General features: G+C 38.7%; 52 protein-coding genes and 1 pseudogene. 29 read left to right on the top strand and 24 right to left on the bottom strand.

All coding sequences use genetic code 11. From position 1 onward, the window contains the following. Positions 1 to 17 precede the first annotated feature (17 nt). Both cdaA and folP read right to left on the bottom strand, forming a co-directional pair. Positions 18 to 839, bottom strand: a complete 822-nt coding sequence (gene cdaA, locus WD048_02190; protein MEX0810996.1) for a diadenylate cyclase CdaA — start codon at positions 837 to 839, stop codon at positions 18 to 20. Beyond that, the gene (gene folP / locus WD048_02185) at positions 836 to 1,699 is read right to left on the bottom strand and encodes a dihydropteroate synthase (GenBank protein ID MEX0810995.1); all 864 of its coding nucleotides are present in this window, start codon (positions 1,697 to 1,699) and stop codon (positions 836 to 838) included. The genes cdaA and folP overlap by 4 nt, the downstream gene beginning before the upstream one ends. 30 nt (positions 1,700 to 1,729) lie before the next feature. Between folP and WD048_02180 the strand changes: the two genes are divergently transcribed. The 7 genes from WD048_02180 to WD048_02150 all read left to right on the top strand — a co-directional run bounded on the left by WD048_02180 (position 1,730) and on the right by WD048_02150 (position 8,661). Continuing rightward, a complete protein-coding gene (locus WD048_02180; GenBank protein MEX0810994.1) occupies positions 1,730 to 2,281 on the top strand; it encodes a DUF1599 domain-containing protein in 552 nt (183 codons plus the stop codon). A 123-nt stretch (positions 2,282 to 2,404) separates the two neighbouring features. Then, on the top strand, positions 2,405 to 3,712 hold the full coding sequence (locus WD048_02175; protein ID MEX0810993.1) for a BT_3928 family protein: 1,308 nt from the start codon (positions 2,405 to 2,407) through the stop codon (positions 3,710 to 3,712). A 4-nt stretch (positions 3,713 to 3,716) separates the two neighbouring features. Beyond that, on the top strand, positions 3,717 to 4,784 hold the full coding sequence (locus WD048_02170; protein ID MEX0810992.1) for an ABC transporter permease: 1,068 nt from the start codon (positions 3,717 to 3,719) through the stop codon (positions 4,782 to 4,784). 275 nt (positions 4,785 to 5,059) lie between these two features. Continuing rightward, positions 5,060 to 7,300 (top strand): catalase/peroxidase HPI, encoded by a 2,241-nt coding sequence (gene katG / locus WD048_02165; GenBank protein ID MEX0810991.1) that lies wholly within the window; start codon positions 5,060 to 5,062, stop codon positions 7,298 to 7,300. Positions 7,301 to 7,499: 199 nt separating this feature from the next. Further along, positions 7,500 to 7,745, top strand: coding sequence for a VF530 family protein (locus WD048_02160; GenBank protein ID MEX0810990.1), 246 nt, complete (start codon positions 7,500 to 7,502; stop codon positions 7,743 to 7,745). A 135-nt stretch (positions 7,746 to 7,880) separates the two neighbouring features. Next, a complete protein-coding gene (locus WD048_02155; GenBank protein MEX0810989.1) occupies positions 7,881 to 8,312 on the top strand; it encodes a nucleotidyltransferase substrate binding protein in 432 nt (143 codons plus the stop codon). Continuing rightward, entirely contained in the window at positions 8,296 to 8,661 is a 366-nt protein-coding gene (locus tag WD048_02150; GenBank protein ID MEX0810988.1) for a nucleotidyltransferase domain-containing protein, read from the top strand. Before WD048_02155 ends, WD048_02150 begins: the two co-directional genes overlap by 17 nt. 218 nt (positions 8,662 to 8,879) lie before the next feature. On the opposite strand, the gene WD048_02145 is transcribed toward WD048_02150, so the two are convergent. Both WD048_02145 and WD048_02140 read right to left on the bottom strand, forming a co-directional pair. Continuing rightward, a complete protein-coding gene (locus WD048_02145; GenBank protein ID MEX0810987.1) occupies positions 8,880 to 9,164 on the bottom strand; it encodes a type II toxin-antitoxin system RelE/ParE family toxin in 285 nt (94 codons plus the stop codon). After that, positions 9,154 to 9,387 carry a hypothetical protein gene (locus tag WD048_02140; protein ID MEX0810986.1) on the bottom strand — a complete coding sequence of 78 codons (234 nt, stop codon included), beginning with the start codon at positions 9,385 to 9,387 and terminating at the stop codon, positions 9,154 to 9,156. The genes WD048_02145 and WD048_02140 overlap by 11 nt, the downstream gene beginning before the upstream one ends. A gap of 514 nt (positions 9,388 to 9,901) precedes the next feature. Between WD048_02140 and WD048_02135 the strand changes: the two genes are divergently transcribed. Beyond that, positions 9,902 to 10,384, top strand: a complete 483-nt coding sequence (locus tag WD048_02135; protein ID MEX0810985.1) for an ORF6N domain-containing protein — start codon at positions 9,902 to 9,904, stop codon at positions 10,382 to 10,384. A gap of 405 nt (positions 10,385 to 10,789) precedes the next feature. On the opposite strand, the gene WD048_02130 is transcribed toward WD048_02135, so the two are convergent. Then, on the bottom strand, positions 10,790 to 13,099 hold the full coding sequence (locus WD048_02130; GenBank protein MEX0810984.1) for a T9SS type A sorting domain-containing protein: 2,310 nt from the start codon (positions 13,097 to 13,099) through the stop codon (positions 10,790 to 10,792). A 473-nt stretch (positions 13,100 to 13,572) separates the two neighbouring features. On the opposite strand from WD048_02130, the gene miaB reads away from it, so the two are divergent. Genes miaB through secG form a run of 5 tightly spaced genes read left to right on the top strand, consistent with a single transcriptional unit; the run spans position 13,573 to position 18,036 of the window. Next, on the top strand, positions 13,573 to 15,045 hold the full coding sequence (gene miaB, locus WD048_02125; GenBank protein MEX0810983.1) for a tRNA (N6-isopentenyl adenosine(37)-C2)-methylthiotransferase MiaB: 1,473 nt from the start codon (positions 13,573 to 13,575) through the stop codon (positions 15,043 to 15,045). Between the two features lie 3 nt (positions 15,046 to 15,048). Then, a complete protein-coding gene (locus tag WD048_02120) occupies positions 15,049 to 16,317 on the top strand; it encodes a sigma-54 dependent transcriptional regulator (GenBank protein ID MEX0810982.1) in 1,269 nt (422 codons plus the stop codon). Continuing rightward, positions 16,317 to 16,823, top strand: coding sequence for an LptE family protein (locus tag WD048_02115; GenBank protein MEX0810981.1), 507 nt, complete (start codon positions 16,317 to 16,319; stop codon positions 16,821 to 16,823). The genes WD048_02120 and WD048_02115 overlap by 1 nt, the downstream gene beginning before the upstream one ends. Next, positions 16,823 to 17,704, top strand: a complete 882-nt coding sequence (locus tag WD048_02110; GenBank protein ID MEX0810980.1) for a hypothetical protein — start codon at positions 16,823 to 16,825, stop codon at positions 17,702 to 17,704. The genes WD048_02115 and WD048_02110 overlap by 1 nt, the downstream gene beginning before the upstream one ends. Further along, positions 17,704 to 18,036, top strand: a complete 333-nt coding sequence (gene secG, locus WD048_02105) for a preprotein translocase subunit SecG (protein ID MEX0810979.1) — start codon at positions 17,704 to 17,706, stop codon at positions 18,034 to 18,036. The genes WD048_02110 and secG overlap by 1 nt, the downstream gene beginning before the upstream one ends. Positions 18,037 to 18,247: 211 nt before the next feature. Here the strand turns inward: secG and WD048_02100 are convergent, their stop codons facing one another. Continuing rightward, on the bottom strand, positions 18,248 to 18,784 hold the full coding sequence (locus tag WD048_02100) for a hypothetical protein (GenBank protein ID MEX0810978.1): 537 nt from the start codon (positions 18,782 to 18,784) through the stop codon (positions 18,248 to 18,250). Between the two features lie 225 nt (positions 18,785 to 19,009). Here WD048_02100 and WD048_02095 point away from each other — a divergent pair, with 225 nt between their 5' ends. The 3 genes from WD048_02095 to WD048_02085 all read left to right on the top strand — a co-directional run bounded on the left by WD048_02095 (position 19,010) and on the right by WD048_02085 (position 21,987). Beyond that, positions 19,010 to 19,291 carry a co-chaperone GroES gene (locus WD048_02095; protein MEX0810977.1) on the top strand — a complete coding sequence of 94 codons (282 nt, stop codon included), beginning with the start codon at positions 19,010 to 19,012 and terminating at the stop codon, positions 19,289 to 19,291. Positions 19,292 to 19,337: 46 nt separating this feature from the next. Beyond that, entirely contained in the window at positions 19,338 to 20,993 is a 1,656-nt protein-coding gene (gene groL, locus WD048_02090; protein ID MEX0810976.1) for a chaperonin GroEL, read from the top strand. 241 nt (positions 20,994 to 21,234) lie between these two features. After that, a complete protein-coding gene (locus tag WD048_02085; protein MEX0810975.1) occupies positions 21,235 to 21,987 on the top strand; it encodes an ice-binding family protein in 753 nt (250 codons plus the stop codon). 42 nt (positions 21,988 to 22,029) lie between these two features. On the opposite strand, the gene WD048_02080 is transcribed toward WD048_02085, so the two are convergent. Next, positions 22,030 to 22,185 (bottom strand): DUF4177 domain-containing protein, encoded by a 156-nt coding sequence (locus WD048_02080; GenBank protein MEX0810974.1) that lies wholly within the window; start codon positions 22,183 to 22,185, stop codon positions 22,030 to 22,032. A gap of 161 nt (positions 22,186 to 22,346) precedes the next feature. Here WD048_02080 and WD048_02075 point away from each other — a divergent pair, with 161 nt between their 5' ends. Then, on the top strand, positions 22,347 to 22,529 hold the full coding sequence (locus WD048_02075; GenBank protein MEX0810973.1) for a DUF167 domain-containing protein: 183 nt from the start codon (positions 22,347 to 22,349) through the stop codon (positions 22,527 to 22,529). Between the two features lie 294 nt (positions 22,530 to 22,823). Here WD048_02075 and WD048_02070 read toward each other — a convergent pair whose 3' ends face one another. From WD048_02070 to WD048_02045, 6 genes are all read right to left on the bottom strand, one after another. After that, entirely contained in the window at positions 22,824 to 25,259 is a 2,436-nt protein-coding gene (locus WD048_02070; GenBank protein MEX0810972.1) for an ATP-binding protein, read from the bottom strand. 242 nt (positions 25,260 to 25,501) lie between these two features. Next, positions 25,502 to 26,194, bottom strand: coding sequence for a DUF2490 domain-containing protein (locus WD048_02065; GenBank protein ID MEX0810971.1), 693 nt, complete (start codon positions 26,192 to 26,194; stop codon positions 25,502 to 25,504). 7 nt (positions 26,195 to 26,201) lie between these two features. After that, on the bottom strand, positions 26,202 to 26,882 hold the full coding sequence (locus WD048_02060) for a TetR/AcrR family transcriptional regulator (GenBank protein ID MEX0810970.1): 681 nt from the start codon (positions 26,880 to 26,882) through the stop codon (positions 26,202 to 26,204). A gap of 89 nt (positions 26,883 to 26,971) precedes the next feature. After that, positions 26,972 to 27,607 (bottom strand): carbonic anhydrase family protein, encoded by a 636-nt coding sequence (locus WD048_02055; GenBank protein MEX0810969.1) that lies wholly within the window; start codon positions 27,605 to 27,607, stop codon positions 26,972 to 26,974. Positions 27,608 to 27,632: 25 nt separating this feature from the next. Continuing rightward, on the bottom strand, positions 27,633 to 29,171 hold the full coding sequence (locus WD048_02050) for a SulP family inorganic anion transporter (protein ID MEX0810968.1): 1,539 nt from the start codon (positions 29,169 to 29,171) through the stop codon (positions 27,633 to 27,635). 285 nt (positions 29,172 to 29,456) lie between these two features. Then, positions 29,457 to 30,197 (bottom strand): 3'-5' exonuclease, encoded by a 741-nt coding sequence (locus WD048_02045; protein MEX0810967.1) that lies wholly within the window; start codon positions 30,195 to 30,197, stop codon positions 29,457 to 29,459. 231 nt (positions 30,198 to 30,428) lie between these two features. Here WD048_02045 and WD048_02040 point away from each other — a divergent pair, with 231 nt between their 5' ends. Both WD048_02040 and WD048_02035 read left to right on the top strand, forming a co-directional pair. Beyond that, positions 30,429 to 31,382, top strand: coding sequence for a hypothetical protein (locus tag WD048_02040; GenBank protein ID MEX0810966.1), 954 nt, complete (start codon positions 30,429 to 30,431; stop codon positions 31,380 to 31,382). Positions 31,383 to 31,509: 127 nt separating this feature from the next. After that, entirely contained in the window at positions 31,510 to 31,968 is a 459-nt protein-coding gene (locus WD048_02035; protein ID MEX0810965.1) for an energy transducer TonB, read from the top strand. 29 nt (positions 31,969 to 31,997) lie between these two features. Here the strand turns inward: WD048_02035 and WD048_02030 are convergent, their stop codons facing one another. Next, positions 31,998 to 32,483 carry a hypothetical protein gene (locus WD048_02030; protein ID MEX0810964.1) on the bottom strand — a complete coding sequence of 162 codons (486 nt, stop codon included), beginning with the start codon at positions 32,481 to 32,483 and terminating at the stop codon, positions 31,998 to 32,000. A 36-nt stretch (positions 32,484 to 32,519) separates the two neighbouring features. Here WD048_02030 and WD048_02025 point away from each other — a divergent pair, with 36 nt between their 5' ends. Both WD048_02025 and WD048_02020 read left to right on the top strand, forming a co-directional pair. Continuing rightward, a complete protein-coding gene (locus tag WD048_02025; GenBank protein ID MEX0810963.1) occupies positions 32,520 to 33,593 on the top strand; it encodes a saccharopine dehydrogenase NADP-binding domain-containing protein in 1,074 nt (357 codons plus the stop codon). A gap of 412 nt (positions 33,594 to 34,005) precedes the next feature. Beyond that, the gene (locus WD048_02020; GenBank protein ID MEX0810962.1) at positions 34,006 to 35,058 is read left to right on the top strand and encodes an NAD(P)-dependent alcohol dehydrogenase; all 1,053 of its coding nucleotides are present in this window, start codon (positions 34,006 to 34,008) and stop codon (positions 35,056 to 35,058) included. Between the two features lie 84 nt (positions 35,059 to 35,142). Here the strand turns inward: WD048_02020 and WD048_02015 are convergent, their stop codons facing one another. The 8 genes from WD048_02015 to WD048_01980 all read right to left on the bottom strand — a co-directional run bounded on the left by WD048_02015 (position 35,143) and on the right by WD048_01980 (position 47,023). After that, positions 35,143 to 35,613, bottom strand: coding sequence for a very short patch repair endonuclease (locus WD048_02015; protein ID MEX0810961.1), 471 nt, complete (start codon positions 35,611 to 35,613; stop codon positions 35,143 to 35,145). A gap of 61 nt (positions 35,614 to 35,674) precedes the next feature. Beyond that, a complete protein-coding gene (locus WD048_02010) occupies positions 35,675 to 36,544 on the bottom strand; it encodes a hypothetical protein (protein ID MEX0810960.1) in 870 nt (289 codons plus the stop codon). Then, complete coding sequence (locus tag WD048_02005) at positions 36,544 to 37,839, bottom strand: DNA methyltransferase (GenBank protein MEX0810959.1); 1,296 nt, start codon at positions 37,837 to 37,839, stop codon at positions 36,544 to 36,546. The genes WD048_02010 and WD048_02005 overlap by 1 nt, the downstream gene beginning before the upstream one ends. A gap of 86 nt (positions 37,840 to 37,925) precedes the next feature. Beyond that, entirely contained in the window at positions 37,926 to 38,813 is an 888-nt protein-coding gene (locus WD048_02000) for an alpha/beta fold hydrolase (GenBank protein MEX0810958.1), read from the bottom strand. Positions 38,814 to 38,852: 39 nt separating this feature from the next. After that, entirely contained in the window at positions 38,853 to 39,893 is a 1,041-nt protein-coding gene (locus tag WD048_01995; protein ID MEX0810957.1) for an SPOR domain-containing protein, read from the bottom strand. Between the two features lie 9 nt (positions 39,894 to 39,902). After that, a complete protein-coding gene (locus WD048_01990; protein ID MEX0810956.1) occupies positions 39,903 to 41,567 on the bottom strand; it encodes a hypothetical protein in 1,665 nt (554 codons plus the stop codon). Beyond that, positions 41,548 to 44,712 carry a tetratricopeptide repeat protein gene (locus WD048_01985; GenBank protein MEX0810955.1) on the bottom strand — a complete coding sequence of 1,055 codons (3,165 nt, stop codon included), beginning with the start codon at positions 44,710 to 44,712 and terminating at the stop codon, positions 41,548 to 41,550. Before WD048_01985 ends, WD048_01990 begins: the two co-directional genes overlap by 20 nt. A 10-nt stretch (positions 44,713 to 44,722) precedes the next feature. After that, positions 44,723 to 47,023: a TonB-dependent receptor gene (locus WD048_01980; GenBank protein ID MEX0810954.1), complete on the bottom strand. Its 2,301-nt coding sequence runs from the start codon at positions 47,021 to 47,023 to the stop codon at positions 44,723 to 44,725. Positions 47,024 to 47,306: 283 nt separating this feature from the next. Between WD048_01980 and WD048_01975 the strand changes: the two genes are divergently transcribed. Together WD048_01975 and WD048_01970 are read left to right on the top strand one after the other, a co-directional pair. Continuing rightward, positions 47,307 to 47,534 (top strand): hypothetical protein, encoded by a 228-nt coding sequence (locus WD048_01975; GenBank protein ID MEX0810953.1) that lies wholly within the window; start codon positions 47,307 to 47,309, stop codon positions 47,532 to 47,534. Beyond that, entirely contained in the window at positions 47,531 to 47,902 is a 372-nt protein-coding gene (locus tag WD048_01970; GenBank protein MEX0810952.1) for a type II toxin-antitoxin system PemK/MazF family toxin, read from the top strand. The genes WD048_01975 and WD048_01970 overlap by 4 nt, the downstream gene beginning before the upstream one ends. Before the next feature lie 2 nt (positions 47,903 to 47,904). Here the strand turns inward: WD048_01970 and sucC are convergent, their stop codons facing one another. Both sucC and WD048_01960 read right to left on the bottom strand, forming a co-directional pair. Next, a complete protein-coding gene (gene sucC, locus WD048_01965; GenBank protein MEX0810951.1) occupies positions 47,905 to 49,116 on the bottom strand; it encodes an ADP-forming succinate--CoA ligase subunit beta in 1,212 nt (403 codons plus the stop codon). A 130-nt stretch (positions 49,117 to 49,246) separates the two neighbouring features. Beyond that, positions 49,247 to 50,136 (bottom strand): annotated as a pseudogene (locus WD048_01960) (bestrophin family ion channel). Positions 50,137 to 50,499: 363 nt separating this feature from the next. On the opposite strand from WD048_01960, the gene WD048_01955 reads away from it, so the two are divergent. From WD048_01955 to WD048_01930, 6 genes are all read left to right on the top strand, one after another. Continuing rightward, the gene (locus tag WD048_01955) at positions 50,500 to 51,096 is read left to right on the top strand and encodes a TetR/AcrR family transcriptional regulator (GenBank protein MEX0810950.1); all 597 of its coding nucleotides are present in this window, start codon (positions 50,500 to 50,502) and stop codon (positions 51,094 to 51,096) included. 11 nt (positions 51,097 to 51,107) lie between these two features. Beyond that, the gene (locus WD048_01950) at positions 51,108 to 52,388 is read left to right on the top strand and encodes a glycosyltransferase (GenBank protein ID MEX0810949.1); all 1,281 of its coding nucleotides are present in this window, start codon (positions 51,108 to 51,110) and stop codon (positions 52,386 to 52,388) included. Between the two features lie 465 nt (positions 52,389 to 52,853). Further along, entirely contained in the window at positions 52,854 to 53,771 is a 918-nt protein-coding gene (locus WD048_01945; protein MEX0810948.1) for a phytanoyl-CoA dioxygenase family protein, read from the top strand. After that, positions 53,772 to 54,605 (top strand): ABC transporter permease, encoded by an 834-nt coding sequence (locus WD048_01940; GenBank protein MEX0810947.1) that lies wholly within the window; start codon positions 53,772 to 53,774, stop codon positions 54,603 to 54,605. Then, positions 54,598 to 56,541, top strand: a complete 1,944-nt coding sequence (locus tag WD048_01935; GenBank protein MEX0810946.1) for a phytanoyl-CoA dioxygenase family protein — start codon at positions 54,598 to 54,600, stop codon at positions 56,539 to 56,541. The genes WD048_01940 and WD048_01935 overlap by 8 nt, the downstream gene beginning before the upstream one ends. Positions 56,542 to 56,551: 10 nt before the next feature. Beyond that, positions 56,552 to 57,529 carry a phytanoyl-CoA dioxygenase family protein gene (locus WD048_01930; GenBank protein MEX0810945.1) on the top strand — a complete coding sequence of 326 codons (978 nt, stop codon included), beginning with the start codon at positions 56,552 to 56,554 and terminating at the stop codon, positions 57,527 to 57,529. Positions 57,530 to 57,671: the final 142 nt, after the last annotated feature.

Below are 57,671 nucleotides of genomic sequence, written 5' to 3'. Positions count from 1 at the left end.
TTTACTCGGGCACCAGGTTATTTGTTGGTGCTTAGTTTTTCGAAATAGCTTTGCAATATGCTTTCTACTTCTTTCAGTGTCAGGTCTTGAATAATGCGCCCGTTTCTTGCATAGCTGATCGTTCCCCGTTCTTCAGAAACCGTTAAAGCAATCACATCACTTTGCTCTGTGATGCCTACTGCCGCTTTGTGGCGCATGCCAATACGCGAGGGCAATTCGGGATTTTCAGAAACCGGCAAAACACATCCTGCGGCAATAATTTTGTTTTCAGCTATTATCATAGCTCCATCGTGCAATGGACTGTTTTTTTCAAAAATACTTTCTATCAATTTGCTGGAAATATTGGCATTGAGCAGCACTCCCGTATTTGCGGTAAGCTGCATTCGTGAAGAGCCCGAAAAGACCAGTATAGCTCCGATTTTCCTCGATTTCATACTGCGCAGTGCAGGAATTATTTCACCTATCATCGGGATTTTTGTAGGAGCATTTTTTTTCTTTCTGAAAATCAGGTCTTTGATCCAGTTGTTTTCAGTAAATCGACTTTCTTTACCGAGAATAAGCAGGAATTTGCGGATTTCAGGCTGAAAAACAATAAGCAGGGCTATCACACCTACTTCAGTGAAGTTGCCCAGAATAAAACCGGTGAGTTCCATGTCTAAAGCTTTAACCGTCCAGCGCGCAATAAATACCAGTGCAATCCCAAGAAAAATATTTACCACAAAACTGCCCTTGATCAATTTGTAGGCCTGGTAAATAAGAAAAGCTACCAGTAAAATATCGATGATATCGAGAAATCGAATTTCGAAAAAACCTATTTTAATAAACAAATCGACCATCATTCTATAGTGGAATTTTCATATTTTTCATACAATTGAATACATTCCTGAGCAGCTTTCACATCGTGTACACGCAGGATATTGGCTCCGTTTTGCAATGCGAGCATATTCAGGGCTGTAGTTCCGTTTAAAGCTTCTTCAGGAGAAGACTCCAGTGTTTTCCAGATCATAGATTTGCGCGATAATCCTGCTAATATTGGGCATCCAATGAATTCAAAGGTCTTTAAAGCTTTTAAAAGGCGGAAATTTTGCTCAATATTTTTGGCAAATCCAAAACCGGGATCAACAATAATATCTGAAATACCCATAGCGTAAAGTTGCTGAATTTTTTTGTTGAAATAGTCCAGTAGTTCTGCAATTAAATCATCATATTGATTGAGTGCTTGCATATTTTTCGGTTTTCCGCGCATGTGCATCAGTACATAGGGCACTTTTTGCGCTGCAACAATTTTCAGCAAATTGGGGTCAAATGCGCCACCGGATATGTCATTGATCAGATCTGCCCCTTCAGAAATAGCAGCATCGGCTACTTTGGCGTGAACAGTGTCAATGGAAATAAATAGCTCGGGAAATGCTTTTCGAATGGCTTTTAATGTGGGTAAAAGATGTGCAGCTTCTTCATCAGAATCGGAAATTTGAGCGCCCGGGCGCGAGGACATTGCGCCAATATCCAAAATATAAGCCCCTTCCTCAATCATTTTTTCAGCAACTTTACATGCAGCATCAGTAGAATGTTGCTGTGAGCCTGCATAAAATGAGTCGCGGTTTAAATTAATCACTCCCATGATCCTTGGGCTTGAAAAATCCATGAGCCGTCCTTTACTTTGCAAGGTCTTTTTGTGAAAAGTTTTAATTTTATCCATTTCCATAGAATTCCTAAAAATAAAGATAAGTTGGCAAATAAAACATCAGAGCAATACGATCAGGTAGTGGACAAGTGTCGTCAGATTTTTGAAAAGAAGATCAAAGATTACGGAACCTCCTGGCGGGTACTGCGCACCATGTCGCTCACCGATCAGATTTTTATCAAAGCTAAGCGGGTAAAAACAATTGAAGAGTTGGGCAATGCCAAAATAGAAGAGGGCATAGAAGAAGAATTTATAGGCATGTTCAATTACGGTATTATTGCGTTGATACAAATGCATATTGCCAATAATGCGCCAATGGAGCTGAGTGAAACTGAAGCCATGAAACATTATGACCTGGAAACCAAACAGACCAAAGCCCTTATGATGGCCAAAAATCATGATTATGGCGAGGCCTGGCGTGATATGCGTATCAATTCCTATACCGACCTAATTCTGATGAAACTCATGCGCCTGAAGCAAATTGAAGACAATAAAGGCAAGACACTGATATCCGAAGGAGCCGAATCGCATTATATGGATATTGTGAATTATGCTGCTTTTGGCTTGATCAAGTTGAGTGAAGGGCAGAAGAATTGAACTCAATTTTCTTTTTAATTGACTAAATTACCCACATAAATAAGCTTGAGAATAAAGGTTAAAAATACTTAAACAGTCATTCTACACCGATCAGTTTGTTTCTTTTGTAGATAAAATAAAATCATGCGAGAAAAAAACACTTTAGTAAAAGCGGGAAGAGCAGTATTGCTGCTGTCATTCGTAGCTTTAGGCATTTCCCTACTCAATCAATTTGGTTTTATTGATCTGATTGGCAGCGGTACTTTTTTGATCATCGCGCTTGCTGGCCTGGCAATATCAATGATGATGCACGTAGCTGGTGATTATTACAAGCCTGGAGAGGCGCTTACTATGGCTTTCAGGATATTTGTCGGTGTGCTTTTTATTTTTTCGGGTTTTGTGAAATCCATAGATCCGCTCGGAACAGCTTATAAGATCACAGAATATTTTGTTGAGTTTGGGCTCGGTTTTTTCGAACCATTTACTTTAGCAATGTCCGTATTTATGATAGTGCTGGAAATTGTGCTCGGGATTACATTGCTTTTGGGTTATATGCGCAACTGGACGCTCAGGCTTTTACTCCTGCTGATTTTATTTTTCACATTCCTTACCGGATACACTACCGTAACAGGTAATGTAACCGATTGCGGATGTTTTGGGGATTTTTTGAAATTAGAGCCTTTCCAGTCCTTTATTAAGGATCTTGTTTTGCTGGTGATGATACTGGTATTGTATTACAACAAGAAATACATCAAACCATTTTTTAGCACCTATATAGCCGGACCAATCAGTGTTTTGGCAACCTTGTTTTTTACCTGGTTTTGCTTTTCAAATTTCTATTTCGATTTGCCTGCAATGGATTTCAGGCCATACAAACCCGGAAAGAATATACCAGAGCAAATGACAGTGCCCAAAGACAAACAGCCAATAGTTGAGTTCGTATTCACCTATAAAAACAAAGAAACCGGTGAAGAGAAAGAATTCAACGCCAACAACATGCCTTCTGGGGACAAATGGGAATTTGTTGACCGCAAAGATATAGTGATCAAAGAAGGAGAAACTCCACCTATAAACAATTTTTCCATTGTGAATAAAGACGGGGAAAGTATGGATGATGAAATTCTTTACAATCCCGACTATGTGTTTATGGTTGTGGCTTATGATCTCAGGCATACTGCAAAAGAAGCCTTTATAGAAAAAATAAATCCACTGGCTGAGAAAGCCCAAAAAGCGGGTTATATGTTTTTTACTGTTACAAGTACATCCCCCGAAAGTTTTGAACAGGAAATTGATTCAAACCACCCTTTTTACCTGGCAGATGATATTTTCCTGAAAACCATTGTAAGATCTAATCCCGGTTTGGTAATTTTGAAAGATGGAAATGTGCTAATGAAATGGCATCATCGGCATATTCCTGATTATGAAGAAATTAATTCAAACTATTTAAAATAAAACATTGTTTCAATTTCTGCTCAAGCGCTCATTTTACGGAGTTTTGGTATTACTTGGCGTAGTATTGATCGTTTTCTTTCTGTTCAATGTACTCCCTGTAAATTCAGCTCGGATGACATTAGGTCAAAGAGCAGATGTGGCTTCGGTAGAAATTATTGAAAAAGAATTGGGCTTGAATTTGCCCCTGCATTTGCGTCTTTTGAAATATGTAAGCGAATTGTCGCCAATCTGGGTGCACGAGGCCACAGAAGCTGAACAGGAGCGCCTGAGTTATTCCCCCTTGTTTCATATTGGAGAAAATTCGGTTTTGGCCTGGAAAGCACCCTATATGGGGCGTTCTTATCAAACCCGCAGGCTTGTTTCTGAAATATTGATTGAAAAAATACCCCCTACACTGATTTTGGCATTTACCGCAATATTGTTTGCCGCTATTGTGGGGATTATTCTTGGCGTGATTGCTGCTATCAACCACAATAAATTTATTGACAATACGGCCGTTACGCTTTCGGTTGTGGGCATTTCCCAGCCTTCTTATTTCTCGGGGATTATCCTTGCACTTGTTTTTGGCTTTTTACTGCACGATTATACCGGGCTGAATCATGTGGGGGCACTTTTCGAGCTCAATGATTATGGCGAAGAAGTCATCAACTGGCGAAATTTAATTCTTCCAGCAATTGCGCTGGGCATACGTCCGGTAGCCATTATCACTCAATTGACGCGCAGCAGTATGCTCGATGTATTGTCGCAGGATTATGTGCGCACAGCCAGGGCCAAAGGACTGAGCGGAAATATAGTGCTTTTCAAACACGCATTGCGCAATGCACTGAACCCTGTTGTGACTTCTGTTTCGGGCTGGTTTGCCAGCCTGTTGGCAGGAGCCTATTTTGTGGAAATAATATTTGACTTCAAAGGTCTGGGCTATGAAACCGTGAAGGCACTGCTGAATTTTGATTTTCCGGTGGCTATGGGTTCTGTGTTGTTTACCGCTGTAATTTTTGTGCTGGTCAATATTTTTGTGGATTTGATTTATGCATTGCTCGATCCGAGGGTTTCTGTTGGGGATGAGGGGTAGCTTTGGTTTTTGTCAAAAACCAATTTTCATAACTACAAGCTTGCTTTCGGAATAGTTAATGGTATAGGGTAAATAATTTATAGCAAAAAACAATGCTGTTTAACTAAACATTTGCCACATTTAACTTATTCTTAGAAAGAAAGCAATAATATTATCTCTGCCAATATAATTGAAGTCAATACGCTTATCTTAAATATCTATGGGGCTTTAGATAATAATCTGCTGAGTTTATCATAAGTTTATCTGTATAAATCGAAAACCTAAAAACCTACATTATGGATGAGAAACAATCAGCGTCTGGAAAAGACCAAACAAGCTATAACGTAAATGAAAGTAAATGTCCCTTTAGCGGCAAAGTTTTAAGAAAAGGCGCAGGTGGTGGTCCATCCAATCGTGACTGGTGGCCCAACAAGCTAAACCTTAGTATTCTGCGCCAGCATTCGCCACTTTCAAATCCAATGGGAGAAACATTCAATTACACAGAGGAATTTAAAAAACTGGATCTTAAAGTATTGAAGCAAGACCTCTATGATCTGATGACCGACTCACAAGATTGGTGGCCGGCTGATTTTGGTCATTATGGCCCGCTCTTTATCAGAATGGCCTGGCACAGTGCAGGAACCTATCGAATAGGTGATGGTCGCGGTGGTGGCGGTACAGGAAACCAACGTTTTGAACCGGTCAATAGCTGGCCCGACAATGCCAACCTTGATAAAGCCCGATTGCTGCTTTGGCCCATCAAACAGAAATACGGAAAGAAAATTTCCTGGGCAGACCTGATGATCCTGGCCGGAAACTGTGCACTTGAATCCATGGGCTTTAAAACTTTTGGTTTTGGTGGCGGACGGGAAGATATATGGGAACCTGAAGAAGACATCTATTGGGGTTCCGAGGGAGAATGGCTGGCAGATGAACGCTACAGCGGAGATCGTGATCTCGAAAATCCTCTGGCTGCTGTACAAATGGGATTGATTTATGTAAACCCTGAAGGGCCAAACGGCAAACCCGACCCTGTGGCTGCAGCTATCGACATTCGCGAAACCTTTGGCAGAATGGCCATGAACGATTATGAAACAGTTGCATTGATAGCCGGTGGCCATACCTTTGGAAAGACCCACGGTGCAGTGGACTCAGAAAAATATGTAGGGCCTGAACCCGCTGCTGCTCCAATTGAACAGCAAGGCATGGGTTGGAAAAATTCCCATGGCAAAGGGAATGCTGAAGATACCTATACCGGTGGCCCTGAAGTAACCTGGACAGAAACCCCTACCAAATGGAGCAACAATTTTTTTAAAAACTTATTTGAATACGAATACAAACTCACAAAGAGTCCTGCAGGAGCCTATCAATGGGTAGCCAAAAATGCTGAGGAAATCGTTCCGGATGCACATATTGCCGGCAAAAAGCACAAACCCACCATGCTCACTACAGACCTTTCACTGAGAATGGATCCGGAGTATGAAAAAATTTCACGTCACTTTTACGAAAACCCCGATGAATTGGCAGATGCTTTTGCAAAAGCCTGGTACAAACTCACCCACCGGGACATGGGCCCAAAAGTGCGTTACCAGGGTGCGGAAGTGCCAAAAGAAGATTTAATATGGCAGGATCCTTTGCCTAAAGTAAATCACGATCTGATAGACAAAAATGACATTCAGGAATTGAAAACCGAGATCCTGGATTCTGGTTTGTCGGTTTCCGAACTGGTATCTACAGCATGGGCATCTGCATCTACTTTTCGCGGTTCAGACATGAGGGGCGGTGCCAATGGTGCTCGCATTCGTTTGGCTCCACAAAAAGACTGGGAAGTAAACAAACCAAAACAATTGTCAAAGGTGCTGGACAAGCTTTCAAGCATTCAAAATTCATTCAACAAGGCACAATCTGGAAATAAAAAAGTTTCCCTTGCCGACCTGATTGTTTTGGGTGGTGTTGCCGGTATTGAGCAGGCTGCAAAAAATGCCGGACACTCGGTAAAAGTACCTTTCACTCCCGGTCGTAGCGATGCTGCAGAGGAACAAACCGATGTGGAACAATTTGCCTATCTCGAACCAACAGCTGATGCATTCCGCAATTATATGAAAGAAGGCTATTCAGTATCCCAGGAAGAAATGCTGGTGGACAAAGCCCAATTGATGACACTGACTCCTCCCGAAATAACGGTTTTATTGGGGGGCATGCGTGCACTTGATACCAATTGGGACGATTCAAAGCACGGGGTATTCACCGATAAGCCAGGAACTCTGAACAATGATTTCTTTGTAAACCTACTTGATTTGGGAACAAGCTGGAAGGCCACTTCTGATGAACAGACCCTGTTTGAAGGCAGTGACCGCAAAACAGATGAAAAGAAATGGACAGCAACACGTGCCGATCTGATTTTTGGATCAAACTCAGAATTGCGCGCATTGGCAGAAGTATATGGCTCTGCCGACTCGGAAGAAAAATTTGTATCGGACTTTGTAAAAGCCTGGGCCAAGGTGATGGACCTCGATAGATTTGATTTGAAAACCTGAGTTCGATAATTATTTAAGAGCTGAGCAATAAATAATTTCCGAGCACAGGTTGAAGTCCTTGCTTAATCAACTGAAGGTGGCTGTGCAATACGGTCACCTTTTTTTATTTGAAAATCGCGGTTGAATAATTTTGCTATGCGGAAAATAAATTCAAAATATCTTTGCATTCAGGTTTATAGCAAATAAAAAAGCTAAAAATATGCCCGACAGCTCAAAACAACCCAACAATCCACTGCATGGTGTAAAGCTGGCAGATATTTTAGGACACCTGGTAGATACCTATGGCTGGGAAATGCTCGGACAAAAGATTGATATCCGCTGTTTTAATTATGATCCATCTATCAAATCAAGCTTGAAATTTTTGAGAAAAACACCCTGGGCCAGGGATAAAGTTGAAAGTCTTTATTTGTTTTCCTTGAGAGAGGCAAAAAGAAAGCAGCGATGATTGATTATCTTGCTTGCGCCAGCTTTGAGGGTAAGTGGGTACCTTCATCTTTTCAAATGAAAACAATACCTGCCCAATACAAAAGCCCGAATTAGCTTATATTTGTTTTTGCATCAGGTAATTGGGTATTTCATTATGAAAATAGACACTACATTTTATGAACGCTGTATTAGCACGCTTGAAAAGGCTCATTCTTTGCTGTTGAAATCAGATTCTAAGAATATTGATTATGACATGTATCGTTCGGCATGTATTAAGGAATTTGAAATTATTCTTGAGCAAAGTGGAAAGTTGCTTCGTAAAGTATTGAAGCCTTATTTCCATTCCTCAAAAGCAGTGGATAAATTGTATTTCAAGGATTTGTTCAGACAGGCTGTACTTAAAAGCATTATTAGCACTGAAGTTAGCGAGCGGTTTTTGGAATACAGGGACAATAGAAACAACACTGCTCACGATTATGGAGTTAAATTTGCAGAGGAAACACTGAAGCTATTACCCAGTTTTATTGATGACACGAAATTATTAGCAAAAGCAATCAAAGAACAGAACGATGTTGCTGAGGGATAAAGACAGAGTGCGTTTATTGGAAATTTTCAATAAAGTGGAATTGCCCTTTGAAGTCTGGGCCTATGGCAGTCGTGTGAATGGTAAGGCACATGAGGGAAGCGACCTGGATTTGGTGATACGTACCCAAAATCTGCAAGAATTACCTTTTGATATTTTATCGAGTTTAAAAGAAAACATACGAGAAAGCAATATTCCTATTGTAGTAGAATTGTTTGACTGGGCACGCCTTCCGGAAAGTTTTCACTGCAATATTGAAGTTGAGCACGAGGTCTTGTTCAGTAATCTTAAAGTGGGTGTAAATGAACCATCAGCCCAATACAAAAAGGGAAATGGACAAAACAATAAATGAGTGTTTTCAGCTCATCCATTCCACAATTCACTCCTATTTTTAAAACCAGGTCTTCTGAATGAAGTTGTAAAGAGTTTTGCTACAAGCCAGGCAAGTCATCCGATGACTGCTGTTTGTGGAATTTGTGCAACTTCCAATTTACCGAGCAGCTTATGGACCATAGTCATCGGATGACTGAGTGCTGCCTCCTCCCTCTCTTAATAACAGACAGCCAAAATTTACTTAATGTCATCCTTGTACTTTGAAAGACCGAACACTATTATTTTCTTATTTCTCTCATCTACTTTGTACACAATAATGTAGCCCTTAAAAATTAAATCACGAATATTATTACGGTTGAAAAATATTGATTTACGATGTGCATAGGGCAGCCTTTTCAGCTTTTTGAGTTTTTGTAGTACATCGTTCTTGAATTTTCTTGCTGCTCCAGGTTTGTCCTGGGCAATGTAATCCACTTGTTCCTCCAACTTATTACTAAAAGATTTGAGGACATCAATCTTCATGTTTTTTAATTACAGCTTCTAAATTTTGATCCAATTGATCAAGGTCTATTATTTCGGTAGTACCGTTTTCAACTTTTTTCAACTCCCTTTCCATGTAAGCTTGAACGGAAACAAAATCACCGCTTTCCTCAAAGACTTCTATTTCATCTTTTTTAAACTTGCTGAAAAGCCACATTAGATGTTTGTAAACTTTTTCGTGAACCCGAATTCTTAAAGTGATCATGATAAACTGTTTTATAAACTGAATTTACGATTTTTTTCCTGTATGAGCCAAAGTCAGACCACAGTGAAAGCACAAGACATTTTCTTTATCATCAGGACAGCCGTGCAAGTCATCCGATGACTGCTGTTTGTGGAATTCCTGAAACTCCTAAGCTACACGTGTAACCAATAGACCATAGTCATCGGATGACTATGCGTTGCCTGAGAACCCCCCGTTCTTATTAGCAGACAGCCAAAATAACCCCGCCATCCCAACTTTAGGTCTGGTAGGTCTAAAGTACTGGGTCTCCATCTATGAAAACGAACCGTTTGTTTCCGCTTGGATTATAAAATAGTTGGATTGCACAACAAGCTTTTACTTTCTCTATTTCAAGGAAATATTAAAACATTTGATTAAATTCAAGATTATAAGTTGTTTTTAAGAATCTACAATACATGTAATCAATGAGAAAATCCATTGATATTACGGATGAAAAGGTCATAGATAAAATTTATCACATTAGGGGTAAAAATTAATGTTGGACAGAGATCTAGCCGAAATGTACGGAGTTGAGACAAGACGCCTAAACGAGCAAGTTAAGCGCAATAATAAACGCTTTCCTGAAGATTTCATGTTTCAATTGACTGAAAAAGAACTGGAAGATTGGAAATCGCAATATGCGACATCCAATAAGGAAAAGATGGGGATGCGCAAGCTGCCATATGTATTTACAGAACAGGGTGTGGCAATGTTGTCAAGTGTTTTAAACAGTGAAACGGCCATTGAAGTGAATATACAGATCATTCGCATTTTCACCAGGATTAGGGAAGTGCTTTTGGGCAATAAGGATTTGTTGCTTAGAATGGAAAAACTGGAAAAAATGATCCTTGCCCAAAAAAAGGAAACAAATAAGCATGAAGAAGAAATTCAGGTAATATTTAATGCGCTAAAAGAACTTTTAAATCCCCCGCAGCCTGAAAGAAGGCCAATTGGATTTAAAACCAGGTCTTCTGAGTAATAATTATAAAAACATTGGTACAACCAAGACTTGGCTCTAAACCATGCAAGTCATCCGATGACTGCTGTTCATGGGATTTCTGCAAACTCAAACTTTCCGAGTAACTAATGGTCATAGTCATCGGATGACTAAGCGTTGCCAGAGAAACCCCATCTCTTATTAGCAGACAGCCAAAATAACCCCGTCACCCCGACTTTAGACCTACCGGATCTAAAGTACGGGGTCTCCATCTATGAAAATGAGTGTTTGGTTTTCGGATTGATGTCTAAAATCCTTCAAGGTTTTCAAAACCTTGAAGGATTGGCCGAAGCATTTTCGCGCATCCTTGAATGGCTTAGGGGATATTTGAAAACGCACAAGATGGCTAATCTCTATAGCCAGCGCGCCTTGCGCGAGTGGAGCTGTTTATTCTTTTAAAAGTTTGTATGTCTGTTGTGGATAGTCACCTATTTGTAGAAAATAAATTCCTGTTGAAAGAGCTTTTAAACTTATAGTTACTTGTTCTCTATTAATAAAACCTGAATATATTACTCTTCCAGTGTTGTCAAACAAATTAAATGGCTTGTTAAATAGAATGTTGTTTGTTTCAATATTGATTATGTCTAATACAGGGTTGGGATAAATTTTTATGTCAGAAAAATATATTTCGTGTATTGATGTAGAAACATCTTCTTTTGTTGTAAAACTCCAAACTGATGACCACTGCCCCCAAGTTGTACCATTAGAAGCACGAACTTTCCAATGATATGTTTTTGATGGTAGAAGTGTAACAGTATAAGTTGAGTCTGATGTTGTATAGCTCAGTGGACTCGCTGTAAAGCTTTGTGTTGTATCAATTTGTAGTTCGTAACTTGTAGCACCAACATTCTCTGACCACTCAAATATTAATGACGAATACTCTTGATTTGTTGAACTGTTTGCAGGGCTGATAAGATTGAAATTTTCTAATGAGTTTGTTGTAAAACTCCAAGGTGTCGTCCACTGCCCCCAAGTTGAACCATTAGAAGCACGGACTTTCCAATAATATGTTTTTGAAGGCAGAAGTGTAACTGAGTACATTGAATTCGATGTTGTGTATGTTTGTGGGTTTGTTGTAAAACTTTGCGTAGTATCAATTTGTAATTCGTAATTTATGGCACCGGTGTTGTCCGACCAATCCAATACTAGTGATGAATATTTTTGGTTTGTTGAGCTGTTCGCAGGACTAACAAGATTAAAATCCTCTAATGAATACACTATAATGTTTATGTTATTAGAGTATGAACAAAAATTTGAATCCACAACAGTCAATGAAATGTTATTGTTTCCAATGTTATTAATATCACCAATGAAGTACATCTGATAATTATTAGCTGCATTGTTTGACCAAGAATATGAGTTCATTTGTACAGGCCCAGTCAATTCTATTGAATCGCCTACATAAATAGTTGTGTCATTTCCTAATGAAAAAACAGGCGGATTTGCAGCGCCTATGTCACATAGCGTAAGTGCCCAAAGACCACCAATGTTAGAACCACCAGACGCACCAAAGTATAAAATATTATCATATATTACATAGCTATTGTCTGCACCATTAGAAACAGAATTAGATGTGCCGCTATTTAAGTCGTAAATTAGGAATGGATTTGAATTAGAAACTGAAAGTGAATTATTATAGCACCATAATTCTCTTCCATTAGTCCCATTGTTAGCATTGAATATTAATCTGTTACCAAAAACTTTTAAATTGCTTGGAATTGAATAATTGCTGCCAGCATATATATCTGCGACTAATGTGGGGGTATTAATACCATCATATTTCCATAATTCGGTACCAAATTGATCATGACCGGCAAAGTATAATGTGTCATCTAAGATTGTTTTATATAATGCAAGTCCACCGTAAGGACTTGGATCAATATCATATACTTTTTGTGGTAGTAAAGTACCATCATAGACCCACAACTCAGAACCTGTTCCATCATCCGCACTAAAATACATGTTGTTTTTGTATAAAATAAAATCAGAAGGATTAGAACCATTTGAAGAAACACTTGAACTATTATTAGGATTGATATTCATCAGCATCACTGGATTAGTGGCAGAAGTCGGTATTGTGTTATCGTAAACCCAAAGTTCGTCACCGGTGGATGTGTTATTTGTTGCCGAAAAGTACATTTTATCTTGGAAAACAAATGGTTTAAAATTATTTGAAGTTTTTATTGGATTAACAAATTGATTTACCAACTGTTGTGGATTTGTTCCACTAACAGGTAGACTGTCATCAAACACCCAAATTGTTCGTGGGGTATTGGCTGATATTTCAAAATACAACTTATTGTCTTGTATAGCTAAGCCGTTTGCTCTTGGGCAAATATATCGAGGATTAGTTTGAGAAATAGGTTGATTGTCAACATATGAATATAACGCATTATTGGTGGTGAAGAATAATTTTCCATTATATTCAAAATACTTTCGCGGGAAAGTGCTAGTTGATGAAGTGTCTAAATCAATAAGCATTTTAGGGTTTGTAGCTGATATTGACATGCTATTGTCATAAACCCACATTTCATTACCACTACTTGGTGAAGAAGCTGAGAAATAAAGTTTGTCATTGAAAACATACAAGTTTGTTGGAACACTAACTCCTAAATCATGAATATGTGTAGGTTGTCCTTGTTGTCCGAGAGTATTCAAGGAAATAATCGTAAAAACGAATAAAATTAATCTGGTCACATTTATAAATTTATAATGTTTTCTAATTTCGAGTTAACGTAAACTTGCTACTCATTTTTAAAGATTCATAAAGATATAAAATATTATAAATCGGGAAAAACTTCAAGATTCCCTGCCCGTCTTGGCAGCACTCAATAACCTCCATTTCCGTAAATGTATTAAAAAATGCAAACCCGTGTAAGGGATTGAAGCGGCATACTTTTGGGCTGGGACAATTTTAGTGTTGCGGGCTTTAAGAAAGCGACCAGAGGAAGCTCTTTTTAAAGCCCATTTGCAACACTTTGTCCCCAGCCCAAAAGATAGAGCGAAAAGCCCGCCCGATAGGGGACACCCTGTTTATTGCTTTATTTGGCTATTTATTCATTTGATTATTGAATGTAGATTGATTGGTTTTTCTTCACCAAAAATCCCTCACCCACCAAATGACATTTTGACAGAAAATGCATAACTTTGCGCATTCAAAATGAAGTGCAATGCCGGAGGAAGAAATACTATTTAAAACTACTGATAAGCAGATAGACGAAAGCAAGCAGGGAGCGGTTTACCAGCCCGAATCCTCAAAAGCATCGAATGAAAACGGCAAGCGTTTTTACATAGAAAGCTATGGCTGCCAAATGAACTTTGCCGACAGCGAAGTGGTGGCCTCCATTTTACAGGAAAATGGCTTTAGCGCAGCAGCAAACTATGACACTGCCGATTTGATCTTGATCAATACCTGCGCCATTCGCGAGAATGCCGAACAGCGGGTGCGCAACAGGCTCAAGCAATTCAATAAAGTAAAAAAGCAAAAACCAGAAATGTTGGTGGGCGTGCTGGGCTGCATGGCCGAGCGATTGAAATCCAAATTTTTGGAACAGGAAAAACTCGTAGATATAGTGGTCGGCCCCGATGCCTACAGGGATTTGCCAAAATTGGTAGAGGAAGCCGATGCGGGGCAAAAGGCCGTAAATGTGCTGCTCTCCAGGGAAGAGACCTATTCCGAGATCAATCCCGTACGCTTGAACAGCAATGGTGTGTCGGCTTTTGTGTCGATCACCCGGGGCTGCGACAATATGTGTTCTTTCTGTGTGGTGCCCTTTACACGGGGCAGGGAGCGCAGCAGAGATCCGCAATCGATCGTAAAGGAAGCTACGGAATTGTTTGAAAGGGGCTTTAAGGAAATCACCCTTTTGGGGCAAAATGTGGACTCTTATCTGTGGTATGGCGGTGGTGCCAAAAAGGATTTTGACAAACAAACGCAAGATGTAAAAGATGCCGCAGTGCACTTTGCCGATCTATTGGAAATGGTGGCGAAAATCAGTCCCAAACTGCGTGTGCGCTTTTCTACTTCCAATCCCCGCGATATGGTGGACGATGTGCTGCACATGATTGCCAAATACGACAATATTTGCAATTATATCCACCTTCCCGTTCAGTCGGGCAATAGCAATGTGCTGGAGCGCATGAACCGTGGTCACAATCGCGAGTGGTATTTGGATTTGGTCGGACGCATTCGCAAAATCATTCCCGACTGTGGACTTTCTACCGACATCATCACTGGCTTTTGCGATGAGACAGAGGAAGAGCACCAGGATACTTTGAGCCTGATGAAGGAAGTGGGCTATGATATGGCCTATATGTTTTTCTATTCCGAACGCCCGGGTACGATGGCGGAGCGAAAATTTGAAGACAATATTCCATTGGCCACCAAAAAGAGAAGATTGCAGGAAGTGATCGATATTCAAAAAATAAATTCCGAGCAAAGCAATATCAGGGAATTGGGAAAAACCTTTGAAGTATTGATAGAAGGCGTTTCCAAAAAATCAGACCAAGAATTGTACGGTAGAAATACCAAAAACCAAGTGATTGTATTTCCCCGCGAGGATTATCAAAAAGGGGATTATGTAATGGTAAAAGTAGAAACATGTACTTCTGCCACATTGATAGGAAAAGTGATAAAAGCATAATATTTGGAATTACAAGCATTAAAACAACGATTTGGAATCATAGGGAATTCTCCCGCATTGAACTATGCCCTGAGCATTGCACAGCGGGTAGCGCCCACCAATCTTACGGTATTGATTACGGGAGAAAGCGGTGTGGGCAAGGAAATATTCTCCAAAGTGATCCATAACCTGAGCACAAGAAAGCACAATGCTTTTATAGCCGTGAACTGCGGGGCCATTCCCGAGGGCACGATTGATTCTGAATTGTTTGGTCACGAAAAAGGCTCCTTTACCGGGGCATCGGACAGTAGAAAAGGATATTTTGAATATGTGGCAAACGGCACTATTTTTCTGGATGAAATAGGGGAGATGCCGCTTTCCACACAGGCTCGTTTGTTGCGTGTATTGGAATCTGGCGAATACATTCGCGTGGGCTCTTCCAAAGTGCAGAAAACGGATGTGCGCGTGATTGCTGCCAGCAATGTGAATTTGATGGAAGCCGTGAAAAAAGGAAAATTCAGGGAAGACCTCTATTACAGGCTGAGTACGGTTCCCATTATCGTGCCGCCACTGCGCGACCGGAAAGAAGACATTCATTTACTGTTTAGAAAATTTGTAGCAGATTTTTCCGACCGGCACAAAACCACGCCCATTCATTTGGATGAAGAAGCACAAAGTTTATTGGAGAAACACAGTTGGCCCGGAAACATTCGCGAGCTGAAAAATATTGCAGAACAAATCTCAGTTTTGGCACAAAGCAAAACAGTGGGTGCAGAAGAGCTTAAAAAATACATCCCCGAATTTGGGATTTCCAAACTTCCTGCTGTGGCCTCTTTTTACAGATCGGAAAATGGTGGACAAGGCTCCGGCTCAGAAAAAGGGCAAGGTTTTTCAGGAGATTTTACCGAAAGGGATATATTGTACAAACTGTTCTTTGATATTAAGAAGGACATCAACGATATGAAAAAATTTCTTTTTGACCATTATACGGGCAGCACTTCTACACCTCCTTCATCAAGTTACATGCCGGGAGCTCAGGAACAGGATTACGAATCCCGTGAAGAGCGGCAGGCATCAATAGCTTCAAGAAAAGAAAACCCAATTATCATCAACAGTCCGAATTATGAAGACGAGGATGTGGAAGAATCTTTGAATATTGCCGAAAAAGAACGCGAACTGATTATCCTGGCGTTGAAAAAGCACAAAGGCAAGCGCAAGGATGCAGCCCTCGACCTGGGTGTTTCCGAACGCACTTTGTACCGCAAAATCAAGGAATATAAAATTCAGGAATAATGGTGCATTTTATAAAATACACAGCAATTGTTGTTTTTTCATTGGTATGGCAAAGCTGTGGTGTTTATTCATTTACCGGTGCTTCTATTTCCCCTGAAATAAAATCCGTTACCGTCAATACTTTTGAAAACCGCTCGCAAAATGGATCGGTAGAGCTTTCACAATTGCTGACCAATGAACTGAAAGACAAATTTATCAGGGAAACAGATCTGAGAATGGTGGATTTCAATGGCGATATTGAATTTACAGGTACAATAGTTAACTATCAGTTGAGTGGACAGGCACCCACAGGAGATCAGACCACTGCTGCTCAGCGATTGACCATAGGAGTTTCGGTGGAATATTTCAATAATAAAGAAGAAGGTAAAGGTTATAAAACCACATTTTCAAGATTTGCTGAATTTGATGACAGTCAAAGTTTTGAAAATGTGAAAGATGAACTTTACAATGATATTTTTGAACAGCTGGCCATTGAGATTTTCAATAAAGCACTGGTAAACTGGTAATGGAAAAGGCACAATTAATAGAACTACTCAAGTATCCTGCACAATCTGGCATATTGGAAAAAACCCAGCTTGAAACTGCTTTGGAGCAATACCCCTATTGCAATAGTTTGCATTTGCTCGCAGCCAAAAAAGCGCGTCTGCTAAATAAGCAGAATCAGGCTGATCTCCTTTTTAATGCCGCATTACATGCCTGTGATAGAAAGCAGCTGTATTATTTTATAGAGACAGAAACAGCACAGCAGAAAAACACATCGGATAAGCAAAATATAGAACAAGATATTTCCCCTGATTTGATAGACAGTTTGAAAAAGGGTGCTTCAAGTAAAACAAAAGAAAAAGCAGTTGCACAAAAAAAGGCTGTTTCTGAAGTGAAAAATACAAGCCCAAAAGTTCAAAAAACAGCAGAACAACCGGTGGAAAAAACTAAAGCTGCTGTTCCTGAAAAAAAGAAAAAGGCAAAGCAAGATAAAGCTTCTGAATATTCGTTTATCGGCTGGCTGAATTTTGTAAAAAACAACAAAACCACAATAGAGCAAGAAGATCATACACAAGAAGAAGTTCAGGAGATGGATGATCAAATCAAAGCACATGCCTATGAAGCCGAACTGATAAAAACAGCTGCAGAGCTTAAGGATGTTGCCGATAAAAAATCTAAAGCCGAAGACCAAAAAAATGAAGTGCTGGAGAAGGATGTGGATGAAATGGCGCGAAAAAGTTCAGACGAACAACAAAGTAATATTACAGAAACTTTGGCCATAATATTTGAAAATCAGAATAAATACACCAAAGCCATAGAGGCTTACGAATTTTTAAGTTTGAAATATCCTGAAAAAAGCAGTTTCTTTGCAGGGAAAATTGAAAATCTAAAAAATAAACTATAATGTACGTTTTTCTCACAGTCATCATGATTATAATTTGCGTGCTGCTCATTGCAGTAGTACTGATCCAAAACCCCAAAGGCGGTGGATTGGGCGCTGGGTTTGGCGGTTCTACCAGTCAGATCATGGGGGTAAAGAGAACTTCGGATTTCCTCGAAAAATCAACTTGGTCGCTTGTAATTGGGCTGCTTGTATTAAGCCTGGCTTCAGGATTCTTCATTCCCGATTCCAATATGAAAAAGCAACAGGAAAAATCTGCTATTGAAGACAAGGTGAATGACAATATTCCCACACTACCTTCTGATGAAGGCTTCCCCGATCTGGGAGATGAATAGTTCTCAAGAAATCCTAAGCTCTAATATCTAAATCCTAAACAAGCTCCAATATCTAATTTATCAATGTTTTAAACATTTGAGATTTAGGATTTTGATTTTGTTTAGGGTTTAGTGCTTGGTATTTAGGGTTTGACAAATTGCACTGATGATGCGCTAACACACATCCTTATGAATATTTCATCCTTTTAGGGCTATGAATTTTCACCCCAGGTTATTCCCTGTAAATGTCACCTCTTACTTTAAAACTGCTGCTGATATTGATTTCAATATCCCGGCTTACTGTTGTATTGTTCACAATATTCACTCTGTAAACAAATGTTTCATTGCTCAGGTATGCTTTGTAATTTTTGCTGCTTTGCATTTCCAGCTCGATACTTCTGCCCACTTCCTCCGAAATATCGCTAATAGAAGCAATAAGTGTTTCGTCCAGTCCTTCGGCATCAATATACACTTTAATAGATTTAGCAAAACCAAAACTCTGATTGTTTGGGCTTAAAATGCCCAGGCTAAAGGCATCAATATTTATGTACTCAATCAGTTCTGCCCGTGTATCCTGATCTTTAAATTCCTGCTCTGCATTGGTACTGATATCTGAAGTATAGCGATTGAGTGGAACATCTACAGAAGAACCGGCAGGCACTTTAATGCCACTGTCAAAAGACATATCAAATTCACTGATTTCTTTCTCTTTTTTTCCGCAGGAAAAGAAAACAAAACACAAGCAGAAATATACAATAAGTTGACGCATCAATAGAGTATTTTTTGTACTGCGAAATTAAGGAATTATATACCGCTACTGTCAGGTTCTAGAAAATCAATACAATGCTCTGAAATATTGACAGGGAAATAACTGAGAAGCTGAAAAAAATCCACTTAAACAGCAATAATGACAGTATTTCTGCTTTGGCACAACTAATGCTATAAGGAGGACATTGAATCATTCAATAATTAACCAAATAAAAAATTAAGAAAAATGGCAAAAAAATTAGCTATTAAACCGCTTGCCGATAGAGTAGTGGTAAAACCTGCTCCGGCAGAATCAAAAACTCAATCAGGATTGATCATTCCCGATTCAGCAAAGGAGAAACCACAAAAAGGTGAAGTATTAGCAGTGGGTCCGGGTAAAAAAGACGAACCTACAGAATTGAAAGTAGGTGATTCTGTACTTTACGGAAAATATGCGGGGCAAGAAATCAGTATCGATGGAGAAGATTACTTGATCATGCGTGAATCCGATGTAATCGCAGTAGTTTAAAAAAAAGTTTAAAATTTAATTAACCAATTAAAAAATAATCAATAAAATGGCAAAACTAATTAAATACGATGCGGAAGCAAGAGATGGTCTCAAGAGAGGCGTTGATGCTTTGGCAAATGCAGTAAAAGTAACATTGGGCCCCAAAGGGCGAAATGTGGTAATTGATAAAAAATTCGGTGCACCTACCATTACCAAAGATGGTGTAACGGTAGCAAAGGAAATTGAGCTGGAAGATCCAATTGAAAACATGGGTGCTCAATTGGTAAAAGAAGTGGCTTCTAAAACTTCTGACCTAGCAGGTGATGGTACAACTACCGCAACAGTTTTGGCTCAAGCCATAATTACGCGTGGTTTGAAATCAGTTGCAGCAGGTGCGCACTTGATCGATTTGAAAAGAGGAATGGACAAAGCTGTTGCTTCTATTGTTGCCGATCTTGATAAGCAAAAGAAAACCATTGGCGATGACATTAAGCAAATAGAGCAAGTGGCTACAATTTCTGCTAATAACGATTCTGAAATTGGTAAATTCATTGCCAAGGCCATGCAGAAAGTAGGTCGCGAAGGTGTGATTACCGTAGAAGAAGCCAAAGGAACTGAAACTTATGTTGATACCGTAGAAGGTATGCAGTTCGACAGAGGCTACCTTTCTCCATACTTTGTAACCGATACAGAGAAAATGGAAGCAGAATTGGAAAACCCTTACATCTTGATTCACGACAAGAAGATTTCCAATCTAAAAGATTTACTTCCAGTATTGGAAGCTGTAAATCAAAGTGGACGTCCGTTGTTGATCATTTCTGAAGATTTGGAAGGTGAGGCATTGACTGCATTGGTAGTGAATAAAATCCGTGGATCATTGAAAGTAGCTGCTGTGAAAGCTCCTGGCTTTGGCGACAGAAGAAAGGAAATGTTGCGCGATTTGGCCATCCTTACTGGTGGAGAAGTTGTTACCGAAGAATTGGGTCACAAATTGGAAGAAGTAACAGTTGACATGTTGGGAACTGCTGAAAAAGTAGTGATCAATAAAGACAATACCACTGTAGTTAACGGTGCCGGAGATGACAAAGCCATCAAAGCACGAGTGGAAGAAATCAAAGCTTCTATTGAAAACACTACATCTGATTACGACAAGGAAAAATTACAAGAGCGTTTGGCTAAATTGGCCGGAGGCGTTGCTGTAATTTATGTGGGTGCAGCTTCTGAAGTTGAAATGAAAGAGAAGAAAGACCGTGTGGATGATGCACTACATGCTACCCGTGCCGCTATTGAAGAAGGTATCGTAGCAGGTGGTGGTACAGCTTTTATCCGATCTTTATTGGTATTGGATAAAGTGAAAACCGTAAATGCAGATGAGAAAACAGGTGTGGATATCATCAGAAGAGCAATTGAAGAACCATTGCGCCAAATTGCTAGCAATGCGGGTGTTGAAGGTTCTATCGTAGTTCAAAAAGTGAAAGAAGGCAAAGGTGATTATGGATTCAATGCCAGAACCGAAACCTATGAAAACCTTTTTGAAACTGGTGTAATCGATCCTAAGAAAGTGACCCGTATAGCACTTGAAAATGCTTCCTCTATTGCCGGAATGGTATTGACTACCGAAACGGTAATCGTGGACAAGCCAGAGGAGAATGAAGGTGGAGGCGGAATGCCTGCCGGTGGTGGAATGCCCGGAATGGGTGGCGGAATGCCCGGAATGATGTAATGGGTTAATCCCATATTATAAATCTGAAAAACCGCTTCAATTAGTTTTGGAGCGGTTTTTTTTCGTGAGACTGTTCATGGTTTCACTGTATTCCGAACTCTGCTTGTTACTCTGGATTATGTGTGAATGATGTAACTCTTTTCTAAAATTGTGTAAGATTAAAGGTTAAAAGGTATGCAACTTCATGCTGTGAAATTATTCACACAAGTCCACAAATAGTGGGAACAAAAATTCTAATAAAATGACAAGTAAAAAATTATTAACAACCCTTGTAATGGTAGCGGCAGTGTTGCTTTACGGGTGCAAAAAAGACGATGATACAACTGTTGGGAATAAAGACAATCCTTTTGAGATTCCTTCACAAAAAGATAATCAAGATAAAGTATCGCTGGGAACATCCGCTTCTACATTTGCAGTGCTTGGTGGTTCGGCCATTACCAATACCGGTGAAACAACTATTACCGGTGATCTTGGATTAGACCCAGGTTCTTCGGTCGATGGATTTCCTCCCGGAATATTAAATGGCACAGAATACATTAATACGCCATTGACAGATCTTGCAAAGCTGGATTTAACAGCAGCTTACAATGATGCTGCCGGAAGAACTTCCACGGATATAGTTGCTTTAAATGGAAATATAGGTGGTCTTACACTTACACCAGGACTATACAAATCCACTTCATCACTTGAGATTTCTTCAGGAGATCTTACTTTTGATGCAAAGGGAAATGCAAATGCTACTTTTATCATTCAAATAGCATCTACGTTTACTACAACGCCCGGACGTAAAGTTATTCTTAGTGGTGGTGCTTTGGCATCAAATATCTTTTGGCAAGTATCCAGTTCTGCAAGTTTTGGAACGACTACTGTTATGAAAGGTACAGTTATGGCACTTGAATCTATCACTTTTGATACTGGTGCAACGCTTGATGGCAGGGCATTGGCGAGAAATGGTGCAGTAACCATGCAAGCCAATACTATTGTGAAAAAGTAGATTAAAACAACAAATCGCTTAACAACCTGAAAGACTGCTTCATTAACTGGAGCGGTCTTTTTCTTTTTCCAAAACTACAAGTACGGAACTGTAGTTTTCACTGCTCAAAAGGCCGGTACTTAATTCTGTATTATTTGTAATGCTTTTCAATTCCCAAGCTTTGGCAGCGTGTTTATTCAGTATTCTTTCAAGTTCAATTACAGAACCTGGTGTGTCAATGATAGAATACTTTGTATGATTTCATAGCTGATTCTTGTTCCACTGTGATTTTTATTGTCATGCCGGACTACCCAAGGGATGTGTCAGACTCACAGGAGGTTTAATATAATCGAAGGAATATAAAGCCATAACTTTACATTATGCCTGAAAATATAATTAAAATTAAAGTCATTCCCAATGCCAAAAAGCCAGAAGTAAGTGAATTTGGTAATGGATTAAAAGTAAAGGTCAATGTACCTGCTGAGGGAAACAAAGCCAATAAAGCTGTGATTGAAATACTTGCTGCTTATTTTAGTGTAAAACCTGTACAGGTTTCACCATGACAATGAAAATCACCATTTTGGTATTTTCCATTTCATCTGTTTAAAATTTATTTTTAGCGGTCAGATGCCTGCCTGTACTAGCTGTTTCGGCAAAGGCAGGGAACTCACAATACCAAAAAATTTTAATAAGCTCATGTATGCCAAAATTTTTTGGCATGTTCGTTTCATGATAAATTATTGATTTTCATTCGTCAAATTATGCAATTGCTTTTCAATTGCATAATGAGGGTTAAAATTATAAGGGGTTTACACAGCCAAAATAAAAGTATAATTATCGGATAGGGGAGCGGGGAATCAAGCGGCATTTACTTTTTTGAGTACAAGCTTTTCTATACTACTTCTCAATTCTTCGGGCTTGAAAGGTTTTGTGATGTAATGATTTACACCACTTTCTATAGCGCGTTTTTTCTCAACGGTAGTAGCTGATGCTGAAAGTGCTATGATAGGTAGTTTTTTGATTTTGGCATTTCTGATTTTGCGAATCTTTTTGGTAGCCTCATATCCATCCATTACAGGCATTTGAAGATCCATCAATATCAAATCGGGAGTGTTTTCTTTTATGCTGTCAATGGCCTGAACACCATTTTCAGCTATACTTATTGTAATGTCCCATTTTTCTAAAAAGCGGGTAGCGATTTTCCTGTTGATAGGATTGTCTTCCACAACGAGTATATGTATCCCTTTCAGTGACTTCTTGTTGCTGTTCAGTTCTTTTACAGCTTCTTTTACTCCAACCTGACTGTAACTCAGAGGAAGTGTGAAAGTAAATTCTGAACCTTTACCTACTTTGCTTTCAATACTGATACTTCCATTTTGAAGTTCTATAAGTTTTTTTGTGATGGTAAGTCCCAGCCCAGTTCCTCCATAGAGCTTGTCGTTCTTGTGAGAGTGAACCTGTGTAAAGCTGTCAAAGATGTTTTGCTGTTTTTCTTTTGGAATACCAATACCACTGTCTTTTACTTTTACAGTGAGTTCTGCTTTGTTGTTTTTATTGAAATTACAATTTGCATGTATGCTCACTTTGCCTTTATGGGTAAATTTGATGGCATTAGAAATTAGGTTGTTCAATATTTGATTGAGTCTGTTAGGATCACCATTAAATTGCTGAGGAATATTTTTATCGAAATGCAGTTCAAGTGCTATTTCTTTTTCCTTAGCACTTACAGAATGTAGCTTTTCGATCTTGCTAAAGAGTTTCCTTGGGTCAAATGCCTCATTGCTCAAGCTTAATTTTCCTGCATCAATTTTCGATAAATCAAGAATATCATTGATAATAGCCAATAGATTATTTGCAGAAAATTTCAGGATTTCCAGATTTTCCTGTTCTTCCTTGTCAGGATTTTGATCCATCAGTAAATTGGTACATCCGATAACTGCATTCATAGGAGTACGCAACTCGTGACTCATAGTAGAAAGGAAATGTTCCTTGGCTTTCATAGCATCTTCAGCCAGTTCTTTAGCAAAATTGAGTTCGCGCTCTTTTTCTTTCATAGCAGTAATATCCTCTGAAACAAGCACATAGTTTAATACCTGATTTTTATCCCCTATAATAGGTGCAATACTAGCCAGGTGGGTTTTTATCTGGTTCTGATTGTCAATAAAACTGATCTCGCCCTTCCAGTTTTTTCCATTGTTCATTTTTTCGACCAGCTTTTTAAGGTTTTTTTCTCCTTTTAAACCAAATTCCCAAATTTTACGTCCTTCCACCTCGTTGTCAGGTGTTTTCGTGAAGTTCACAAATTCCGGGTTCGCATATTTAATGCAGCCGTCTTTTTCAAGAATTACAACAGCAGAGGGAGAGTAATTGATAGCCGCTGAGAATATTTGCAGGTCTTTTTCTGTTTTCTTTTGCTCTGAAATGTCTATGATAGAGCCGTCATAATAAATGACATTGCCCCTTGAATCACACACAGGTGTTTGGCTAATAATGGCCCAAAATGCCTGCCCGTTTTTTTTCAGCAGCAATACTTCTTTATTTCTTACAGTTTCATTCCTTTCCATAGCCCACAAAAAATTATTGCAAGTGGTTTTTTGTGCGAAATTGATAGGGTAATTCTGTTTATTGATATTTTCCATTTTACGAAAGCCGAGCATGCTTAAAAAGTGCTCGTTGCAGTATATAAGATGATGATGTGCGTCCATCCTGTAAATACCGTGCAACACATTATTGTTAATGGATTTTAAAAGTGCTTCATTCGACCGGAGTTTTACAAATGCTGCCTGGCGCTCGTTATTGGTCAAATATCCCAGTATCAGAACAGTGAAAATCAGAAAGCCCAAAGTTGTATTAGGCCAGTTGAACTGTTGTGTTAGGGCTACTAAAAAAGTAAATTCCAGTACATTAAAGAGGATGTATGCGCTAAGTATTTTTTTGTTGTTGATAAAAATAAGGGTTGACACAACTCCTACAAGCAGCCCCATTTTGTAACCCGGATCAAAATCATTTATTAGCAGGAGATAGTAGAAGTGGAAATTGAACATGAACATGATGAAGGTCAGCAGGGTCTCGAAATTTTTATTTGCCCAGGCTGATTTGTAAGAGTAGGCAACTGTAGATAATCCAATCAGACTTAGTCCCAGTCGCATCCACAGTGGATCATTTCCTTCAGTATTCAGTATATTGATAAAAATACCAAAAGAAAAATATAAGACACATGCTAATGAAAATATGAGCTTATAGTTGGTTCTTGAGCCATCCTTGAATAATTTGTCTATGAAAGAAATGCTCATTTGATTTGCTTTTGAATATTAGATGTGTTCTTTTACGGTAAAAGACTTAGAAAGTTTTAAGTGAAAAGCGCAAAAAAATAATTTTCCCCCAAGTAGAATACATAGTCTTGAATATCTTATTGTTAGAGTAGGAAAAATATATTTCGGATTCCCGGAGGAAAAATAAGACTGCACATTAGCCTTTGTTACCTGAGTGATTCTTTGAAAAGGCAATTGTCTTATAAATAATTTGCCTTCTAAAATTATTTATCCCTTTTTCTGAAATCAATATTGTAAAAAACAGCAGTTTGAAGCAGGTGTTGTGTTGTTGCAGTAGTTTGAGCAAGGTATCCGACTTCAATGGACAGCATTGAAGTCCACCTGAAACCCAAGGCACCATACAAGCGATTTCTGTCAAAAGGCTGCTCATCTATATGTATAAAAATTTCATCGTAAAGTGTTAAATAGAGTGTTTTAGCTTTCAACTCAGCATTATTTATGGGAACACTAACACGCAGGAAATATCTGAAGCGATTGAGGTAATTGCTCGAATGTTCTGTTTTTAGCCATCTTTGTTCAATTCGGTAGCGGTGCTGAAAAAAGACCCGGCTAATGTTATTGAGCATCAAGTATTGCTGCCAAATCCGGTTTTCTGAGACTTGAATACCGGGATTTGCATCTTTATCAAAAGCATGATTATGGATACGGCCATAGCCGGCTGTTACTGAGTGTTCTGAATTGATATGATAATTGATGCCTCCTCTGAGCAAAAGCTGCTCTGTATTGGGCAACACTTCATAGCTTCGGTATTGTATTTCGCTGTGCAGACTCCAGTTTTTGTGAAAACGGGTTTGGTTGAAGCCCATTAGCCAGTAGCCCAGCTTACTTTCATTATTTTGTGAAAATAAAACATTCGCCAGCAGAACAAACAATGCAGTGCAAAGTGTGTGGTGCATTTAAAAATCAATTTTTGATCGTTTTCAAAATCAGTTCTGTGAGAAATTCGGTGGTGTCTTTTATCTGATCTTTTGTGACTTCTGTGAGATAGGGCAGATGCTCTGCAAAATATTTCTGGCTGTGTGAACTTTCAATAGTAGTAGAAACCAGCGCTGTAGGAAAGCGGTATTCGGGATTGATCTCTTTTATGATGTCCGAAATCTGCTGACATAATCTTTGGTAGCTTTTAAACAGCCCTTCTTTGTTTTCCCTATCCACTTCTTTTGTGAGATATACTTTTGAAGACTCTGCAATTACAATGTTATAGAGTGCTACTTCATCAATGTATTTGTAGTTGTCGTCTTTTTCAATCGGCTCGGAAAGTTTCTTAATTGCAATTTTCAGTCGTTGCTCTGCTGATGAAATATTGTAGGAAGCTGTATCAATTTTGTATTTCATCCAAATCCAATACCAGGACAAAAGGTAAAAAAGCAGTTTGTGCTTGTTTTTAAAATAGCGATAAACAGAAGGCTCTGTAATCCCTATTTTTTTCGCCAATTTTTTAAAAGTAAAAGATTCAAAACCTATTTTACTGATCAGCAAAATGCTGTGTTCAATAATGCTTTTGCCCACTTCAGAAGAATTGGGATCTTTCAGAAAAAGTCTGTCATCAATATTAAGAACAACCTTTATACCTTCGTCCTGCATCACATAACCTGTGTTTTGAAGAAATACCTCTATTTACCTGGTTTGAATTGATATCTCTTGCCAGCTTATTTCAAAGTAGCGAAAATATACTAAACAGCTTTGTTATAAAAATTTACTTTTCCGCTCTCTACATCGTACATGGCTCCTACAAGTCCAACAGCTCCGCTATTGATCATCTCAGCCAGGTCGGGGCTTTTAGCTTTGATTTGTTTCAGCACATGCTCTACATTGAGTTTTGCTACATTTTCTACAAACTCAGCATTGCTCGAATTTCGATTTTCTTTAGTAGTGGTTTCAGCTTCAATAGCCGGTTTTATCTTATTCACCAGGGCAGTAAGATTTCCGAGCTCAACATTATCACAGGCGCCTTTCACAGCTCCACATTTGCTGTGGCCAAGTACTACTATTAATTTCGATCCGGCAGCCTTGCAGGCAAATTCCATACTTCCCAGTACGTCTTCATTTACAATATTTCCAGCTACACGGCAGGTGAAAATATCTCCAATTCCCTGATCGAAAATAATTTCACAGGGCACGCGCGAATCAATACAGCCCAGCACTATGGCAAAAGGTGCCTGTCCCTTTGCGGTATCTTCCAATTGTTGCTTCAACTCACTCGAGTAGCCAAGTGATTGGGAGAATTTTTCGTTTCCCTTTTTTAAAATCTCCAAGGCCTCTGCTGGCGAAAGATTTTCTTGATTTGCTTTGGTCATTGTTTTTTTCATTGCTACTTATTTTTTTATTTAAAAATTAAATTTCAATTCCTTTTATTTCCAACTCAATGTTTTTGTCTTTAGCACTTATTTTAAAATCCCTGATAATTTCCAAAACATCAAAGGCTATTACTTTTGATCGAGTACCATCAATAATTACTTTCGAATCTTTGGGAATATTGTTTAGTTGTTGCAAAATGCTTCCTTTATTGAGGAAAGTAACTTCTTCTGAAAGTTTTATTTCAAACTCGTGCTTGTCTTTTTCTCCATTTGTAGTAAAATAGAACGGATTTTTGTAGTTGTTTTTCAATACGAAAAATATACCCACGGCCATACCAATTCCAATACCTTTAAGAAGGTCAGTAAATACGATACCTACAATGGTAGCCATAAAAGGAATAAACTGCTCCCAGCCATTTTTGTACATCTGCTTAAACAATTCGGGCTTGGCCAATTTATAACCCACTATAAACAGAATAGCTGCAAGTGCAGAAAGTGGGATTAAATTCAATATGCCTGGAATTGCAATAATGCTGATCAAAAGTAAAAAACCGTGAATGATGGCGGACATTTTAGTCCTGCCACCAAAGGAGATATTGGCAGAACTTCTAACGATCACTTGTGTAATGGGCAAACCTCCAATAAACCCTGATACGATATTTCCAAGTCCCTGGGCTTTTAGCTCACGGTTGGTAGGTGTTACTCTTTTATGGGGATCTAATTTGTCAGTAGCTTCTACGCAAAGTAAAGTTTCCAAACTTGCCACTATTGCCAATACTATAGCAATCAAGTATAAATTAATATCCGTAAATACGGAAAGGCTAAAATCTGGTGTGGTAAATTGACCGAAAAATGATGATACCCCGTCTGCTACTGGAATGCTCACCAATTGTTTGTCGTAAAAGCTAAATGAAGTTGCACCGCTGGCAAAAAACAAGTTAAACCCAATTCCAGCAAGCACCGCTACAAGAGGTCCCTGTATTACTTTGAAAATTTTATGTTTTTTCATCAATACGACCTCCCACAAAATTAAAATGAACAGGCACACAACTGATGTAATAACTGCTGCCGGAGAAATATAATCCAGCATTTTTATCAATTCAGAAAAAGTGGTTTCTCCATCTCTTTGTACAAAAGACAAATCTCCTTCGTAATTTTCGTCATACCCAATTGCATGGGGTATTTGCTTTAAAAAGATGATTATTCCAATTCCCGAGAGCATTCCCTTAATGACAGAACTGGGAAAATAATAGGCTATAATTCCCATTTTGGCATAGCCCATTGCCAATTGGATTACACCAGCCAATACTACTGCTACCAAAAATGCTTCCCACGAGCCCATGGTGGTGATGGCATCTAATACTATTACAGCAAGGCCGGCTGCTGGACCACTAACGCCCAAAGGAGATCCACTTGCTGCCCCAACTACTATACCGCCAACTATTCCTGCAATTACACCTGCAAAAAGCGGTGCGCCAGAAGCTAAGGCAATACCGAGACATAAGGGAACGGCAACAAAAAATACGACAATACTGGCGGGCAGATCACTTTTAATGTGTTTGAAGAGGTCTTTCATGGAATTTCTATCTTAGGGTTTAAATTTAGTTAGTAATACTATTGCTGATCAAAGGTAATGCTAATAGTTAGATTTCAAATGTTTTTCTAACAGTGTTTAAGCCCCTTTGTTTAAAATCAACATTTTTTAACAAATCACGCTGTGAGATTGCTATGGACACTAGTGCTTTCTTGCCTTCTAACATATTACCTGAAGCTGCATTACGGTAGATCCGCAATTGTTGCGAAAAGCTTTTACAAAATATATTTAATAGGGATTGAGGCTAAATGGTTTTTGAGAGGTGTATTACGCTTGATGTTCTTCTCCTGCTATTGTTACTTCAGTTTCATCCAACAAACTTTCTCCCCGATATTTTCGAATGAGCTGTACAACAGTAAGCACATCTTTTTGACAATAAATGCGAATTCTTTCTAAATCTCCATCATCATAATACACTGAAGCCACTTGACTGCCGTCAATGTCGTCTTTTGGTGTGGGAATATCGAAAAGGGCAGCAAGCAGGCGTAGTGAGGTGTAGTTTTTATAATCACCAAATTTCCACAATTCCAAGGTATCTAAATGTGCAATTTCCCATGGTTTTTTGCCTGCAATATCTATTATAGCAGGCAATTGAATGCCGTGAACAAGCATTCTTCGGCACACATAAGGGATGTCAAACTCTTTAATATTGTGACCCACGAGCAGGTGTTTCCCCGGTTGATTGAAGTATTTGTCCAACAAGGTTTTGAACCCTTCCAATACTTTCTTTTCATTATCATCGGCAAATGAGGTGATTCTGAGTTTTGGTGACCCGCCTTCAGAAACGAGGATGCCAGCTGAAATGCATATCACCTTTCCAAATTCAGCATATATTCCCGCTTTTTGGGAATATAAAGCTGCAGGATTTTCATTTTCTTTGTCTATTCTTTTGGCTTTGAGTGCCCATAATTCTTGGAATTCAGGAGTGAGATCTTCAAATTTCTCTACTGTTGGAACGCATTCTATGTCAAAAAAAAGTGCATTTTTAAGTTTAAGCTGATTCAGCATAATACCTTAATTTATGGTTTTTAAAATTCTTTCTTATCGATTATAGTTAGTACTTTATAAGTTTATAAATGTGTGAATTTTATTGAAGATACTTTAGCATATTGCAAAGAATTTTCAGAAGATTAATAGAGACAATTGTATTTTGTATTTTAATTTATAATTTTAAGCGCAATTAGTAATAAATTAAGATTAGCTTTGTTGAGCTCATATAAACCTTTAAATTAAGCACTTATGGCAGAAGTAGATAACACCAATCAACAAGAGGAGCAGGAAGGCGGCAATAAAAAGTCATTTTACCTGGTACTTATAGTATTGTTAATACTTTTAAATGGATTCTTTGCTTTCAATCATTGGTCCACAAAAAAAGAACTGCAAAAAGTTGAAGGGGAACGAAACGAATTGGATTCATTGTACAATTATGTACAAGCAGAATTGAATGCCAATGAGTTGAAATTAGACTCTATGACCGGTCAGTATATTCAAGTGGATAGTCTCTTGGAACTGCGTGTGGCCGAGCTTTCAGCTGCTAAAGCTGAAATTGAAGAATTGATGCGTAAAAATAAGCTCAATTTGAATGAGATCAGCTATCTGAAGAAGAAAATCCTTAAATTGAATCAGGACAACAAAGCATATTTGGCTCAGATTGATTCTTTAAGTGCAGAAGTCGAATACCTTACTCTTGTTAAAGATTCACTTTCTACTGATCTTGCTTCTGAAAGAGAGGCCAATAAACAATTGCAGTCTGAAAGAACCTTACTGAGCGAAAAAGTTGCTTTAGGTTCATTATTGCGTCCTGAAAATATTGAAGCTACTGGAATTCGCATACGTGGAAATGGAAGTGAAAGAGAGACCAACCGCTCTAATCGTACAGATAAATTGCGTTTCTGTTTTGATATCCCGGAAAATCCGGTAGCTGAAAAAGGGGAGAAAACCATTCTGCTTCGTTTACTTAATCCTGAAGGAGCTACAGTTGCTATAAAATCGGAAGGATCGGGGATATTTGTAGTTGCTGAAACAGGAGAGCAAATGCAATATACTACCAAAGGAACTTTTGAGTATGAAGGCAAGCGTAAAAGTGTTTGCATGTATTGGAATCAAACCAACCCCTACTCAAGTGGTACTTACATTGCTTATTTCTATCAGGACGGACATCTGCTCAAAGAGCAAAAGTTTGAGTTGAATTAATAGTTTCAATAATTACCTGATTGTACTGAGCAAGAGTTCTATCAATTCTTAAATTATGTTAGTTCCTCTATCTTCTTGCTTTGATGTTCTATCTTTGCAGCTCATATTTCTGTATAATTAGAATGTCATGTTATTGAGTTTATATTTACTTAAAAGCTTATCAACGCGCTATAGATTTACAATATTGATTGTATGCTCTTTGTTCATTACAGGCTGTGCTGAGCTATTACAGGGAGATAATGATGAATCAGATAAAGATACTCCGCTGACCAATGCTGATAAAATGCCTGAATACAAAGGCGGGAATGAAAAGCTTATTGAATACATCAGCAGAGAAGTGAAATATCCCGGCAATGCTAAGGATATGAAAATTGAAGGAACTGTTCAGGTTTCTTTTGTAGTGGCTAAAGATGGCAGTGTGCGAAATGCCAAAATTGAAAAGGGCATTTATTCAGATTTGAATGATGAAGCCTTGCGCGTTGTAAAATCAATGCCAAAATGGATTCCCGGAGAACACAAGGGAGAGAAAGTTGCCGTTAAGCAGATTTTGCCTATTCGGTTCGAATTGCCCGATGATAAGCAATAATATCTTCAGGATGATGATCGGTATTCATTTTAGGAATAGCTCATTCCAATTACATAACCTATTGGAACCACCATTGCAGCGGCAACCATACTTTTTTTAATGGCTCCAACCGAATGTTTTATCACAGTGTCTGGAATCTTTCTCCTGATGTATTGAGGTAAAATGGTCAATAAGGCATTTACAAAGTTCTCTTCCATTTCTAGTTTGAATGCGATAAGCCTACAAATTTCAGATTCTTTAGCGGATAGATTTTTCTCAAAATTCATTGCCGAAAGAAATTGATAATAAAATACCCATTTCTCTTCCTCGTCTTCAAATGCTGCTATATTGTATGAGTCAGGACTAATGCAGATAATTTCAAGATCGCTGAAACTCAAGCCCAGCTGATCAATTACAAAACCAATCATTTCATCAGTTTCACTACTGCGCATATTATCAGTATTCACCTGGTCAAGAAACCACCGAAGCATTTTGCGTCTTTCCACATATTCTTCACGACTGTATAAGTTCATCATCCTTTTTTTTCTTAAATTTTAGCTTTATTTCAACTTATGAAACAAAGTACTATGCCTGTTATACTGATTTACGGTGCTTATGGTTACACCGGTAAGCTTATTATTGAAGAATTTAATGCACAGGGAGCTGAAGCTATTCTTGCAGGCAGGAGGGAAGAACCTCTGAAAGCCCTTGCTGTGAAATACGACTGGCCCTACAGGGTTTTTGATTTAAAAGATAAAAATGAGGTTGCCAAGGCATTGAAAAGAGTAGATGTGGTTTTGCACTGTGCAGGTCCTTTTATACATACCGCAAATATTATGGCACAGGGCTGCATGCTCTCTAAAACCCATTATCTGGATATTACCGGTGAATTTCAGGTTTTTGAACAAATGGCAGAATGGAATGATAAAGCAAAGGCTGCGGGAATTATGTTAATGCCCGGTGTTGGATTTGATGTTGTTCCTTCAGATTGTCTGGCTAAGCATCTTGTTGAGCGTTTGCCAACTGCAATTAACTTGCAACTGGCCTTTACTTCTGATGGAGGAGGGGTTTCAAGAGGAACTGCTAAAAGTGCTATAGAAGGCCTTGGTTATGGAGGAATGATCAGACAAGACCATCAATTGATGCGTGTGCCGGTAGATCACAAAGTGAAAAAAATCAATTTCCACTGGTTGCAACAAGAATGTGCAGCTATTCCCTGGGGAGATATTTCTACTGCCTATCGCAGTACAGGTATTCCAGATATTGAAGTATTTATGGGTATGGATCCTAAAATGCTTTCCAGTTTAAAGTGGGGCAGACGGCTTTCATGGCTCTTGCGAAAAGAATTTGTGAAAAATTATTTAAGAAAAAAAGTAGAGCAAAAGCCTGAAGGACCTGATGAGAAAACTCGAAAAAAGACACATAGTTATTTCTGGGGCAAAGTAACGGACAATGCAGGAAATGAATTTATTACTGTGCAAAAAACACTTGAGGGCTATACTTTAACCGCTAAAACAGCCACTGATATTGCAATTGAAGTAAGTGAAGGTAATTTTAAAGTGGGCTATCAAACACCTTCGGGCTTATTAGGCCCGGATTATATTATGAAATTTAAAGGATCGGAGCGGATAGATTTGACAAAATAAATAAACCCACACAGGTGATAAGGAGGTTCGTTGAAACCTCTGGAAATCAGGTTTAGGTTTGCAGAAACAGGTCGATAATCCTCTTGTCTCCTGAAAGAATCCATCCGAAGATGAATTGAGGCCCGCTCTAACTGCTTCAAACGCCCCTTTAATGGTAAGTGTTAAGTTTCACAAACTTTTATCACCTGCATGGGTTTAGGCCTGAAAGCCTATGTCTTTATTATTGTCTAAGAACTTGTCTGATAAATTCAAGTTAAGCTTTTTTTTAGAACTAAAAAAGACTTCGCCTGTTTTTTTACAGATTTTTTTAATGTCTCAAATTTGAGCTGTCATTGCATTTGTTCACAGCAATTAATTTATTGTTTCATAGAGCTGTGATCAATTCATTATTATTGTACTAAAAGAAAGCAAAATGGAAAAAGTAAAAGCATACGGAGTAAAATCCGCTAGGAAAGATTTAGAACAACTGAATATTGAACGAAGGACATTGACAGGTAAAGATGTACAAATTGAAATTTTGTATTGTGGGGTCTGCCACAGCGATATTCACACCGCCAGAGAGGAATGGGGCGCAGTGGAATATCCCGTAGTGCCGGGCCATGAAATCATAGGAAAAGTGATAGGCGTGGGTGGCGAAGTAAGCAATTTTAAAGCCGGTGATTTAGTTGGAGTAGGTTGTTTGGTTGATTCGTGCAGAACTTGCAGTTCTTGCGAAGAAGGCCTGGAGCAGTATTGTGAAAATGGCATGACTTTTACATATGGTAGTCCCGATCCTCATACAGGAGGCCACACCTTTGGAGGTTATTCCGAGAAAATAGTGGTGGATGAAGATTTTGTATTGCGCATACCTGAAAATTTAGATACTGCCAAAGTAGCACCGTTGTTGTGTGCAGGAATTACCACCTGGTCGCCACTGCGCCATTGGGAAGTGAAAAAGGGAGATAAAGTTGGAGTAATTGGATTGGGCGGCCTCGGGCACATGGGAATAAAATTTGCCCATGCCATGGGGGCACATGTAGTGATGATTACACGTTCACCGGAAAAAACCAATGATGCTAAAGCTCTGGGCGCGGATGAAATTTTGCTTTCCACTGATGCTGCTGCAATGAAAGAACAGTACAATTCCTTTGATTTTTTATTGAACACTATTCCTGTAGGCCACGATGTAAACCCTTATTTGAATTTGCTAAAACGAGATAAGACCATGGTAATGGTTGGGGCGATAGAACCGTTGGAAAATGTGCATGGTGGTTTGCTTGTCTTTAAAAGGAAAAACATTGCCGGTTCCTTGATTGGAGGCATACCTGAAACCCAGGAAATGCTTGATTTTTGTGGGGAGCACAATGTTTTGCCCGATGTGGAAATGATAAAAATACAAGACATCAACACGGCCTGGGATCGCGTGGTAAAAGCAGATGTGAAATACCGCTTTGTGATTGATATGCAATCTTTGAAGGAGGGTTGAGAATTTTGGAGATTAGAATATAGAAGTTAGAGGTTAGAAATTAGAAAATAGAAGTTAGAATTTGGAATTGGAATTGGAATGTTCTCACCAATCATTGCTTCCCGTTGCAATAAATATTAAAATATCGTCAATGCACCTGTCCAGATCTGTTTTGATTTCATTGCTCCAAAACCTGAAAACGGTATAGCCCATTTCCTTCAGCTCTTCATTGACTTCCCTGTCTCGCTGCATATTCCGCTCAATTTTCGGGATCCAGAATTTCCTGTTTTTCTTAATCTTCTTTTTGCGCTCTTTCCAATTATAGCCATGCCAATATTCCCCATCAATAAATATGGCCAATTTGTATTTTTTGATAGAAATATCAGGTTTACCGGGCAATTTATTATTGATTCTATATCTAAGGCCCGCTTTCCACAGTGCCTTCCTAAAAATCAATTCGGGCTTGGTATTCTTACCCTTGATTTTGCTCATGATTTTTGAACGCTTAGCCGTAGTGTAAAAACCGGCAGCTTCCTCAAAGCGCGGCACTTTTATTTTTTTCTTGGGATAGGGCATTCACTAAAAGTTAGCTGACTAAAGTGAAATTATTTATGATTATAAGGTCATTTCTTGAATGTTATTTTGGTTTAGGTGCAGCATACGATTCAAGAAACTCAATTGCCGACTCTTTGGAGTTAAATATGCCTTCAACCTTATCTTTGTTGTTATATCGCACAACTATCTCGTATTTCAAGACAGGCAGGCTTCCGTTTTTATTTTGATAACTTTCAATAAAGTCAATTGCTTCTTTCACTGTGGGCAAGGTTGAGGACGCTCCGTGCAAGGGTAAAACACTAATTGACTCAATAAACCTGGAAACTGCTTTTTCAAGATTTTCAAAAAATGTATCAACTTCCTGTTTGTTTAATTTAAGTAGATACCGAGCTAAATTCCTCTTTTTATCGAAATTCTCCCATTTATTGATTTTATCTTGAAAGTCTTTTTCAGTTGTATTCTCTTCTGTACTTGCGTCAATACCATACTTTTTGAAGGCTTGGAGAATAAGGTCATATGGAAAATATAGAACATTGAAACCAAGTGATTTTAATTGGTTCAAAGCTCCCCCTGTAAATTCACCAGCTAACATTACCCCCATAAAGGGAGCATAATTTTTGTGTGTTGCAACGAGAGGAAGAATAGCCCCTTGAATTTCTTGCGCTTTGTTCCGGGAATGTTTTGTATAACGTCTCCATGCACTTTCGATAAATGCAACTGGATCCCCGATTTTATTTTTGGTCCCATTACGTTCAAGAACAAAATCTAAGTCATGCGAATTTTCAAAAGAGTCAATCCAACTCACTTTTTTCCCTGTCCTTGCTGGTCGTTCTCCCTGAGTGTCCAAATATAATTTGTGCTTCCTGGCAAATTTTACAAGTTCTGTTGAAAAGACTTTTTCGAGAAAGTCCCCAATAATTTGCCCCCATTTATGTGCTGGTGATTTTGCCATTATCCGTTTATCCAAAGTCTTCCTTCGTGTAAAGGAACTCTGTGTTTTCTATTCTTCCATTTGGTGTTTCTATCCCTTAGTTTTTCGAATTCGTAAGAATCAAAGCCTGCATAAACTGCTAGTTCGCCCAACCATTTATCTACAGGGACATAAACACCATAAGGTGCACTATCTCCAATAACAAAACAAACTTTACAGTCTTTTTTGGTAACCCTTCGTAATTCATGAAATACTTTTGCCAAGTCATTGAAATAAGCAATTATCATCAAGTGATAATTCTTTCTACCGCCCCTTGTAAGTCTCGTTTTTGCTAATTCATTGTAAACATCTTTGATTTCTTGCCGAATAGGGGTTAATAATGGTGATTCTAAAATTTCATCAGCCTTATCCTTGAGATTTGTCACATGTTGTGTACAAGCAGTAACTAAAAACCTTCTGACCTTTTCCTGTAAATCTCCCCACCCCTTAATGTCTCCCCAAAAAGTCATTTCTAATCTTGTTGCATCAGCATAATCATAGTTGTTTGCATAGGGCGGTGAGGTTATGACCAAGTCAGCCCAATCATCTGGGACAGAAGGCATATTTCGAGCGTCTTCCATGAAAACTTCACTTCTTGTTGCATTTGGATACCTTCTTTGCATATTTTGCATGTCTTGAGCCATTTCATATACTTTTGCTTCAAAAGCATGAAACGCGTCAATTACTTTTCCTTTAGTTTTTGAAGGCTGAACGTATTGCCACTGAGCAGTTCCTACTGGAGAGGTAATTCGGAGAATTGCTGTTATTACAAACCAATTGAGCTCTTTTAATTCGGTGCTGTCCGTTGATTCGAACCAAGCTTCTTTCAGAGCTTCTAATTTTTTTAGAATTTCAATAGGGTAACACTTCTCAATCAGTTTAGGATATTCAGATTTATTGATTTTCTTTTCTTTGGCTCTTTGGAGCATATTTCTTGCAGCGTCTTTAAACTCTTTGGGGTCAATTTGCCAAGACAGTTTTGCTCTTGCAATTTTGTAAATATATGGATGAGCTTCAATTCCAATCGTATTGATACCTGCAAATTCACCTTCAAGCATAACTGTGCCTGAGCCACCGAATGGATCAAGTACATTTTGCCCATTTTCATTTTTAATTAATTCTCTAACCCAAGGTCCTGAAAAGCCTGCTGTATATCTGTACCACCTGTGTATAGGCAATTTCATATTATCAGCAAAGGTTGAAGTTAAATTTATTTTTTTATTGTTCGTTTCAGTTTTGAACAATTCCAATTGAGGTTCATTTACTTCATTTGCCATGCTGCTAATATACTTGATTTTAAACTTTTACCAACGCTAATGTAAGTTACTTAAATTAATCAGATACTGAAGTTTGATAGACAAACTCAATTAATTTTCTTCAACCACCCCACCACCAACGGAAAAATATCCTCAACAGCTCCAGGGTCGGTAAGGGTATCAATGTGGCCATAGTCCTTTTTATGACCATTGGCTTTTCCCAGCAGATGAAATTGATCTCCCTCGTTATTGGCTTCGTCCATCAGTAGTTTTACATCAGTGGGGTGTCCCAGACAGCGGTCGTCAGTTCCGGTAAGATAAAGTGTAGGAGGGGTAGTTATGGATTTGAGAGCTTTGTTATAATCAAACCCATCTCTGGGATCAATCCATTTTTTGCAGTAAATCCAGTGGTTCAGTTCCTGGAAATATTTACGCGATTCATTGTCAGCACCTATATTGTATTCCACAGCGGGGAAATAACCTTTGAACAAACTGATGATATAGCCCGTAAAATTCCATACCAAGTCTATTTTTATCAATCGATCTTTATTGAAAACCGATATCCTGCGTTTGCTGCCAAAAAACACCATTTTATCTATCGGGTGATTTTTATGTCTTGCAATGTATGCCAACAATAATACGCCACCCCAGGAATGTGCAATTGCTGAAACGGGCACATTGCCTTTTATTTTCCTGATTTTGTCCAAAAAAACCGGAATATCAATTGTGATAATCTCCCATTGCCCGTGCTTACTGTGCTTGGAGATCTTTGGTTGGCTTTTTCCCCTGCCCCGGATATCGCCCACAAATACATCAAATCCCTGTTTGGCCAGCCAGGGAGCTAAGCCCTTTCCTGATTTTGAATAAAATATTTTCCCGTTTTCTATAGAGCCGTGTAGCAGAAATACTGCTGGCTTGTCTTCATCGGTATAAAAACGTTTGAGGTGCAGTTTTTCTCCATCGGCTGTTTCGGCAAATAGTGATTCGGAATGCATTTACTATTGTTAATTGACTGCGAAAATAAGAAGAGCAGGTTAAATCCGATTCTCCAGCAGCCAGGCCTGTTCATTCCAGGCAGATTTGAAAAAAGTGAGATTGTCCACTGCATTTTCCTGAAAAGCACCCACAGGAACGGCCACTCGAATCAGATTGTTTTCGTTGCGAATAAGCTCTGCTTCAAAACCACTATTTTTCAGTTTTTGACCTAAGCGATTGGCATATTTCCATTTTGAAAAAGCTCCCAATACAATATAATAGCCCTGGTCAATAGAGGCATCACTAATTTCAGGAATTGCAATATAGCTTTGTACCTCAAAGTCTGGTTTTAAAGCTGTTGCTGTAACTTCCGCTTTTTCTTTGCTTAAAATTTCACTGTGTTCTATAGGATTAAAATTCAGTAGATTCAATGAACTTAACTCCAGACCTTTTGGATGAATATCCCACAGCACCAATTGTGAAAGCAGTATCAATGCCGCTATAACAAAACCCAGTGCATATTTCCTGCTTTGATTTTTCTCTGATTTTTCTGTTTTGCGTTTCTCCCTTTTTTCTTTCTTTTCTGCAAGAAAAGTTTTTGGTGTTGGTGTTTCTGTAGCTACAGCAGTTTTTGCTTCTTGTTCTACAGGTGCCGTTTCCTTCTGCTTGGTAACAGGTTCAGCAATATGTACAGGTCTTAATCCGTATGACTCCAGCGGTTGAATCGAAACATCTGTTGATTTAAAGACCAATCTTCCCTCGTTTTCCAATTGAAAACTCCCGATTTCTGGAATTGTATAGGTTTTATTTTTCTCCAGTTCAGTTTTAATGTGATTGACATATAAATCAATTTCTACCAGGGCGGCAGCATAGGAACAGGGTTTTTGTGCCGCATATTGCTTAGTCAGAATAGCATCATTTCTTTGTAAACTTCTGTTGAAGGAGATCACTCTCTGAGGAGGCAGAATAAAATTTGTTTTCTTGTCGATCCTGCTCGATTCAGTCGTACAGATAAAAGCACCAAAACCGGGGATTACAACACAATCTTGACTGCGAAGCAATTCCTTTATCAGCTTGTTTATTTCATTGTACTTCTCCATCTGATTTATTTAGAAAGTTAAAATACCACCTAATTTACAATTAAATCCATAACCAGGGTATAAATAATAACGCTGGTATTTCATTGAGGCAATATTATTAAAGTCGGCAAAGAAAGACAAATAATCGGAAAACTTGTAAGTGCCCCTGATGTTAAAATCAGCAAAACCTTTCAGGCGGATATCTTCATTGCCGGGTATCAGAGCATAAACGCCATCGCGGGCAAACATATCGAAGTTGATAAATACCTTATCGCCATAATTGTAGCGTGCCAGGAAGTGGATATCAAAGCGCGGAAGGTGATATGCCTTTCTGATCTGATCCATTTCATACATGTAATAGTCTCCAAAAAAATCAAAACCAATGTTTTTATTTATATCATAGGACAATTCTATGTGGAGATTTAAAATATTGGTTTTTCTGTCGTAGAGCACATCAAATGTTTGCATATTGCGTGTGCTGTCATTGATAAATACAGGTAATTTGCGAATGGCTTTTTGTGCCAACTTTCCATTGTAATAAAATTTGCCCACTTTACCTTTCACGCCCATAAAACGGTCTTCAACACGTGTGTTGAGTAATGTGAAATCTTCACCAACCCAGGGATTGTCTCTGGCAAAGGAGCGAAAACTATTTTTGCGCAGTTCCATTTTCCAGCCACTGTAGAAAAGGATGTATTCCTTCCACAATTGCCGTTCCAGTCCTAAATCTGGGAAAACGTGAAAAGTCTTGTCTTCATAGGTGAAATTCACACCACCGAAAACCCGCCAGGTTTGGTCGTTGAATTCATATTTTGGCGCCAGGCTGGCAATATTTCTGTTGAGCTGCCCCGCACTTCTGTCCAATGCAGAATAATCTTCGCTGAAATTGATCTTTAGGAAATGTTTTTCCTTAAAAATTTTCTCAGTAGCAATGTCGAAGTTTATAAAATATTCCTTCATATCCCGCCTGTCACTGAAATAATCAAATTCCAGATCGACCTGATAATTGAAGGCTTTTTTGTTGTTTTGGGTATTCAGCACCTGGGTTTTTACATTAAAATCATTGTAGTGCTGTTTGATGTCTTTTCGCGCAAAAGAGGTGTCTGAGGCAATATTGTGTCCGTAGTAAAACACCGCATCGCGTTTGTAGCTGAGCTCTGTGTTCCAACGTGCATTTTTAAAATACATGTTGTTGAATACTTTCCCGTAATTCTCTGAAAAATCCTGGTGCTCAATTTTACTGGCGCGTGCTGAATGGTGCCTGAAAAACGCACCGTAGTTCATTTTTTCGAATTTCCCATCATTCTTTCCTTTTTTACCTTCGTTAAAAAGTACCTCTACCAATGGACTGAGCTGCGTTCCAAATCCGGCTTTAATGTATGAGGAAGCAAAATTTTCAGCCTTCTGACTCGGGATGGACAGTGGTTTGGCCGCTTCAGGGCTAAAAGGAAAAACAATGACTCTTTCAGGGGCATCATCATAAATAAACTCCAGCTTCTCACCTTTGTATTCGGGGAGTGAAGCGCGAAATTTTTCCTTTACGGCATCACTGACCATAGGGTTGAATTCCTTGACCACTTCTACCTGTTCATTGCCCAAATCATCTCTGTCTCTTTGCTGATCAGTATCTTGTGCGAAGAGCGGATTCAGAACAATCAGGCTGATGAATATGCCATTAAAAATCGTCCACTTCATCGTTTTGATTTTCGGGTTCTATAAATTCAATTTGTTCACTGGTATCTGAATTAAATACATTGCTTGTATCAGATTTGATTTGTATTCGGTCACTTTCTGCAGCTTCCTGTTTTTTGATATTCTCTAATTTCAGTTGTGCTTCCTGCTTCAATTCTTCACCGGAATAATTATTGATAATGCTTTCTAAAGTTGCTTTGGCCTGGAAATAATTTTTCTGTGCAGCATAATTTTCCGCCAGCAGTATAAAAGCTTTTACCCGCCATTTTTCATAAGAAGGCATTTCCTCTATAAGCCGGAAACATTCATTCATAGAAGCTTCGTAATCTTTATTGTTAAAAGCAATTTCACCAAGCCTGAAAATAGATTCAGCACCGTATTCTGAATTAATCTTGCTTAATTCTTCAAAATGGTTTTTTGCTTTGCTGATCTCATTTTCTTTGTAAAGTATTTTAGCCAGGTAATATTTGGCTTCTTCCACATCTCCCTGATTGAACTGAGCCTTGTTGTTCAGGATATACATGGCTTCTGTTTTCACATCCCTGAAATTGTCTGTTTTATATGCACTGCGCAAAAGCCCTACATGCGCAGATTTTGTATTTTCTTTAAAAGAAGCTATTTCCAGCAATTTCTTGAAGTAATCATAAGATAGATTAAAATCTTTTACCCGCTCAAATGAAATTTTAGAAGCTTTAGCCAGGGCTTTTTCTAAAAATTTATTTTCACCGCTTTCTATGACTACTTTATAATTTTCCAGTGCTTTGTCAAACTCATTTTTCTTGTATAGACTTTCTCCCAGGTAAAAATGAGCTGAAGTGCTGTTGAATCCATTCGGATAGCTTTCAAGGTATTTTTCAAAACCGGCAATGGCCTTGTCTGTTTTACCGCTGACGAATTGTGCCTCAGCTGCCTCGTAAAGCAAAGAGTCCTGAGCAGCTTCACTTACGTTAAATCCAGCCCTGTTTTTCACCATACTCAAGTAAATATCAGGATTGCCTTCGCTTACAGAAATATCCTTTACACCGCGCAGTGCCTCTTTTGCATAGCTGCTTTTGGGATATTTGTCCAACACACTTTTGTAACTTTCCAGTGCTTCCCTGATTTTATCGGTATTGTAATAGATCAATCCAAGCTTCAAATACGCTTCTGGAGCATATTTACTGTTTGGCATATTTTGAGTAATGTTTTTGAAAACAGTTACAGCTTCATTTGCCCGCCCGGTATTTATAAGTGTTTTGCCTTTTTCGAAAAGCGCATCATCCAGATAAAGAGATTGAGCATAACTGTTTTGAATCTGATTGATCAGGGTGATTTTCTTATCATATTCTCCATTGAGCCCAGCTATGATTGCTTTTTGATACAATGCGTAGTCCGCGCCCTTGAGTTTTCTGTCAACTATAATATTGTATTGCTCGGCCGCTTTGGGATAATTTCTCATAATAAAATAGCAGTCGCCAAAGCGTAAAATAGCATCGCTGTATATTTTATTGACCAAATCGCTGTTTCTGGATTTTTCAAGATTTTCTATGCTTTTGGCAAAATAGGGACGAGCAGCAGGATAATCGTCCAATTTGATATAAGCATAGCCGGCAGAATAACTTGATTGTGCTACAAGTGAAGCTGAGTTTTCAAGCTTGTTACTTGAAGCCAGCCAGTTGAAATTATCGTATTCTTTAATGGCGTCAGCATATCTGTCAAGTGCATAGAGTGCTTCAGCTTTCCAGAAGTAGGTTTCCGCTTTAATTTGTTCGTCAATTGGATTTTTATGAGAAGTATTAAAAAGCAAAATGGCTTTTTCATAATCCCCGGTATTATAATGTTCAAGCGCTCTGAAATAGGCTACTTTCTGATAGGCTGCCCTTACTCTATTGGAAGGGTTTGAAATGCTTTCAATTATTTGAAGTGCCTGGGCATAGTTTCTGCTGTTCAGGAGTATTTCTGTGAGAATTTCTTTTGCTTCAACAGTGAGGTCACTGTTTGGATAGTCTCTGATAAAATTTTGCAGACTTTCCAGTGCTTCATTCAAAAAACCTTGTTCATAGGAAAGCCGGGCATAATTAAAATGGCTGTACTCATTGATTTTGGGATCAATACCAATTTCCGCAGCTTTTTGATAGGCACTGCGCGCATTGGTTTTGTTGCCTTCCTGCATATAGCAATCTGCAAGTATGTAGAGTGCATTTTGCCCCAGGCTGTCTTCTCTGCTGTCCAGTCTTTCAAGATACTTAATGGCAGCCGGCCAGTCTTTGTTTTTGTAGTGTGCAAATCCGAGCTGGTAAACATCCGATTCTCTCAAGCTGCGGCTTTGCTTTGCATAATCTTCTAAATAGGGCAATGCTTTGGCATAGTCTTTTTGCTCATAATATGCCTGGCCTGCAAGTTGCCCGAGTTCTTCCTGATACTTCACATTTCTGTCGCCTTCAATCTCTTCGATATAGTCAATGAGTGTTTCATAATCTTTTTCGAAAAAATGGATTTGCGCCAGGTAATAAGGAATGATTTTCTGATAGACCTTAGATTCTTTAAGCGGCTCGAATGAGCGCAAAGCGGCATCGTACTGTTTTTTTTCAAACTGTATGTAGCCCAGGTAATAATTGGTGGGGTAGTAGTATTTGCCTTTTATGTTTTTAATGGCATTGAACTGGGTATATGCTTTGTCAAACTCCTGTTCCCTGAAGTAGCCATAGCCCAGCTGAAATTTGTATTCTGTGAGCAATTCATTGTCCAGCTCCAGCACATTGACCTTTTTGAGATATTCCAGGGCATCTTTATATTTTTTTTCTCTGAAATAATAAGAGCCCAGGTAAAAGGGGACTATTTGGTGGTAGGATGTCTTGTAGTGATGATTGTAATAATCCAGTAAGAGCTTTTCTGCATCGGGCTGAAAAAGCTCGTATGCACAAACAGCTTCGTAAAACTGCGCAGCAGATTGCAGGGTCATATTTGAATTGTCAACCGGCAGTGGGTGAGGAGTCGTGCCTTTTAGTTGGGTGAAAAGCTGTTTGGCGCGGACAAAGTTTTTTTGCTTAAAAAGCTCATTGGCATCCTGAAAACTGCTCAGGTAATGCTCATAATCCATTGTTTTTTGAGCCTGAAGAAATAGGCTACTACACAATAGTATTAAGGACAAAAAAAAGCTGTTTTTCATGAATTTGTTATTAAAAAGATAATGACACCCCTAAACTTGGTAAAACTGGAAGTTGATCTATTCTCTCATAGCGAACTCTGTCGAAGTAAAAAATATTGTTCCGGTTGTAAGCATTTGTTACACTTGCTACAATATCCAAAGTTGTATTTACCGATAATGCATAGGTTGCTTTCAGTGAAAAATCCAGTCTATGGTAATAAGGCAATCTGCCTGCATTGAGCTCCTCTTCATACAGTATTCCGAGGTCTCCATTTTGCCCTGCATAATTGGTATTAATTCCATCATTGAAATTTACATCTTCATAAAAGGCCTGTGTTCGGGTAAATGGAAAACCTGAACCGAGATTCCATCGCGCACTTACTTCGTAATTTTTCCCTTTGCCAAAAGTATAGGTAGTGGTTAAATTGAGGTTGTGTCTTCTGTCGAAATGCGGGGGATAAGTTTGGTTGCCGTCATTTCTATCTACCCAGCTCAGTGAATAGGCTGCCCAGATAAACAGGTTTTTGTAGTCGTATTTCACAAGAAAATCTGTGCCATAGGCATTGCCAGTTTCAATCATAAAGTCCGGATCATTGGGGAATAATTTGTTGCGGTTGATATTGATCAACTGACCAAAGCGTTTGTAATAAGGCTCAAAAGTAAATTCAATAAAACGGGTGACATCAACCTCAAAACCAAGAATTGCATGGTAAGCTCTTTGAAGCTTGGAATTGGATTGTACGCCATTTATTCCTGTCAATCTTTCATCGGGTGCAGATAGGAAACCATTGAATAAATTCACAACATCCCGGTCGGCTTTGGTGCTGATAAAGTTTTGTGCATAAACGCCTCCGGCCAGTTTTATCCTGAATTTATCGAGTGCATTGTATTTGATGCCGAGGCGTGGTTCCGGTGAAATAGTGCCCAGCGATGCATAGTAGTCAAACCTCACTCCCGGTTCCAGTACAAATTTTCCCACGATTTTTTTGAATTGTACAAAAGCTCCGAGTTCTGTAGTATTTTGATTTTGCTCAACGATAGTTCCTATGCTATTGAAAAAGCGATAATCTGTAGAAAATCCATTAATGGCCAAACCGTATTTTACTTCACCTGCTCTAAGAAAATAAGTGAAATTCATGCCGATATTAAAACCACCTATAGAGCTGCTGCGCGGTTGCTGTCCTGCTTCACGCAGCTCTACATCATAATTGGAATAGGCTATGAACCCATCAATAATGGTTGAAGACTTTCCAGGAACTACCGAGAAATTGGTTCCGAAACCCAGGGAATTCCACTCATAGCGGGCTACGTCTTTAAAATCTGCTACATCGTGGAAATTAAAACCAAAAAGAGAGAGCCTTGAGCCACCGTCAAAGTTGAAGGACAATTTCCCGTAAAAATCCCTGAACTGAAAGGGAATACCATCTCCTTCATTTACATAAGGATACAAGGCTTCGCTTGTGCGATCTAAAATGGAGTACTTGCCTGTTAGCAAATAAGTGATGCTGGCACCTGAGTTTTCTTTTTGCCTTTTAAGCGGCCCTTCAAAAACAGCCTTGGCCATAAAAGGACTTAGTGAAATTTTACCATCATGTTCCTTTTTGTTGCCATCTTTGGTTTTAATATCGATCAATGCTGAAATTCTGCCGCCCTGTTCGGCATTAAAGCCTCCGGTAACTACATCTACACTCCTGATGATATCTGTTTCAAAAACGGAGAAAAAACCAATGGAATGGAATGGGTTGTAAATGGTTACCCCATCGAGCAGTACTTTGGTTTGAATAGGAGAGCCGCCACGAATGTACAATTGCCCACCCTGATCACCCGTAAAAACTACGCCCGGCAAAACTTGTAGGAATTGGGAGATATCAGGTTCGCCACCTACCGATGGTATTTGCTTGATCAGTTTTGGCTCAATTTGGATGGTAGAAACCTGGACTTCGCTTACCGCTTCCTGTCTTTTGGCAGAAATACTCACTTCTTTGATTTTCACATCCTGCTCACCCAGGTAGAGGTTTTGCGATGTGATCTTATCTGGTTCAATTCGAATTTGAACTGTAGCTGTATCGTAGCCAATACCTGTGCAAAACAATGTGTAATTGCCCACCGGTACATCTGTTATTGAATAAAGGCCATTGATATTGGTTGAGGAGCCGTATGTAGTGCCTTTTAATATTACGTTGGTAAAGATGACCGGCTCACCATCTTCCTTGTTATAGACTATCCCCCGAACTGTGCCTTTTTCCTGGGCACTTAGCTCAAAAATATTGCACATAAAAATTAGCAGAAAAAGACAGAACCCGTGTACGTAAATATTCTTGTAGAAAAACAAAAGGCTGATTTTAATAAAAAGCTTTAAAAATGATTGCAACGCGAATATCGGGAAATTCAGATGCCAATAGCATAGAAAAGCAAATGAATTTTGCGGTATTCTTTACAAGATAAAAGCAAAATTAGAAGAAGATAGCGGTACTTTGCTAAGATTTATCCACAAATATTTGAAGAATTGCAGGATATTCAGTCAATCGATAATTCGCAAAATAAATTGAAACCAATAAATTGGAAATATTGTAGTTTTATCTGAATATTTAGGCTAATTAAAAGAACAGCACACAATGAGACATGAGCAAATATATGATGTTCCGGAGAATAAGAAGCTTATTATAAAGCTGCCAGAGAATTTTGGAGAACACAAAAAAGTGCTTGTAATAATTGATGACAGTATTGATGAGAAAAAATCAAAGCTCAATCTTTTAAAACAGGCTTCAAAGGATTCTAATTTTCTACAAGATATTGAAGAAGTAGAAAATGATTTCAATAAAATTGATTCCGAGACATTATGAAAAATGTCGAAAGATGGAGTATTTGGATGGCTGGGCTTGATCCTGTAATTGGATCAGAACAAGGCAAAACACGTCCTGTCTTAGTTATAAGCGAAACAGAAATCAATGATTTATTAAATGTTGTAAATGTAATACCTCTTACCAGTAGAAAGGCAGGAAGAAAAATCATTTACCCAAATGAAACGCTTTTAAATGCGGGTGAATTTGGCATACCAAAAGAATCGATTGTGTTATGCCATCAAATTCGTACGCTTGATAAAAGAAGACTCCTATCTAAATATGGTATAATTAATAGAACAGAAAAGCAACTTGAAATTATAGAAGCTTTATCTTTTCAATTGGGCTTGGGTGGATTAAAAGTGCTCTAAATCTACCCCACCACTTTCTTCACCTGTTCGGCAGCTTCTTTCAATAAAATAGCAGAGGTTACTTTCAGGCCTGAGTCGTCAATGATTTTTTTACCTTCTTCAGCATTGGTGCCCTGTAGTCTTACAATAATTGGAATATCAAGGTTTTCAATGTTTTTGTAGGCTTCCACAACGCCCTGGGCTACTCTGTCGCAACGAACGATTCCACCAAAAATATTGACCAAAATAGCTTTTACATTGGGATCTTGCATGATGATCCTAAAGCCAGCTTCCACTGTTTTGGCATTGGCCGTGCCGCCTACATCCAAAAAGTTGGCAGGAGAACCGCCAGATAATTTAATGATATCCATGGTTGCCATGGCCAGACCTGCTCCGTTTACCATACAGCCTACGTTGCCGTCCAGTTTTACGAAATTGAGATTGTATTTTCCAGCCTCTACTTCTGTAGGATCTTCTTCCGTAACATCGCGCAATTCGGCAATGTCTTTGTGCCTGAACAATGAATTGTCGTCAATGGAAACTTTGGCATCTACAGCCAAGATTTTGTCATCAGATGTTTTCAATACCGGATTGATTTCAATCATGGAAGCATCAGCACTTAAATAGGCTTTGTAAATATTGGCGACAAACTTGGTCATCTCTTTGAAGGCATTTCCGCTCAAGCCCAGGTTGAAGGCAATCTTTCTGGCTTGAAAAGCCTGTAATCCCACTTTTGGATCTATGAATTCTTTATGGACCAAATGCGGTGTTTCTTCGGCTACTGTTTCAATATCCATTCCTCCCTCGGTAGAATAGATGATAACATTTCTACCGCTGTCCCTATCCATCAATACGCTTAAATAAATTTCACTTGGCTCATTGTCGCCCGGGTAATAAACATCTTGAGCTATAAGCACTTTGCTTACTTTTTTACCCGCATCGCCAGTCTGTGCAGTTACCAAAGTACCGTTTAATATGCCTTTCACTTTTTCGGGCAATTCATCTTTTCCCTTGGCAATGACCACTCCGGCAGATCCTGTTTCCTGTACTTTTCCTTTTCCCCTTCCTCCGGCATGGATTTGTGCTTTTATCACAAACCATTCTGTTCCAGTGTCTTTATTGAGTTTTTCAGCAGCTTCTTTTGCAGCATCTACTGAATCTACAGCATAGCCTTCTTGAATTGTTACGCCATTGTCCTTGAAAATTTGTTTTGCCTGATATTCGTGAATGTTCATTTTGTTTTTGTGTTTAATTATTGAAACTGCGGGCTAAAATAAAGCTTATAAGTGAATAGTTAAAAGCAGATAGTACTGAAAGTAAAATGCTAAATGTTTTTTTTACAGCAGCATTGAAGCTTGAATGGTTTTACATCAGATAATAACCTTGTGCAGGGTAGGGGGCAGGGACATTTTCCTCGCCCAACAATTGCCTGATATTGATCTCAATATTTCGCGCAGTGGCAGTCATCGCAGTGTCGGTTGGTCGGTTTTCAAAAGGGTCTTGCATGTGTCTGGCCGATTTTTCAAGCAGCAAAAAGATCAGGGATATCAAAAGAGAGAGGGGCAGTTGAAAATAAAGTTCAAAATCACTCAAAGAAATAGTGAAAGTGGTAATAAAAAGGTAAATGGCAAAAAGCAAAAATAACCGGTAGGTCAGCGGAAAAACAGTGCTTTTTATGCGTTCGGCTTTTCCCATAGATTCGCAGAGCCTTACAAGCGTACTGTCAATTTGTGTGTGGTAAATTCGATCTGGGTATCTTTTCTTAAATCTACAAGATCGCGAGCGTGCATTTGCAAAAGTGCCAGTGCTTTATTTTTGTGCCTTTCAGCTGAATCAAAATCTTTTTGTGCTATAAATTCCCGTACATCTTTGAGGGGGTCTTTGCCTCTAAGGGCATCACCCAGAACATAGCACCATGCAATTTGTCGATAGGCTATTTTTTTTATCGCAGCTTCATTTCCAGGCTTGATAAAACTTTGCAACTGGATGACAAAACTGCGCGAATCATTGACAATACTGCCCCAGATTTTTCGGGCTTCCCACCAGCGATCGTATGATTGATTGAGTTTAAATGAAAGTAGAATTGAAATGGCTGTACCTATAAATGCCGGTACTCCCAGCTGTATATTGGGCAGGATTTCCTGGTATCTGTTAGCTAAAAAATAAACCAGTAATGAAAACACCGTTACATATATAATCTGATATTTTACTTTATTGATTATATAAGCAAATGGAATCTTTTTGTTTAGTAGCATATACAGCCTTTGTTTTTACCTTTCAAAATGTTCATAAGCATGATAAACGCATGAATGCCAATCATAGCAGTATTTTCAAAAACTGTGATTCCAGCCGAAAGCCGATTGATTTCGAAACATGAAAAATTGGTGCATCAATAAATGCCCGTAAATTAAACATGGCTGCTATGGTGTATGCAAATTGGTGTTTTTAAATAGCTAAAATAGGAGTTAAATACTGAAAGAGAAAGTTTGGATATTGCAGAATGTAAATCAACGGTAAGCTTCTTGTTGATTTTAATGTCACCTTATTTGACATTAAATAAATTGATGTCTATATTTGTGACATGAATTTGTTCAGGGAAACCAAATTGATATAAGCAGATGAAGCAAGTGAAAAGGAATTACAAGATGACAAAGCGGGCAGAGCAGGTGAACCGCAATGAGCAAAAAATATTGGATGCCACTTTTTCACTTTGGAAGCAATATTCGATGCATGAAATCACCCTGGATATGGTGGCAGAGAATGCAGGAGTGACTGTTCGCACAATTCTTAGAAAATACGGCTCAAAAGAAGGTTTGATAGAATATTGCATTGACAATGATATTGGGAAGATCAGTCATAAAAGAAATGTAGCTATTGAAGGGGGGGTAGAGCAGGCTTTACAGGTTTTGCTTGATAATTATGAAGAAATAGGAGAGGCGGCAATACGTACACTGGCTATTGAAGAAGAATTGGCAGTAGCTAAAAAAGCACTAATCAAAGGCAGGGCATTTCACAGGGAATGGTGTGCAAAAGTTTTTGAGGAACATTTACCGAAAAAGAACACAAAGGAATACGAAACTCGATTGCACGCTTTTTTTGCCGCCACGGACTTTTATCTGTGGAAACTACTCAGAAAAGACCTGGGAAAGAGCAAAAAAGAAACATACGCAGTATTATGGACTATGGTGGAAGGACTGATCAAAAATAAACCTTAAAACAATTTACCATGAAAAATTTGAAGCATTACTTGTTTGTTACTGTCGATGCCGGTGGGAATATTCCTCCTGTGTTTGGTCTGGCTAAGCGATTGGCAAAGCACGGTCACAAAGTGAGTTTTTTAACAGAACCCTGTCTTGAATCAGTAGTTAAAGCCAATGGTTTCAATTTTATTTGTTTTAAAAAGCATTTTACCCGAACCGACAGAAAAGAGGATATCTGTAAAGATTGGAATGCTTCGCCACTCTCGCAACCTGCTTTTGATAATATTGTTTTCGGCCCTGCATCCATTGTGATAGCAGAAACCATTGAAGCATTGAAAAACAATCCTGCAGATGTTTTAATGGTGGACTGTATGATGCCAACTGCACTTATTGCAGGGGAGTATTTAAAAGTGCCTTCTGTAGTGGTCTTTCACATGCCGGAATACTTTCCCGGGGACAACAGACCTCCCGGTGTAATGGGATTATTACCCGGTACTTCATTTTTCGGAAAACTGCGGGATAAAATTCTGGCTAAGGTTTTTCATAAAACATTGAACAAGTATTTGCCACAGATTAATCAATTGAGAAAGTCTTATGGGTTGGGTGAATTGAACAATCTGGCAGACCTTATTTTAAATGCATATCTAAGAATTATCCAAACGGCTGAGAAATTTGATTTTCCACTCAAACCTGCGCCAAGCAATGTGCGATATACCGGTCCCATTCTTGACGATCCGGATTGGGTAGAACCCTGGGAAAATCCCTGGCCGGAAAATGACAAGCGACCTTTAGTTGTGGTCAGTCTTTCATCTACTTTTCAGAATCAGGCTGCTGTTATTCAACGCTGTATTGATGCACTTGCCGAAAGGGATGTAAGGGCATTGGTTACCTTAGGGCCTGTAATGCAGCCCGGGCAATTTCAGGTATCGGAAAATGTGGTAGTCGTTGAATCAGCACCACATTCACAGGTATTGCCAATGGCAGATTTGATGATCACCCATGCTGGTCATGGCACGGTAATGCGTAGCCTTGCTCATGGGGCGCCACTGATTTGTATGCCTATGGGACGCGACCAAAACGATAATGCTGCAAAAGTGGCTTATCACGCTTGTGGAATACAGTTGGGTAAAAATGAAAAAACTGGAAGAATTCAGAAAGCGGTGGATGAAATTTTAAACAATAAACGATTTAAGGAAAATGTAGCTAAAATGCAGAAAGCGGTACTTGCAGCTTCAAACCAGGATTATGCCATTAGTGAACTGGAAAAACTGGCAAATGTCAAACGCGCCTTGCCTATTGCGTTTTAGTGAATTTCCCCGCCTGAATGCCCGCCTGTCCCAGTTCGGGCAGGACTTTATCGGGCAGGTGAGCTCTTAAATAATTATCGAACTCAGTTCACCTATGAGCGATGCTCCTATTATCTATTTTGATAACAATATTTTATCTGATTATCAGGAAGAAAGCAGTTTAGTTATATGATAGGTTAATAGATCGCAGCCCCGATAAATCCGAGAAAATATACCATTCCCGATGAGGCATTGTGTTGTGCTTTATTGCTGATGATAAAAGTGGTTTTTTTTAGGCGTTTTTGAAATTTTTGTCAGTAAAATGCTATTTGAATTAATCTAAAGATAATTGTATTTTCCACTTTATAGACAAACTTTGAATATACCTACAAGTAATACCAATAGTGTAATTTGTTTAGGTTAAATTTGTAGAAAGGAGTGTATTTCGATTTTTAGTACAGGTATTTTATTAAAACATCATTTGTCATGAGAAGAATATTAAGGAATGATGAGTTGGAAGCTCGTTTTCAAAAGGATGGGTATGTAAGCATTCCTTTCATATCCCAAGAAGAAGTAGAAGAATTAAAACAAAATTTTTTCGATACACTTCCGGCCAGTGGGGGGCAAATCACAGCAGATGAAACAGGTGTGGAAGGCGGAAATGCCATAACCTATGATTTTACATTTATTGACAAAAACCCTCAATACAAACGAAAGGTTTTTGATATAATCACAAAATACTTCCAACCGCATGTAGAGCGTGTGCTGGCAGATTACAAACCAATAATAGCCAATTATATCCGCAAGAAGCCCGAAGCAGGCGAAGTGCCTTTGCACCAGAATTGGGCTTTTGTTGAAGAACGAAAATGTACATCCGTATCCATTTGGTGTCCTTTGGTAGATTCCACAGTTGAAAATGGAACGCTTCAGGTTGTGCCTGGTAGTCATAAAAGATTTGGAGAGTTCAGGGGGCCAATGGTACCCTGGGAGTTAGACGGTATCAAAAAAGAGATCATTGAAAACCATTTGGTTCCATTGGAAACCAAAGCCGGTGACTGTGTAGTACTTGACGATAGTATAGTGCATTATTCTGCGGTGAACAAAACACCCGGCTTGCGCCTGGCCATTCAGCTGATACTCATACCTTCTGATTTCCCTTCTGTGCATTATCACATGGAATCATCCAGGCCTCAAACAATTAAAATGCTGGAGGTTGATAAGGATTTTTACATGGAATTCAATCCCTGGGCCAAACCCGGCAATGTTAAGTTTGTAAAGGAATTCGATATTCAGAATAGAATGATTGACGAAGAAGAATTCGTTGGGAGAATGAAACAAAGAAAAATTGATGAATTACCTGAAGAGCGTAATTTTCTTCAAAAGTTAAAGGCCGTTTTTTCATAGATGTATCACAACAAAGGTACTAAACATGTTAAAGTAATAACTGCTCAGGCACCTACTATTAGCGAGTATTGGCATGAATTGCTGAAATATTATTCAATGATAGGTGTATTTGCCCAACAGGAGATAAAATCAGCCTATGCACAAACCTATTTTGGTTTGTTGTGGTCTGTACTCAGGCCTTTGATTACGGTTGCCATTTTCACTGTTATTTTCAATTTTTTCTTAAAAGTACCCACCGAGCAGCCTTATTATATTTTTGCTTTTACAGGCATGATAGCCTGGAATTATTTTGCCCAGTTGGCAAATATTGGTTCCAATATTATGATTGAAAAACAGGATCTTTTAAAGAAAATGTACTTTCCGAAATTGATATTGCCATTGTCTACCGTACTTGTTACCGGTGTCGATTTTTTAGTTTCCCTGGCCATACTTTTTATAATGATGATTTTAGAAGGGGAAATTTTGAGTATTAAGATAATGAGTTTGCCATTTTTCATACTGTTGAATATTTTCTGTGGTTTGTTTGTAGCGCTGTGGATGAATGTGTTGAATATTCGTTTTCGCGATCTGAACCAGATCGTACCTGCAATAATTGGTATAGCCATATGGGTAAGCCCCGTCTTTTATCCGACTACTATAATCCCAAAGGGTTATGAGTTTTTTGTGTACATTAATCCAATGGCTGGAATTATCAAAGGTTATCGCTTTGCATTGCTGGGAGAAACTTTTCCGGTGTGGCAATACTGGCCTGCAATTGCCATTGTAGTAATAGGTGCCTTTTTAGCCACATTTATGTTGATTAGAAACGAAGATAAAATGGTAGATTATGCCTGATACAGGAGGTCAGAAAATGCAGCAATTATTCAAAAACAAAAACTTACAGGCAGATTTTGAAAGGTACGGCTATGTGGTAGTGCCTTTTCTTTCAGAGAAAGAGGTAGCAGAATTAAAAGATTTTTTTCATGAAACACACCCCGAAATCCCCAATGGTTTTTATTCTTCAAGTTTTAATGAAGATTCAAAGCACAAAGAAAAAATCAATCAAAAGGTAGAATCGCTACTTGGAAATAAAGTAGAAAGCAAGTTTACCGAAGTTAAAAAGTTGGGCAGTTGCTTTTTGAACAAACAACCAGGACCAGAAAGCGAAATGCCCATACATCAGGATTGGACGGTAGTTGATGAGAATAGGTTTGCTTCCGTAACCATTTGGATTCCACTTCAGGATGTAGGTGAAAAGAATGGTGCCATACAAGTAATTGATGGCAGCCATAAATTCTCAGATGCCTTGCGCTCACCATCCCTTACCGACCCGTTTAACAATATTAGGGATGTGATAAGAAAAGACCTAAAGCTTTTGCCGATGAAGGCAGGAGAAGCATTTATCTTTAACCAGGCTTTGTTACATGCCTCACCTCCAAATTTTAGCGAAAGTCCAAGATTAGCCGTAACTTATGGTTTGATTCATGCCGATGCTGATTTGCGTTTTTATCACGGGGCGGAAGATGGAAAAGTGGAGCAATATGCAGTGGGTACCAATTTTTTTCAGGAGTACAATACTCAAATTGGAGAGCGGCCCAAGAATGGCAAATTGATTGATACATTTAAATATGATAGAAAGCCGCTTACATTAGAGGCTTATCGAACAAAAAAAATAGCGTTTATGCAAGAGGAAAGAGCAGAAAATTTTAAAATGAAGCCTTTATTTAAAGATGTTGAAAAACAGCAGTTTTTTGAAAATGAAGGCTATGCGGTATTCCCGCTGATTGACCAAAATGAGGTGGATGATTTAAAGCGTTATTATGAAAACCTCAATTTGAAAGATGAAAATGGCTTCGGTTTTCATGTGAGCATGGATCAAAAGGACAAGGATATGTGCCGAAGCATTAGGGAAAAGATATGGGGTGCTGTAGTACCGGCACTTGAAAACCATTTGAAGGATTTTAAACCCTATGTTTCCAGTTTTGTGATCAAAGAGTCCAACCCCAAAGGCGTAGTTCCTGCCCATCAGGATTGGAGCTTTGTAGATAAAGAGGAAGATGGTTATTGTTCCATTACCTGCTGGGTAGCATTGGTGGATACCACGCTCGATAATGGCTGTATGGGCGTAATCAAAGGCAGCCACCGTTTTATGGAGTACAACAGGCCATCACCATCACCTCAAACGCCTGTGCCGCTGAGCGATCATATGTTCAGTATATTCCCTTATTTGAAAACCATAGAAATGAAAGCCGGAGAAGTCTTGATGTTTGACAACCGTACTTTTCATGCCTCACCGCCCAATACTACAGATGGAATAAGGTTGGCAGCGGGAGTAGGAGTGACCCAAAAAGATGCGCAATTGGTTCATTACTATTTAAAACCTGATGGTAAAAATGACACTTTACTTAAATACAAAGTTGATGAAGATTTTTTTCTTAAATATGAAAATGCAAGGCTGGCAAAAATGTATGAAAATGGTGAGTTGATTGAAGGCTATGGTGAGCCCAAGGAAGTGCCATACGATTGCCCTCAGTTTACAAGTGATGAATTGGTTGAAATGATAAAATCAGCTGGAAATGAATACAATGTGCCCATGACTGAGAAATTGGCAAAATTATTTAGTCAGCAGGAAAAACAACAAGAGCAAAAAGAAGAGGAAGAAAAAACAGTTGAACATGAGGAAAAGCCAAAAGAGCAAGAGGAATATGTATGGATAGATGACAGAAGTTTTTTCCAAAAATATACACCCCTGAATATTGCAAGGGAAATCAAAAAGAAATTGGTCAGCTAAAAAAAGAATTATGTTCCAGTTCCCCGATAAAATGAAAACGGTGTTTCAAGATGAAAGACACCAGGAAGAATTTGAGAAAAACGGATTTATCGCCCTGCCTTTTTTTAATGAAGGGGAAATCAAAGAATTGACCGAACTCTACCATCGTCTGCATCCCGAAGATGAAAAGGGATTTTTTCCGAGTACTTTTTCAAAAGACAAAGCATATAGACAGACTGCCGATAAGGAAATCAAAAGAATATGTGAAAGAAGTATTGAAAAATATTGCAAAGATATAAAAGTCGTTTGCGGCTCCTTTATTGTCAAAAATCCCGGCCCGGAGAGTGGCATGTGCGTACATCAGGATATGAGTCTTGTAGATGAGTCGCGTTTTACGGGGATTAATATCTGGGTGCCGCTTTGCGATTTAAGTATTAAAAATGGGGCTATTTTCGTGTTACCTGGCAGCCACAGGCTTTTCCCTACTTACAGAGGGTCATCAATACCAGAGTTTTTCAGTCCTGTTAAAGAAGAAGATTTACTGGATTACATGCAGCCATTGTTACTGAAGGCTGGTGAAGCTGTTTTTTTCGACCAAAGCATAATGCACTATTCCCCGCCCAATTATTCCGATAAGTTAAGAATAGTGACCAATACCTACTTCACCCATAAAGACACTGAATTCAGGACTTATTACTGGAACAAAGAAGAGCACGGTGATGCAAAATTGGAGGCTTTTGCGCAAGACGATGATTTTATGACCAATTTCGAGCAGTTTGGCGAGAATATCCAAGATCGCCCCAAAGTAGGTAAATCACTGGGTTTGGTTGATTATAATTTCCCTAAGGTTGATTTTGATTATATAGCAGAGCGATATGAGAGAACAAATTCAAGGGAACTGATAGAAGGAGCGAAGCCAAAAGAAAAAGCTCAAACAGAGGAGCCTGTTATAGTTGATAGCAACAACAAAGGATTATTCAGCAAGCTTAAAAGTTTGTTTGTTGAGTAATCAATTACAGCATAGTATGTTTAACCACATAGAAATTGAGAAAACATAGGAATGAAGCAACAACATAGGTATTGAGGAAACATAGGAATGAAGCAACAACATAGGTATTGAGGAAACATAGGAATGAAGCAATAACATAGGT

The organism is Chitinophagales bacterium (assembly GCA_040877935.1).
In the GTDB taxonomy this organism is placed as follows: Bacteria; Bacteroidota; Bacteroidia; order Chitinophagales; family CAIOSU01; genus JBBDNB01.
Note: the sequence above shows the minus strand (reverse complement) of the source record. Positions and strands in the feature narration are given on the sequence as shown.

Coding starts and splice junctions, on each gene's coding strand:
- WD048_01955 (MEX0810950.1), top strand. CDS start 50,500: ATGAAGCAAGTGAAAAGGAATTACAAGATGACAAAGCGGGCAGAGCAG.
- WD048_02140 (MEX0810986.1), bottom strand. CDS start 9,387: ATGATCACTTTAAGAATTCGGGTTCACGAAAAAGTTTACAAACATCTA.
- WD048_02060 (MEX0810970.1), bottom strand. CDS start 26,882: ATGCAGGACGAAGGTATAAAGGTTGTTCTTAATATTGATGACAGACTT.
- WD048_02020 (MEX0810962.1), top strand. CDS start 34,006: ATGGAAAAAGTAAAAGCATACGGAGTAAAATCCGCTAGGAAAGATTTA.
- WD048_02010 (MEX0810960.1), bottom strand. CDS start 36,544: ATGGCAAAATCACCAGCACATAAATGGGGGCAAATTATTGGGGACTTT.
- WD048_01970 (MEX0810952.1), top strand. CDS start 47,531: ATGAAAAATGTCGAAAGATGGAGTATTTGGATGGCTGGGCTTGATCCT.
- WD048_02045 (MEX0810967.1), bottom strand. CDS start 30,197: ATGCTGAATCAGCTTAAACTTAAAAATGCACTTTTTTTTGACATAGAA.
- WD048_02040 (MEX0810966.1), top strand. CDS start 30,429: ATGGCAGAAGTAGATAACACCAATCAACAAGAGGAGCAGGAAGGCGGC.
- WD048_02160 (MEX0810990.1), top strand. CDS start 7,500: ATGCCCGACAGCTCAAAACAACCCAACAATCCACTGCATGGTGTAAAG.
- WD048_01950 (MEX0810949.1), top strand. CDS start 51,108: ATGAAAAATTTGAAGCATTACTTGTTTGTTACTGTCGATGCCGGTGGG.
- WD048_01995 (MEX0810957.1), bottom strand. CDS start 39,893: ATGGAGAAGTACAATGAAATAAACAAGCTGATAAAGGAATTGCTTCGC.
- WD048_02005 (MEX0810959.1), bottom strand. CDS start 37,839: ATGGCAAATGAAGTAAATGAACCTCAATTGGAATTGTTCAAAACTGAA.
- katG (MEX0810991.1), top strand. CDS start 5,060: ATGGATGAGAAACAATCAGCGTCTGGAAAAGACCAAACAAGCTATAAC.
- groL (MEX0810976.1), top strand. CDS start 19,338: ATGGCAAAACTAATTAAATACGATGCGGAAGCAAGAGATGGTCTCAAG.
- WD048_02110 (MEX0810980.1), top strand. CDS start 16,823: ATGGAAAAGGCACAATTAATAGAACTACTCAAGTATCCTGCACAATCT.
- WD048_01945 (MEX0810948.1), top strand. CDS start 52,854: ATGAGAAGAATATTAAGGAATGATGAGTTGGAAGCTCGTTTTCAAAAG.
- WD048_02030 (MEX0810964.1), bottom strand. CDS start 32,483: ATGATGAACTTATACAGTCGTGAAGAATATGTGGAAAGACGCAAAATG.
- WD048_02175 (MEX0810993.1), top strand. CDS start 2,405: ATGCGAGAAAAAAACACTTTAGTAAAAGCGGGAAGAGCAGTATTGCTG.
- WD048_02155 (MEX0810989.1), top strand. CDS start 7,881: ATGAAAATAGACACTACATTTTATGAACGCTGTATTAGCACGCTTGAA.
- miaB (MEX0810983.1), top strand. CDS start 13,573: ATGCCGGAGGAAGAAATACTATTTAAAACTACTGATAAGCAGATAGAC.
- WD048_02055 (MEX0810969.1), bottom strand. CDS start 27,607: ATGAAAAAAACAATGACCAAAGCAAATCAAGAAAATCTTTCGCCAGCA.
- WD048_02015 (MEX0810961.1), bottom strand. CDS start 35,613: ATGCCCTATCCCAAGAAAAAAATAAAAGTGCCGCGCTTTGAGGAAGCT.
- WD048_01975 (MEX0810953.1), top strand. CDS start 47,307: ATGAGACATGAGCAAATATATGATGTTCCGGAGAATAAGAAGCTTATT.
- WD048_02135 (MEX0810985.1), top strand. CDS start 9,902: ATGTTGGACAGAGATCTAGCCGAAATGTACGGAGTTGAGACAAGACGC.
- WD048_02095 (MEX0810977.1), top strand. CDS start 19,010: ATGGCAAAAAAATTAGCTATTAAACCGCTTGCCGATAGAGTAGTGGTA.
- WD048_02050 (MEX0810968.1), bottom strand. CDS start 29,171: ATGAAAGACCTCTTCAAACACATTAAAAGTGATCTGCCCGCCAGTATT.
- WD048_02150 (MEX0810988.1), top strand. CDS start 8,296: ATGTTGCTGAGGGATAAAGACAGAGTGCGTTTATTGGAAATTTTCAAT.
- WD048_01985 (MEX0810955.1), bottom strand. CDS start 44,712: ATGAAAAACAGCTTTTTTTTGTCCTTAATACTATTGTGTAGTAGCCTA.
- WD048_02145 (MEX0810987.1), bottom strand. CDS start 9,164: ATGAAGATTGATGTCCTCAAATCTTTTAGTAATAAGTTGGAGGAACAA.
- WD048_02115 (MEX0810981.1), top strand. CDS start 16,317: ATGGTGCATTTTATAAAATACACAGCAATTGTTGTTTTTTCATTGGTA.
- WD048_02085 (MEX0810975.1), top strand. CDS start 21,235: ATGACAAGTAAAAAATTATTAACAACCCTTGTAATGGTAGCGGCAGTG.
- WD048_02065 (MEX0810971.1), bottom strand. CDS start 26,194: ATGCACCACACACTTTGCACTGCATTGTTTGTTCTGCTGGCGAATGTT.
- secG (MEX0810979.1), top strand. CDS start 17,704: ATGTACGTTTTTCTCACAGTCATCATGATTATAATTTGCGTGCTGCTC.
- WD048_02070 (MEX0810972.1), bottom strand. CDS start 25,259: ATGAGCATTTCTTTCATAGACAAATTATTCAAGGATGGCTCAAGAACC.
- WD048_01930 (MEX0810945.1), top strand. CDS start 56,552: ATGTTCCAGTTCCCCGATAAAATGAAAACGGTGTTTCAAGATGAAAGA.
- WD048_01990 (MEX0810956.1), bottom strand. CDS start 41,567: ATGAAGTGGACGATTTTTAATGGCATATTCATCAGCCTGATTGTTCTG.
- folP (MEX0810995.1), bottom strand. CDS start 1,699: ATGGATAAAATTAAAACTTTTCACAAAAAGACCTTGCAAAGTAAAGGA.
- WD048_02100 (MEX0810978.1), bottom strand. CDS start 18,784: ATGCGTCAACTTATTGTATATTTCTGCTTGTGTTTTGTTTTCTTTTCC.
- WD048_01940 (MEX0810947.1), top strand. CDS start 53,772: ATGTATCACAACAAAGGTACTAAACATGTTAAAGTAATAACTGCTCAG.
- WD048_02075 (MEX0810973.1), top strand. CDS start 22,347: ATGCCTGAAAATATAATTAAAATTAAAGTCATTCCCAATGCCAAAAAG.
- WD048_02025 (MEX0810963.1), top strand. CDS start 32,520: ATGAAACAAAGTACTATGCCTGTTATACTGATTTACGGTGCTTATGGT.
- cdaA (MEX0810996.1), bottom strand. CDS start 839: ATGATGGTCGATTTGTTTATTAAAATAGGTTTTTTCGAAATTCGATTT.
- WD048_02035 (MEX0810965.1), top strand. CDS start 31,510: ATGTTATTGAGTTTATATTTACTTAAAAGCTTATCAACGCGCTATAGA.
- WD048_02000 (MEX0810958.1), bottom strand. CDS start 38,813: ATGCATTCCGAATCACTATTTGCCGAAACAGCCGATGGAGAAAAACTG.
- sucC (MEX0810951.1), bottom strand. CDS start 49,116: ATGAACATTCACGAATATCAGGCAAAACAAATTTTCAAGGACAATGGC.
- WD048_01935 (MEX0810946.1), top strand. CDS start 54,598: ATGCCTGATACAGGAGGTCAGAAAATGCAGCAATTATTCAAAAACAAA.